Annotated in this window: 46 protein-coding genes and 3 pseudogenes; 32 read left to right on the plus strand and 17 right to left on the minus strand. The window is 61.7% G+C overall.

What is annotated here, in order from left to right; translation table 11 throughout:
* The 8 genes from H290_RS0117100 to H290_RS28915 all read left to right on the plus strand — a co-directional run.
* The coding region (locus H290_RS0117100; RefSeq protein WP_020108045.1) for an acyl-CoA dehydrogenase family protein at positions 1-1,020 on the plus strand (1,020 nt) is incomplete at its 5' end.
* Positions 1,021-1,250: 230 nt separating this feature from the next.
* The gene (locus H290_RS28910) at positions 1,251-1,955 is read left to right on the plus strand and encodes a helix-turn-helix domain-containing protein (RefSeq protein ID WP_020108046.1); all 705 of its coding nucleotides are present in this window, start codon (positions 1,251-1,253) and stop codon (positions 1,953-1,955) included.
* Positions 1,956-2,037: 82 nt separating this feature from the next.
* Positions 2,038-3,489, plus strand: coding sequence for an aldehyde dehydrogenase (locus tag H290_RS0117110; protein ID WP_020108047.1), 1,452 nt, complete (start codon positions 2,038-2,040; stop codon positions 3,487-3,489).
* A 104-nt stretch (positions 3,490-3,593) separates the two neighbouring features.
* Positions 3,594-4,745: an acyl-CoA dehydrogenase family protein gene (locus H290_RS0117115; RefSeq protein WP_020108048.1), complete on the plus strand. Its 1,152-nt coding sequence runs from the start codon at positions 3,594-3,596 to the stop codon at positions 4,743-4,745.
* Positions 4,746-4,808: 63 nt separating this feature from the next.
* Entirely contained in the window at positions 4,809-5,648 is an 840-nt protein-coding gene (locus H290_RS0117120; RefSeq protein ID WP_020108049.1) for an enoyl-CoA hydratase-related protein, read from the plus strand.
* Between the two features lie 67 nt (positions 5,649-5,715).
* The gene (locus H290_RS0117125) at positions 5,716-6,486 is read left to right on the plus strand and encodes an SDR family NAD(P)-dependent oxidoreductase (protein ID WP_028463316.1); all 771 of its coding nucleotides are present in this window, start codon (positions 5,716-5,718) and stop codon (positions 6,484-6,486) included.
* A gap of 174 nt (positions 6,487-6,660) precedes the next feature.
* Positions 6,661-8,211: an MDR family MFS transporter gene (locus H290_RS0117130; RefSeq protein WP_155976896.1), complete on the plus strand. Its 1,551-nt coding sequence runs from the start codon at positions 6,661-6,663 to the stop codon at positions 8,209-8,211.
* 78 nt (positions 8,212-8,289) lie between these two features.
* Complete coding sequence (locus tag H290_RS28915; protein WP_020108052.1) at positions 8,290-8,862, plus strand: TetR/AcrR family transcriptional regulator; 573 nt, start codon at positions 8,290-8,292, stop codon at positions 8,860-8,862.
* Positions 8,863-8,902: 40 nt separating this feature from the next.
* On the opposite strand, the gene H290_RS0117140 is transcribed toward H290_RS28915, so the two are convergent.
* The 3 genes from H290_RS0117140 to H290_RS0117150 are packed head-to-tail and all read right to left on the minus strand — an operon-like array spanning position 8,903 to position 12,667.
* Positions 8,903-10,981, minus strand: coding sequence for a molybdopterin-dependent oxidoreductase (locus H290_RS0117140; RefSeq protein WP_020108053.1), 2,079 nt, complete (start codon positions 10,979-10,981; stop codon positions 8,903-8,905).
* Between the two features lie 47 nt (positions 10,982-11,028).
* Positions 11,029-12,405, minus strand: coding sequence for an FAD-dependent oxidoreductase (locus H290_RS0117145; RefSeq protein ID WP_369758831.1), 1,377 nt, complete (start codon positions 12,403-12,405; stop codon positions 11,029-11,031).
* Between the two features lies 1 nt (position 12,406).
* Positions 12,407-12,667 carry a 4Fe-4S binding protein gene (locus H290_RS0117150; RefSeq protein WP_020108055.1) on the minus strand — a complete coding sequence of 87 codons (261 nt, stop codon included), beginning with the start codon at positions 12,665-12,667 and terminating at the stop codon, positions 12,407-12,409.
* Positions 12,668-12,990: 323 nt separating this feature from the next.
* Here H290_RS0117150 and H290_RS0117155 point away from each other — a divergent pair, with 323 nt between their 5' ends.
* The 3 genes from H290_RS0117155 to H290_RS0117165 all read left to right on the plus strand — a co-directional run bounded on the left by H290_RS0117155 (position 12,991) and on the right by H290_RS0117165 (position 15,770).
* On the plus strand, positions 12,991-13,692 hold the full coding sequence (locus H290_RS0117155) for a nitroreductase family protein (RefSeq protein ID WP_020108056.1): 702 nt from the start codon (positions 12,991-12,993) through the stop codon (positions 13,690-13,692).
* Between the two features lie 82 nt (positions 13,693-13,774).
* Positions 13,775-14,920, plus strand: a complete 1,146-nt coding sequence (locus H290_RS28920; protein WP_020108057.1) for a molybdopterin-binding protein — start codon at positions 13,775-13,777, stop codon at positions 14,918-14,920.
* Between the two features lie 67 nt (positions 14,921-14,987).
* A complete protein-coding gene (locus H290_RS0117165) occupies positions 14,988-15,770 on the plus strand; it encodes an NADPH-dependent F420 reductase (protein WP_020108058.1) in 783 nt (260 codons plus the stop codon).
* 34 nt (positions 15,771-15,804) lie between these two features.
* Here H290_RS0117165 and H290_RS0117170 read toward each other — a convergent pair whose 3' ends face one another.
* Together H290_RS0117170 and H290_RS0117175 are read right to left on the minus strand one after the other, a co-directional pair.
* On the minus strand, positions 15,805-16,839 hold the full coding sequence (locus tag H290_RS0117170; RefSeq protein WP_020108059.1) for a helix-turn-helix domain-containing protein: 1,035 nt from the start codon (positions 16,837-16,839) through the stop codon (positions 15,805-15,807).
* 35 nt (positions 16,840-16,874) lie between these two features.
* Positions 16,875-17,897: an alpha/beta hydrolase gene (locus H290_RS0117175; protein ID WP_155976897.1), complete on the minus strand. Its 1,023-nt coding sequence runs from the start codon at positions 17,895-17,897 to the stop codon at positions 16,875-16,877.
* A gap of 253 nt (positions 17,898-18,150) precedes the next feature.
* On the opposite strand from H290_RS0117175, the gene H290_RS0117180 reads away from it, so the two are divergent.
* Positions 18,151-19,089 (plus strand): alpha/beta hydrolase, encoded by a 939-nt coding sequence (locus tag H290_RS0117180; RefSeq protein ID WP_020108061.1) that lies wholly within the window; start codon positions 18,151-18,153, stop codon positions 19,087-19,089.
* 14 nt (positions 19,090-19,103) lie between these two features.
* Here H290_RS0117180 and H290_RS0117185 read toward each other — a convergent pair whose 3' ends face one another.
* Positions 19,104-20,213 (minus strand): helix-turn-helix domain-containing protein, encoded by a 1,110-nt coding sequence (locus tag H290_RS0117185; protein ID WP_028463320.1) that lies wholly within the window; start codon positions 20,211-20,213, stop codon positions 19,104-19,106.
* A 191-nt stretch (positions 20,214-20,404) separates the two neighbouring features.
* Between H290_RS0117185 and H290_RS30745 the strand changes: the two are divergent.
* A pseudogene (locus H290_RS30745) lies at positions 20,405-20,686 on the plus strand (SDR family oxidoreductase); the annotation flags it as partial.
* Between the two features lie 71 nt (positions 20,687-20,757).
* Here the strand turns inward: H290_RS30745 and H290_RS0117200 are convergent.
* Entirely contained in the window at positions 20,758-21,294 is a 537-nt protein-coding gene (locus H290_RS0117200; protein ID WP_196809563.1) for a pyridoxamine 5'-phosphate oxidase family protein, read from the minus strand.
* A gap of 454 nt (positions 21,295-21,748) precedes the next feature.
* On the opposite strand from H290_RS0117200, the gene H290_RS31200 reads away from it, so the two are divergent.
* The 7 genes from H290_RS31200 to H290_RS28930 all read left to right on the plus strand — a co-directional run bounded on the left by H290_RS31200 (position 21,749) and on the right by H290_RS28930 (position 28,441).
* Positions 21,749-22,102 (plus strand): hypothetical protein, encoded by a 354-nt coding sequence (locus H290_RS31200; protein WP_155976898.1) that lies wholly within the window; start codon positions 21,749-21,751, stop codon positions 22,100-22,102.
* A complete protein-coding gene (locus tag H290_RS0117210; protein WP_020108067.1) occupies positions 22,056-23,126 on the plus strand; it encodes an alpha/beta fold hydrolase in 1,071 nt (356 codons plus the stop codon). Before H290_RS31200 ends, H290_RS0117210 begins: the two co-directional genes overlap by 47 nt.
* A gap of 15 nt (positions 23,127-23,141) precedes the next feature.
* Entirely contained in the window at positions 23,142-23,699 is a 558-nt protein-coding gene (locus tag H290_RS0117215) for a GNAT family N-acetyltransferase (protein WP_196809564.1), read from the plus strand.
* Positions 23,696-25,273 (plus strand): AMP-binding protein, encoded by a 1,578-nt coding sequence (locus H290_RS0117220; RefSeq protein WP_020108069.1) that lies wholly within the window; start codon positions 23,696-23,698, stop codon positions 25,271-25,273. Before H290_RS0117215 ends, H290_RS0117220 begins: the two co-directional genes overlap by 4 nt.
* Positions 25,270-26,409, plus strand: a complete 1,140-nt coding sequence (locus tag H290_RS30250; protein WP_020108070.1) for an alpha/beta fold hydrolase — start codon at positions 25,270-25,272, stop codon at positions 26,407-26,409. Before H290_RS0117220 ends, H290_RS30250 begins: the two co-directional genes overlap by 4 nt.
* Positions 26,410-26,584: 175 nt before the next feature.
* Positions 26,585-26,779 (plus strand): ferredoxin, encoded by a 195-nt coding sequence (locus H290_RS30750; RefSeq protein ID WP_081631619.1) that lies wholly within the window; start codon positions 26,585-26,587, stop codon positions 26,777-26,779.
* A gap of 474 nt (positions 26,780-27,253) precedes the next feature.
* Positions 27,254-28,441, plus strand: a complete 1,188-nt coding sequence (locus H290_RS28930; RefSeq protein ID WP_020108071.1) for a cytochrome P450 — start codon at positions 27,254-27,256, stop codon at positions 28,439-28,441.
* A gap of 1,242 nt (positions 28,442-29,683) precedes the next feature.
* Here the strand turns inward: H290_RS28930 and H290_RS0117240 are convergent.
* The 3 genes from H290_RS0117240 to H290_RS0117250 form a co-directional block, all read right to left on the minus strand.
* On the minus strand, positions 29,684-30,586 hold the full coding sequence (locus tag H290_RS0117240) for a substrate-binding domain-containing protein (RefSeq protein WP_231373729.1): 903 nt from the start codon (positions 30,584-30,586) through the stop codon (positions 29,684-29,686).
* A gap of 890 nt (positions 30,587-31,476) precedes the next feature.
* A complete protein-coding gene (locus tag H290_RS30755; protein WP_028463322.1) occupies positions 31,477-31,875 on the minus strand; it encodes a Zn-ribbon domain-containing OB-fold protein in 399 nt (132 codons plus the stop codon).
* Complete coding sequence (locus H290_RS0117250; RefSeq protein ID WP_155976900.1) at positions 31,872-33,068, minus strand: hypothetical protein; 1,197 nt, start codon at positions 33,066-33,068, stop codon at positions 31,872-31,874. The genes H290_RS30755 and H290_RS0117250 overlap by 4 nt, the downstream gene beginning before the upstream one ends.
* A 934-nt stretch (positions 33,069-34,002) precedes the next feature.
* On the opposite strand from H290_RS0117250, the gene H290_RS0117260 reads away from it, so the two are divergent.
* Positions 34,003-35,337 (plus strand): NtaA/DmoA family FMN-dependent monooxygenase, encoded by a 1,335-nt coding sequence (locus tag H290_RS0117260; protein WP_028463323.1) that lies wholly within the window; start codon positions 34,003-34,005, stop codon positions 35,335-35,337.
* Between the two features lie 14 nt (positions 35,338-35,351).
* On the opposite strand, the gene H290_RS0117265 is transcribed toward H290_RS0117260, so the two are convergent.
* Positions 35,352-37,481 carry a molybdopterin-dependent oxidoreductase gene (locus H290_RS0117265; RefSeq protein ID WP_020108078.1) on the minus strand — a complete coding sequence of 710 codons (2,130 nt, stop codon included), beginning with the start codon at positions 37,479-37,481 and terminating at the stop codon, positions 35,352-35,354.
* A gap of 751 nt (positions 37,482-38,232) precedes the next feature.
* Here H290_RS0117265 and H290_RS0117275 point away from each other — a divergent pair.
* From H290_RS0117275 to H290_RS31705, 3 genes are all read left to right on the plus strand, one after another.
* A complete protein-coding gene (locus tag H290_RS0117275; protein ID WP_020108080.1) occupies positions 38,233-39,108 on the plus strand; it encodes a TauD/TfdA family dioxygenase in 876 nt (291 codons plus the stop codon).
* Positions 39,109-39,256: 148 nt separating this feature from the next.
* Positions 39,257-40,270 (plus strand): NAD(P)-dependent alcohol dehydrogenase, encoded by a 1,014-nt coding sequence (locus tag H290_RS0117280; protein ID WP_028463324.1) that lies wholly within the window; start codon positions 39,257-39,259, stop codon positions 40,268-40,270.
* 1,638 nt (positions 40,271-41,908) lie between these two features.
* A complete protein-coding gene (locus tag H290_RS31705) occupies positions 41,909-42,046 on the plus strand; it encodes a hypothetical protein (protein ID WP_020108082.1) in 138 nt (45 codons plus the stop codon).
* Between the two features lie 671 nt (positions 42,047-42,717).
* On the opposite strand, the gene H290_RS0117295 is transcribed toward H290_RS31705, so the two are convergent.
* Together H290_RS0117295 and H290_RS31205 are read right to left on the minus strand one after the other, a co-directional pair.
* A complete protein-coding gene (locus H290_RS0117295; RefSeq protein ID WP_020108084.1) occupies positions 42,718-44,016 on the minus strand; it encodes a lipase family protein in 1,299 nt (432 codons plus the stop codon).
* 363 nt (positions 44,017-44,379) lie between these two features.
* Entirely contained in the window at positions 44,380-44,643 is a 264-nt protein-coding gene (locus tag H290_RS31205) for an Lsr2 family protein (protein WP_231373730.1), read from the minus strand.
* Between H290_RS31205 and H290_RS30765 the strand changes: the two are divergent.
* A pseudogene (locus H290_RS30765) lies at positions 44,633-45,860 on the plus strand (IS110 family transposase). The gene H290_RS31205 and the pseudogene H290_RS30765 overlap by 11 nt on opposite strands.
* Positions 45,861-46,338: 478 nt before the next feature.
* Here the strand turns inward: H290_RS30765 and H290_RS0117320 are convergent.
* On the minus strand, positions 46,339-47,232 hold the full coding sequence (locus H290_RS0117320; protein ID WP_020108088.1) for a CoA ester lyase: 894 nt from the start codon (positions 47,230-47,232) through the stop codon (positions 46,339-46,341).
* 379 nt (positions 47,233-47,611) lie between these two features.
* On the opposite strand from H290_RS0117320, the gene H290_RS0117325 reads away from it, so the two are divergent.
* From H290_RS0117325 to H290_RS28935, 5 genes are all read left to right on the plus strand, one after another.
* Positions 47,612-48,835, plus strand: a complete 1,224-nt coding sequence (locus H290_RS0117325; protein WP_020108089.1) for an ABC transporter substrate-binding protein — start codon at positions 47,612-47,614, stop codon at positions 48,833-48,835.
* Between the two features lie 14 nt (positions 48,836-48,849).
* Positions 48,850-49,716 (plus strand): branched-chain amino acid ABC transporter permease, encoded by an 867-nt coding sequence (locus H290_RS0117330; protein WP_020108090.1) that lies wholly within the window; start codon positions 48,850-48,852, stop codon positions 49,714-49,716.
* A gap of 68 nt (positions 49,717-49,784) precedes the next feature.
* Entirely contained in the window at positions 49,785-51,545 is a 1,761-nt protein-coding gene (locus tag H290_RS0117335) for an ATP-binding cassette domain-containing protein (protein WP_196809565.1), read from the plus strand.
* Positions 51,538-52,272, plus strand: a complete 735-nt coding sequence (locus H290_RS0117340; RefSeq protein ID WP_020108092.1) for an ABC transporter ATP-binding protein — start codon at positions 51,538-51,540, stop codon at positions 52,270-52,272. Before H290_RS0117335 ends, H290_RS0117340 begins: the two co-directional genes overlap by 8 nt.
* A 3-nt stretch (positions 52,273-52,275) precedes the next feature.
* On the plus strand, positions 52,276-52,791 hold the full coding sequence (locus H290_RS28935; protein WP_020108093.1) for a nuclear transport factor 2 family protein: 516 nt from the start codon (positions 52,276-52,278) through the stop codon (positions 52,789-52,791).
* 73 nt (positions 52,792-52,864) lie between these two features.
* Here the strand turns inward: H290_RS28935 and H290_RS30260 are convergent.
* The 3 genes and pseudogenes from H290_RS30260 to H290_RS28950 all read right to left on the minus strand — a co-directional run bounded on the left by H290_RS30260 (position 52,865) and on the right by H290_RS28950 (position 55,372).
* Positions 52,865-53,608: pseudogene (locus tag H290_RS30260) on the minus strand (SDR family NAD(P)-dependent oxidoreductase).
* A gap of 52 nt (positions 53,609-53,660) precedes the next feature.
* On the minus strand, positions 53,661-53,822 hold the full coding sequence (locus tag H290_RS30770) for a hypothetical protein (RefSeq protein ID WP_231373731.1): 162 nt from the start codon (positions 53,820-53,822) through the stop codon (positions 53,661-53,663).
* 158 nt (positions 53,823-53,980) lie between these two features.
* Positions 53,981-55,372 carry an MFS transporter gene (locus tag H290_RS28950; RefSeq protein WP_196809566.1) on the minus strand — a complete coding sequence of 464 codons (1,392 nt, stop codon included), beginning with the start codon at positions 55,370-55,372 and terminating at the stop codon, positions 53,981-53,983.
* A gap of 246 nt (positions 55,373-55,618) precedes the next feature.
* Between H290_RS28950 and H290_RS0117370 the strand changes: the two genes are divergently transcribed.
* Positions 55,619-56,830, plus strand: coding sequence for an acyl-CoA dehydrogenase family protein (locus tag H290_RS0117370; protein ID WP_020108098.1), 1,212 nt, complete (start codon positions 55,619-55,621; stop codon positions 56,828-56,830).
* Between the two features lie 96 nt (positions 56,831-56,926).
* The gene (locus H290_RS0117375) at positions 56,927-57,595 is read left to right on the plus strand and encodes a TetR/AcrR family transcriptional regulator (RefSeq protein ID WP_020108099.1); all 669 of its coding nucleotides are present in this window, start codon (positions 56,927-56,929) and stop codon (positions 57,593-57,595) included.
* Positions 57,596-57,671: the final 76 nt, after the last annotated feature.

The raw sequence follows: 57,671 nt of genomic DNA on the forward strand, positions 1-57,671 counted from the left end.
TCAGTCTTCGGCTGCCAAGCCCCCGACTCCGGCAACGCCGAAATCCTCGCCCGCTACGGCACCCCCGAACAAAAAGACCGCTACCTGCGCGCCCTCCTCGATGGCGACATCTCCTCCTGCTACTCCATGACCGAACCCCACGCCGGCTCCGACCCCGGCCTGTTCACCACCGCCGCCGTCCGCGACGGCGACACCTGGGTCATCAACGGCGAAAAATGGTTCTCCTCCAACGCCCGCTACGCCCGCTTCTTCATCGTCATGGCCCTCACCGACCCCGACAAAGGCACCCGCGGCGGCATGTCCATGTTCATCGTCCCCGCCGAAACCCCCGGCGTCGACATCATCCGCAACGTCGGCGTCGGCACCGAATCCGACGACACCGCCTCCCACGCCTACATGCGCTACAACAACGTCCGCGTCCCCGCCGACCACCTCCTCGGCGAAGAAGGCGCCGCCTTCGCCATCGCCCAAGCCCGCCTCGGCGGCGGCCGCATCCACCACGCCATGCGCACCATCGCCCAAGTCCGCCGCGCCTTCGACATGATGCTCGAACGCGCCGCCAGCCGAGAACTCCGCGGCGGCACCCTCGGCTCCAAACAACTCACCCAAGAAAAAATCGCCGACAGCTGGATCGAAATAGAACAATTCCGACTCCTGGTCCTACGCACCGCCTGGCTCATCGACAAACACCAAAACTACGACCTCGTCAAAAAAGACATCTCCGCCGTCAAAGCCGCCATGCCCAAGGTCTACTACAACGTCGTCCTACGCTCCATGCACCTCCACGGCAGCCTCGGCATCTCCAACGAAATGCCCTTCAGCGACCTACTCACCAACGCCGAAGTCATGGCCCTCGCCGACGGCCCCACCGAAATCCACCAAATGATCGTCGCCAAAGAACTCCTCAAAAACACCACCCCCAACCCCGGACTCTGGCCCACCGAACACCTCCCCACCCGCCGCGCCGCAGCCCAACACAAACTCGCCACCCACCTCGAACACACAGCAGCCACCTACTGATCACGGCCCCGGGCCACATCTGTGAGTACCCGCCACCTGTTTGTGGCGCGCATTAGCACTGGTGGCACCCTGCCAAATCGACGGAATTCACTCTTTGATAGTGCGCTTGACAGAAAATCTGATATGGATGCACTATCGACGAACGGCTGCGCATTCCGGCAACACATCCGGGGAACGCGGTCAGCTCGATGATCACCGTCGACGACGGCAGGTCTGGACGATGGGATGATATGACGGTCACCAGCGAAGGGGCTCGGTCGCGATTGCTGACGACTGCGAGGAAGCTCTTCGCCGAGCGCGGGCTCGATGCCGTCAGCCTCCGCGAGATCATTCGCGAAGCCGGCGTCAAGCACGCCACCGCCATCCAGTACCACTTCGGAGATCGGGAAGGCCTGATCGCCGCAATCCTGGCGACCCACGAGGCCCGCGTCGACACGCGCCGGGAGGCGATGCTCGACCAGTACGAGGCCACGGGCATTCCCGATCGCCGAACGATCGCGGCGATCATGGTCCGCCCACTCGCCCGCGAACTCGAGGACCAGGACGGTCGACATTTCTTACGGATCAACGCCCAGGTGGTCCAGCGCCCACCGCCGGGCGGGATCTTCGTCGACACCGGCACGAGTATGTGGCGGTGGCGCCGCCAGGCCGCGGAGTTCCTCCCGCCCGGTGCCGCCGAACTCCATACCCGCTACACCGCACTGACGTTCACGACCGTGGAGCTCGCACGCCGAGCCGGCCAGCCACAGCATTTCGACGATCAACTGTTCGTCAGCCGCATCACTGATGTCGTCTCTGCCATTGTCGAAGCACCCCTCTCCCCCGAAACCGAGCGCCTGTACACCGAACGACACGAACGACACCAGCAACGCGACGCGCGCAGACGCGAGGCGCTGACGTTGCCTCAGACCCCGAGCAACGACAGACCGGCGTGATCGCTGCACGGGCAGGATTGATGACGCCCGTAGACCACAGCGACGATGCTTTGGCTCCAGACACCAACCCGAGGAAATTAACATGGACACTGCCATCACGGACCGCACTCACCTGTTCATCGATGGACGCTGGGTCACTCCACGCAGTGGCGACTTCGTCGAAGTCATCGAGGCCGCCACGGAGCAGCCTCTGGGGCGCGCCGCACTCGCGTCCCGCCAGGACATCGACAGTGCGGTGGCGGCTGCGCAAACGGCCCTGACCGGTACCTGGGGAGCATTGACGGTCGCTGAGCGCGCAGACCTACTGGACCGCTTCTCGGCCGAGTTGACTGACCGGGCAGCTATCACCGCCGAACTGGTGACCCGCGAGAACGGGATGCCGATCAGCCTGTCGGCGAGGGTTTCCGGGCACGGCCCCGCCCGCATGGTGGCCTACTACGCCGACCTGATCCGCAAGACGTCCGGCGACGACGTACGTCCGAGTGCCCGCGGTGGACGCACAGTGGTCCGGCGCGAACCGGTCGGCGTCGTCGCCGCCATCACGCCGTGGAATTACCCGCACCCCTTGGCCGGGATGAAAATTGCGCCGGCCTTGGCCGCGGGCTGCACGGTGGTGCTCAAGCCGGCACCAGAAACCGCACTGGACGCCTTCATCTTCGCCGACGCCGCCGAGGCGGCCGGCCTGCCCGCCGGAGTCCTGAACATCGTCCCCGCCAACCGTGAGGAATCCGCCTATCTGGTGGAACATCCCGGTGTCAACAAGGTCGCGTTCACCGGTTCCACCCCGGCCGGCCGGGCGATTGGCGAAGCCTGTGGGCGACTCCTGCGGCCGGTGACACTCGAACTCGGCGGCAAGTCCGCTGCCATCGTGACCGAAGACGCCGACCTCGACGTGTTCTCCTCCCAGTTGCTCCCGGTGTCCCTGATCAACAACGGACAGACCTGCCACGCATGCACGCGGATCCTCGCGCCGCGTTCGCGCTACAGCGACGTCGTCGAGGCCGTCACGGAAACCGTCCGCGGACTCACTGTCGGCAACCCGCTCGACCACGGCACCGATATCGGACCTCTGGTCAGCTCGGTCCATCGGAGCCGGGTGCTCGGCCACATCGACGCCGGAATCGCTGCCGGCTACAAAACCACGATCGGAGGCTCGACCCCCGAGGCCCAACCGGTCGGATGGTTCGTCGAACCCACGGTCTTCACCGACGTCGACAATTCGGCGAGCATCGCGCAGGACGAGATCTTCGGGCCGGTCCTCACCATCACGCCCTACGACGGCATAGACAACGCCATCGCCATCGCCAACGACTCGCAGTACGGACTGGCCGGAACGGTCTGGACCACCGACGAGGACAATGGATTGGAGATCGCCGGTCGTATCGAGAGCGGCACCGTCGGGGTCAATTACTACGCCCTCGACCTGGCCGCACCGTTCGGCGGTGTGAAGTCCTCCGGCATCGGAGCGGAGCTGGGACCCGAGGGAATCAACCCGTACTACAACAACAAGTCGGTCTACTTCAGCACCCGCTGAACACTTTTCTCGCGTCCCTGGAGGGAACCAGTCCTCCGGGGACGACGCATGCACACACGCTGATATCTACTGCGGGATAACGCTACCCGCGCAAGGAGTCGAACATGGAAAGCGATCTTTTCGAGAAAGATCACGAAGTCTTCCGCGAATCCGTACGCGGTTTCGTCGGTAAGCACGTGGTCCCGGAGATGGAGCGCTGGGACGAACAGCGCCTGGTCGATCGAGACACCTGGATCGCCGCCGGCAAGCAGGGCATCCTGGGCCTCGCCGTTCCCGAACAATACGGCGGCCCCGGCGAAACCGACTACCGCTACCGTGTCGTCATCCAATCCGAGATCGCGCGCGTCGGCGCATCCGCACTCCAATCCGGCTTCTCGACCAATGACGACATCGTGCTGAACTATCTTCTGCGCCATGCCGATGCCGAGCAGCGAGAGCGATGGCTCCCCGGGTTCGCCACCGGTGAGACGATCGGTGCGATCGCCATGACGGAGCCGGCGGCGGGCAGCGATCTACGGGCGATCCAGACGAGCGCACGCAAGGACGGAGACTTCTGGGTTCTCAACGGGTCCAAGACCTTCATCACCAGCGGCATCTTGTCCGACTTGGTCATCGTGTTCGCCAAGACCGACCGCGACGCGGGTTCCAAGGGATTCAGCTTGTTCGTCGTTGAAAACGGGACTCCCGGCTTCACCCGGGGGCGCAAACTCAACAAGGTCGGACTTCACGCACAGGACACCGCGGAACTGTTCTTCGAGGATGTCCGGGTACCGGCGTCGAATGTGCTCGGCGAGATCGGTGCCGGCTTCGCTTACCTCATGCAGAGCCTGCCGCTCGAACGACTCGGGATCGGTGTCGCCGGACAGACGTCGGCGGAGGCGGTCTTCGACTGGACCCTTGCCTATGTGAAGGAGCGCACCGCATTCGGCAAGCCGATCGTCTCGTTCCAGGGTCTCGGGTTCACCCTCGCCGACCTCCGGACCGCGATCGAGGTTTCCCGGGCCTACATCGATCGGTGCGTGCGTGCCCACAACGCGGGCACGTTGACGGCCGTCGACGCGGCGAAGGCGAAGATGTGGGCCACTGACCTTCAGGGCCAGGTCATTGATGCGGGTGTGCAATTGCACGGCGGATACGGCTACATGATGGAATACCCGGTCGCAAAGGCCTTCATCGACGCTCGGATCGCTCGGATCTACGGCGGAACCAACGAGATCATGAAAGAGATCATCCATCGCGATCTGATGAAGAACTGATCCACAGATGGTCGCCGGGTGATAACACTCGGCGGATGCGCCGCGAAACAAGGAGTAACGACCATGACCGATGGCACCACCGACACCGTCGTCGAGGTGGAGAAGCGCGGTGCAGTCGCCATTGTCCGGTTGCACCGGCCGGCGAGGCTCAATGCCTTCACCAGCGAGATGCACGATCGAATCCTCGATGCCTTCAACGACTGTGACGCCGATGATTCTGTGCGGGCGGTGGTGCTGACGGGGTCCGGCCGGGCATTCTGCGCAGGGGCCGATCTCGCGGCCGGTGGTGAAACGTTCGTGCTCGACGACCAGGGCCGCGGTGAGGCTCCGCCCGATCAGGGCGGCGTGGTGAGTCTGCGGATCTACCGCTCGACCAAACCGGTGATCGCGGCCATCAACGGCCCGGCCGCCGGGGTCGGTGTGACCATGACACTGCCCGCGGACATTCGCATCGCTTCGGACACAGCAAAATTCGGTTTTGTGTTCACCCGCCGTGGGCTGGTTCCTGAGGCGTGCTCCAATTGGTTTCTCCCTCGGATTGTCGGGATCTCGACCGCGCTGGAATGGGCGATCGGCGGCAAGATGGTCTCCGCTGCGGAAGCACTCGAGCGAGGTCTCGTGCGGGAAGTCGTGCCCGCCTATGAAGTGCTCGACCGGGCAATCGCGATCGCAAACGAACTGATCGCCGGAACGTCGCCGGTCTCCGTCGCGCTCACGCGTCAACTGATGTGGCAGATGCTCGGCGCTTCGGGACCCGAGGTCGCCCACGCGGCCGAATCCAAGGCTATCTACATCCGCGGGGTGTCCGATGACGTCCGAGAGGGTGTCGAGGCATTCCTGGAGAAACGGGTACCCGTCTTTCCGCAGGCCGTCTCCGATGGCCTTCCGCCAGTGTTCGGCTGAGCAAGAATACCTTCCGATCCAGCCATCCCGCCCGGCAACCACGAGACGACAAGGTGAGGCACGAGCATTGACAGATACCACGATCATCGACCGTTTCCGCCTGGATGGACGGGTGGCCGTCGTCACCGGCGCCGGCAGCGGGCTCGGGGCTGGATTTGCCCGCGCCCTGGCGGATGCCGGCGCCGACGTCGCCATCGCCGCTCGCAGGCGTGATCGCCTCGAGGAGGTCGCGCAGACAGTCAGGGAGATGGGGCGCGCCTGTCTTGTTGTTCCCACCGATGTCACCGACCCTGCCGAATGTGACAACCTCGCTGCCGCGGTCGTGGCCGAGTTCGGTGGGATCGACGTCCTGGTCAACAACGCCGGTATCACCACGTCCATACCCGCCAGCCGAGAGCTGCCCGAACAGTTCCGCGCCGTTCTTGATGTCAACCTTTTCGGGGCCTATTGGACGGCCCAGGCGTGTGCCCGCGTGATGCCACAAGGGTCAAGCATCGTCAACATCTCGAGCATGCTGGGTTTGGTCAAATCGTCACTCCCCCAGGCCGCGTACTCGTCGAGCAAAGCCGGCATGTTCGGACTCACACGTGATCTGTCCAACCAGTGGTCGGGCCGAAAAGGCATACGTGTCAACGCTCTTGCTCCCGGTTTCGTAGACACCGAGATGACCGAGGAGATGAGCGAGGAGACCCTCTCCGAGTTCCTCCGGGGTTGCTCACTCGGCCGTACGGCCACCCAAGGCGAGATCGACGCCGCAGTCGTCTTCTTGGCCAGCGATGCATCGAGCTACATCACCGGTTCGACGTTGGCTGTGGACGGAGGCACCTCCGGGCACTGATCGAGCGCCCTACAGTTCACTCGTTCCAGACTGACACAGCGTGCTCGACGGCCGACATGAGTTGACTTAACGGAGCCACTCTCCGTATATTTTTCTTATACGGACTCGGTCTCCGTTTTTACTCTGTCTTGGCGGGCTTGCCGATCTCGCATGTCAACGTGTTTCGAGGACCAGATGCACAGCACAGAAGCCCACCCCGGCTCGCTCAAAGTCAGCGATAAAGTTTCCCACCGGTCAGGCGATCGGCTGGGAAGGAGCAGCGCGGTCGCCATCGGCGTCCTCGTCGTCTCCACCCTGGTGGTCCTGATGAACGAGATGGCGCTCGGTGTCGCGTTGCCGCATCTGATGGACGACCTCGGCGTCACGGCCAGCACTGGCCAGTGGCTGACCACCGGGTACATGCTCACCATGGCGGTCGTCATCCCGACAACCGCATTCCTGATGCAGCGATTCCGGCTCCGCGCGTTCTTCATCGCGGCGATGGCCACGTTTTCGGTCGGCACCCTCATTGCGGCATCCGCTCCCGGTTTCGAAATGTTGTTCGCCGGGCGCATCATCCAGGCCGCCGGCACGGCGGTCATGATGCCCCTGCTTCTCAGTACCACGATGATCTTGGTTCCGCCGGCCCGCCAGGGCCAGATCATGGGAGTGGTGACTGTCGTGATCGGCGGCGCTCCGGCGTTTGCCCCGGCCCTGTCCGGACTGGTCGTGGACCAACTCGGCTGGCGCTGGCTATTCATCATCATCTTGCCGATTGCGCTGGTGTGCCTGGCAATGGGCGCACGCATGATCCGTGTCGTCACCGATACGCGCACCGTCAAGCTCGACGCCCTCTCGGTCGCGCTGTCGGCGCTCGGTTTCGCCGCGCTGGTCTACGGCCTGTCCACATTCGGCGAATCCGCGGAAGGCGCAACACCTGTCGCGCCGTGGATCCCGCTGACGCTCGGTGTCGTGGTCATCGGCTTGTTCGTTCTGCGTCAGACGGCGCTCCAACGCACCGACAACGCCCTCTTGGACATGAGGGCGTTCGCGAGCAAGGCGTTCACCGCCTCGGCGGCGATCATGGCGTTCATCACGATGACCGCATTTGGCGTCATCCTCGTCATGCCGCTGATCCTCCAGGAATCTCTCGGACTCAGTACCCTTCAGGCCGGCCTGTTCATGGCTCCCGGTGGCGCCGCCATCGCGATCGTCTCATTGATCGTCGGCCGCTGCTACGACCGGGTGGGGCCGCGCCCGTTCGTCATCTCCGGCGCCGTCGTTGTCTCGGCGTCGCTGTGGTTCATGTCCACGCTAGGACCCGGCACCTCGGTATGGGTGTACCTCGCAGCTCACCTCGTGATGTGCACCGGCCAGTCGTTTGTCTGGACGCCGGCGATGGCTACGGCTTTGGGGTCATTGCGCGCAGCGCTCATCCCGCACGGAAGCGCGATCATGAACACGATCCAGCAACTGGCCGGCGCCGCCGGCACGGCGATCCTCATCTCGGTGCTGGTCGCCTCGGCGGCGACCCGGGAGCAAGATGGAGCCGACACTTCAACCGCCACGGCCGAGGGCGGACAGGTCGCGTTCATGGTTGGCGGCGTGATCACGCTCTTCGCGGTGGTCGCATCGCTGTTCATCACGAGGCCTGTGTCATCGGCGACCGAATTGACTCGTCTGCCGGAAGATGCGGCTCCGGTGGCCGAAGCGCCGGTCGGCGCGGACAAGCCCACCGTAGAGTGAACTCTGATCCAACGACCACACCACTACACTGGTCTCTCTGATGCAGCAACGACAGCCGACGACGAGACCGAGTGAACAGTGACACGCAAAACCCGGATCGATAAGCAGGAGAACCGTGAGAAGATTCTCCGAATCGCATTGCGGCACTTCAAGAAAAGCGGTATCAACGCGTCCCTCGATGCGATAGCGAAGGACGCCGAGATCGGATCTGGCACGCTCTATCGGCATTTCCCGACGCGTGAGGATCTGATCGCAGCGTTGCTCGAACTACGCGACAGCGACACGATCGCGCGGATCGAAGAGATCGGCAAAATGCCCGACGCCGGGGCGCAGCTCGATGACTGGCTCAACGTCCTCGAAAACTATTTGGACACTTTCAACGGGCTCGCCGATCCGCTCGGAAAGGCATTGGCCGGCGACGATTCGCCGCTCGCGGTGTCGTGCGACTGGTTGATATCCACTACGGGGACATTCTTGCAACGTGCCCAGAACAGCGGCTACGCGCAACCCGACCTAACCGGTCGCGATCTCTTCCTGGTGGCGCTCGCCACGACCTGGATCAAGAGATCCGCCGCCGCGGATGACGTTGCCGTGTCGACCGTCAAACGCATAATCGGAAGAGGGATTGCGGCCGGCACGCCACTGCAGTGAAGCCCTCAGATGGTGTCCACCGGGCCGGGCCACAGCACTCCTACAGTTTCGCGACCTCTACCGGCACGCCGGACAGCCAGGACATGAAGCTGAGTGGCTCGTACGAGCCAACCCCGTTCGGCATCAGGATGTTGCAGTTGGCGCCCGGTTTCTGGGCGGCGTTCGTCATGGTCGTCGCGCGGCCCGTACCGAAGCCGTGGCTCATCGCGACCACGCCCCGACGCAGGCTGCCGTCAATGTACACGTGGGACTCGATCTCGCCGTGCTCATTCCAGATGCGGATGGAATCTCCGTCGAAGAGGTCGTGGGCCACCGCGTCTTCTTCGGACATATGGAGGGGGTTGTCACGGTTACGCCCTCGCCGGAACTTCGGTGCGTTCACGAGTGCGCTGTTCTGCATGTACTTCGTCCGAAGGCTGATCAGTTTCAGCGTGCCTTCCGGCTCGCGCGACATCTCGTCGAAGATCTCTGTACATCGCTCGATCAGGCCATCCTCGGTGAAGGCCGGGGGGCAACAATCGACCAGATGGTCCGGGTGCTGCAAGCACTGCTCGAATAGCGAATCCTTACCCCTGTCCCGGAGCATCGCGGTGTTCATGGGGCTGGCCTTGAGCTGATCGACGCTCAGACCGGTGTTGGCGAGCACCGCATCGAACATGAATGTGGCGTCCGCGTCGTCGGGCTGGGTGTCGAAGTGCGACGTGAGACCCATCTCTTGCGCGATCCGCGAAAGGATCCACCAGCCGTGGCGGCGTTCGTACATCGGCTCGACCACGGCCTCGGAATAGATCACGTGGGGGGTGGGCTGCATGCCGCTGGCCGCGGTCAGATTGATGTCGGGTCGCTCCAGCCAGTCCGTACCGGGCAGAACATAATCGGCCATCTCCCCGCTGACGTTGCGGTAGATATCGATGCTCACCATCAGATCGAGCTTCTCGAATGCAGTGCGCATCCGGTCCTCGCCGCCGATCGTCAGCAACGGATTCCCGTACCAACAGACGACAGCCTTGATGTCGCCGCTTTCGATGAGGTCGGCGATGAGGGTGGCGGGAAGCTTCGAGTATCCCTTGGGGTTCGGCAGTTCCAGATCGCCGATCGACGTCTGGATGATCGTCTTTCCGATCACGGGAGGGCAGTAGTCGCTCAGTCCAGCCGGTTTGAACATTCCGCCGTCACGACCGAGATTCCCGGTGGTGAAGTTGATCATCTCGGCCAGCCAGAACGCGAGAAGCCCCTGCCGTCCCTGATTGACTCCGGTCGCGACGTAGACAATAGCTGAACGGGCAGCGACGATTTCGGCCGCGATCTGCTTCGTTTCTGCCACCGAGACGCCGGTGACGTACTCGACAGTTTCGGGGGAATAGGCGTTGACGAAATCGAGCAACTCCTCGAAATGCTTGCCGTAGGCCCCGATGGCCTCGTAGTCGAAACCCTTCAACGAGTGGATCTCATGGAGAACGGCGGCCAAGAGGTACACATCGGCTGCCGGCTTGATCAGGGTCGTCGGACCCGTTTCGGCCATCGACGATTCGATCTGGCGCGGATTGACGAACCGGACCTTGCCTCCCCGGTCGACCAGCTTCTTCAGCACATCGAGGTTGTCCTGCGGCGCGGACATCAGCGTCCACCGCGACACCCGCGGGTTGGCTCCCACGCAGAGCAGGTAGTCGGTGCCCTCGAGGTCGGGGATCAGGAACGAGCCCGTCGAACCGTAGATGTGTGCGGCGCCCGTGGTCTTGTTCGCCATGTCCTGCGTGGAACTGCCGAACCGGATGCTGGTGCCGACCTCGTCGAAGAATGGTGCCATCGTCAGCAGGCCGGCAGAGTCGAACGCCGACGGATTGCCCTGGAACAATGCGATGGAGTTGGGCCCGTACTCGTCCCGGATCGCCTTGAGCCGGACGGCGATGTCCTTCAAGGACGAGTCCCAATCCGCCCTGACGTACTCACCCGGCTCGGTCTTCGCGTTCACGCGTCGCTGGGGCCAGTTCGCCCGGTCCGGATCGTTGTGGATGTCGGCGAATCCGAGACCTTTGTGGCAGGCGATCCCACCGGACGGGTGGCCGTAGGCGGGTGAGAGCTCGAGGAGTTCGCCGTGGTCGTCGAGAGTCGCTGTCAAAGGGCAGTTCGGTTCACAGATCCGACAGAAGGTCGACTTTGTTTGTGTCATTTGACAACCCCCTCGGAGGTGGCGGACCGGAGCATCGTTTCGCGGTCGGTGAACTTCACGCGCGGCCTTCCCTGTGGGCGGCCGTTGGTGCGTTCGGAATGATCAATCTTCATCCAGCCCCTTTTCTGCACCACGTCGGCTCGCTCTTCGATGTGGCTCAGCACGGTGTCGGCGGGCACTGCGCCCGGCGACACCGCTTCTTCCGTCAGATCGGCGAGTAGATGTCCGACGGTCTCGCTGGAGCACTTCTTGTTGCTGCCGATGATCCCCTGTGCACCCCGTTTGGCCCACCCCGTGACGTAGACGCGCGGCAAAGAATTCCCACTTGTGTCGGTCACCCGCCCATGATCGTTGGGGACCACGCCTCGGACTTCGTCGAATGGCAGCCCGGGGAGCGCGACGCCGCGATAGCCGACGGCCCGGAATACGAGGCCGGCGCGGAGGACATGCTTCTCGTCCGTCGGAAACGATCGGAGCCGTCCGTGGTGGTCGGACTGGAGTTCATTGCGGACCACTTCGACCTCCTCGACACGTCCTTCGCCGGTGATCCGAATCGGCGACTCGGAAAAGCGCAGCACGATCCGCTTGTCGGTGGTGCTCGGTACTCGTAGGGACATCCGGAGCAGGGTCCGAAGTTTGCGTCGTGCGGTCGAATCCGACTCGCGGGCAATCTCGTCCTCCGTCGGAAGCCCTCGGGCGTCGACGACAACATCGACACCAGGCAGCCTCTCGAGCTCCTCCAGCTCCGGGTTCTTGAATGCGGCCTGCAGGTGGCCACGCCGCCCCATCACGACCACTTCCCTGACCGACGACGTACGCAGTGCGTCGAGCGCGACGTCAGAGATATCGGTGCGCGCCAGTTCATCGAGCGGCAACGTCAGGATCCGGGCGACGTCGATCGCAACATTGCCATTCCCGATGACAACGGCGCGTTCGGTGGACAGATCGAGCGGCAGATCGCGAAGATCGGGATGCCCGTTGTAGTAGCCAACGAACTCGCGCGCTGAAAAGCACCCCGGAAGATCTTCGCCCGGGAGCCCCAGCCGGACGTCACCTGACGCCCCAGAGGCATAGACGACGGCGTCGTACCACGACACCAACTCCGCATGCCCGACATCGCGCCCGATTTCCACGTTGCCGAAGAACCGCACTCTCGAGTCCTTCAACAGATGCGCGAAATGCCGGTCGATCACCAGCTTCTTCTCGGGATGATCGGGGGCGACCCCGGACCGGGCCAACCCCCACGGATTCGGCAACCGCTCGATGACGTCGATCTCGACCGCAATTCGCCGCTGTTCAAGAAGGTGTTCGATGGTGTAGATCCCCGATGGACCAGAACCGACGAGCGCTATCCGAAACGGTTTCTCGCCCACGTCAGACATCCGTTTCGAAATATTCGCGGTTCACTTCCGCATAGTTGGCCCAATGCGGCGGTAGGTCCTTCTCCTGGCTGATGGCGAGCACCGGGCATACGTCACGACACGCTCCGCAGTCGATACAGACCGCCGGGTTGATGTAGAGCTGCTCGGCCTCGTCGAAGGCGTCGTCGAGCGGGCCCGGACTGATCGCATTGACCGGACAGATCTCCAGGCACGAATAGTCTGCGATACAAGGAGCCGCGATCACGTGGGTCATATCTTGTCCAATCCATCATGCTATGTCGCCCGTTCTCAGTTCCGGCGCCTGCGCTCCATGCTCCTCTCACGCCGGGTCCACGCCAACGTCTTGTCTGGCTCAGGGCGCCCTCAGGGGCATTGACGCCCGAGGCGACACACCAGCACGGTGCGCGAGACCCACGCCTTACCTGTTAGATAGTGCACTTGCCCCAATCCCTGTGTCAAACGCCCTAATGTGAGCTACGCTACTCGCCGATGCCACGTTCTGATCGCACCCGCAGCGCCCGCGTGATGTCGCCACCGATGTGCGGTGACCGCCCACACCGGATATGACTTCGACGGATGGATCCCATGACAACACTAGAAAATGCGGACTCCGCAGTGCTCGACAAACTTCTCGAAGACCGGTGGAGTTGTCGCGGATTCGTCCCGGACCCCGTGCCACGAGCGACGATCGAACAGGTCCTCGACATCGCCAGGAAGTCGCCGTCCTGGTGCAACACCCAACCGTGGCACACAGTGGTGACCGAGGGGGCAAGCACTGAGCGATTCCGGCAGGCACTGACGAAACATGCCGCCACCGCGACCGTGGCGGCTCCTGACTTCGAGTTCCCCCGGCAGTACGCCGGCGTCTATCAGGATCGCCGTCGCGAGTGTGGCTTTCAGTTGTACGAGAGCGTCGGCGTCACTCGTGGCGACCGCGTTGCGTCCCGCCGTGAGGCGCGCCGCAACTTCGAGTTCTTCGACGCCCCCCACACCGCGATCGTCACCTCACCTGCCGATCTCGGCATCTATGGTGCGGTGGACTGCGGCCTGTACGTGGGGGCATTTTTGCTGGCTGCCCAGAGTCTCGGGCTCGGCGCGATCCCGCAGGCCGCTCTGGCCGCGCACTCCGATTTCATCCGCGACCACTTCGGTATCTCCGAAGATCGAAAAGTGTTGTGCGGCATCTCCTTCGGATTCCCCGATCACGATCACGCCGCCAATCGTTTCCGAACGACCCGCGCGGCGTTGTCGGACACATTCGAATGGGCTGATTCGTGACCTCCGCGACGATATCGAGCATCGGGTGGTGACTCCACTGCCAACTCAGCACAGATCACTCGGCCCACTCAGTATCGACGAGATGAAACATGCGGTCCACGAACGGATTGCCGTTCTGCCCGCATCTCCCATCCGCACCACGGATGCGATGGGCGCCGTTCTCGCCGCACCTCTGCGACCTACTGTCGACTTGCCGGCGGCGGACACCTCGGCGATGGATGGATTCGCGGTCCGAGGGACAGCTCCGTGGCGGTTACTGCCGGACGTACTCACTGCCGGTACGACGCCCGGCATGTCACTACCCTCGGGCAGCGCCGTGCGAATCGCGACGGGCGCCATCGTTCCGACCTCGACAACATGCGTCATCCGACTGGAGAACTCCCGTGTGATAGACGGGCACCTCGTCGAGATCGTCGGGCCGATGCCTGCGGATGGCGCCGATATCCGACGGCGTGGTGAGAACTGGACCACCGCGGACACTCTTGCACCGGCCGGAACCGTCGTCACACCCGCGGTGATGTCAACGGCGCTCAGCGCCGAACGCGCCGTTCTGACCGTTCGCGGTCCATTGGACGCTCGGGTCGTCCTCACCGGTGACGAGATCGCGGTCGAGGGCGGTCTGCGGCCGGGCCAGACCCGCGACAGCCTGGGGCCGATCCTGCCTGGCGTGCTTCGGATGGCCGGATTTTCCTCAACCCGCACGGCGTACTGTTCCGATCGAGAGTTCTCTCTTCACCACGGACTCGACATCAACACCGCCAGTGCCACATTCGTCATCGGCGGAACGGGTAAGGGGGCGGCAGATCAACTCCGACGCGTCCTCGAGGAACTCGGGGCCGAGATCGTTTTCGACCAGCTTCGTTGCCGACCCGGCGGATCGCAACTGCTCGCCGTGTTGCCGGGCGGTCACATCGTGATGGGAGTACCAGGGAATCCCTTGGCCGCGGTGACGGCGATCCTGCTCACCGGTCGCGCCATTGCCGACGCCTTGTGTGCCGCCGCGACACCGCCAGTCCGGATTGGCAGACTCGCCTCTGCTCGTCGAGGCGATCCCTCTCGGGCGCGCGTCTATCCCGCGTGGCAGTCGACCGATCAATGCTGGCACCTAGACAACCAGGCTCGGACCTCTCATCTCGGTGGACTCATCAATCGCCCCGCTCTCGCCGTCCTCGGCGCATCTGACGCCCCGGCCGAGTGGGCTGAGATCGTCGGCCTGCCGACTTTCTGAGTCTCCCCGTCGCCGACCATCAGAACCGTTTCATTTCATCGCACTCACATAAATCAGGAGCAATAGAATGAAGATAGGCATCATCGGATCCGGGCTCATCGGAGTCAACCTCGCGAATCGCTGGATCGACGCCGGGCATTCCGTCGTCATCTCCAACGGCCGCGTCCCGGAGTTCGTTCCAGATCTGTCGGAGAAGACGAGCGCTCCGGCCGTCAGTATCCGAGACGCTGTCACCGACGTCGACGTGATTGTCACGACCATTCCGATGAATGCGCTCCAGCTTCTCCCCGATGACCTCTTCTTGAACGTGCCCGATGACGTTGTCGTCATCGATACGTCGAACTACTTCCCTTACCGCGACAACGTGATCCCGGCGATAGACGACGGGATGGTCGAAAGTGTTTGGGTCTCCGAGCTGTTCGGACGTCCGATCGTCAAGACCTTCAGCGCGATGTTGGCGTACACCCAGGTCCACGACGGGTCGCCGGCCGGAGACGAGAACCGACTGGCCATCCCGGTCGCCGGTGACGACGAGCGCGCCAAGAAAATCGCCGCCGCCCTGGTGGACGAGGTGGGATTCGACCCCGTTGACGCCGGCACCCTGGCGGAATCTTGGAAGATGCATCCCGGAACACCGGCATACTGTACAAATCTCAGAGCCGATGAGCTCACCGCCGCCCTGTCGAGAGCACGCCGGGATCGGTCACCGGAGCTCCGCAGCCTCTCCCTGGAACGCTTGTACGCCTTCGGTGACGGGTTCCTCGACGCTCTCGCCAACGGCGAGTACACACTGGGCTACACCAGTCAGGACGTCGTCAAGGTCTACCGCGAGCTCGAGCTCGAAAAATAGCAGCACGGCGAATGGTCCTGTCCGACAGCCCGACTCAGAGTTGTCGAACAGGGCCGTTCCGACTGAGTCGCCGGAGGATCAGCGCCACGTTCAGTCGGTTTCGACCCTCGTCATCTCTCAATGACCATCCCAGGCGGCGCTCGGCCTGGACGAGGCGGCCCTGCATGGTGGAGTGGTGGACTCGCACACTCGTTGCGGCCGCACGCAGACTGGAGGTCGTCGACACCGCGTGGAGGGTTGCCAGCATCCACGGTGCCGCCTCGGCCGCGCGCTGAACCGCTGTGACATCAGGAATGGTCCCCTTATAGGTATCCGCGGCATGTGCAAGTAGGAGAAGACCACCGAGTCGGTCGACGTAGACCACTCGGGGCCCCGGATCTGACTCGTCACCCTCGGCGGTGAATCTCACGGCCGTCAGCGCGAGGGTCTCGGTGCCCGGCAGGTCTTTTGGCGCAACTGCGGGTCCGACGCCCACGCGCTCGCGCCCCAGCGAGCCGACCGGAACCGCGACGCCGGAGTCGGCGTCGCCGACAGAGAGCTGGATGTCGATTCGTCCGCTCGACGATGCAACCACGTGGGCGAGGCCGGTCCGTGTCAGTCCGAGGTGCTGCGCCGCGCGGGCCCTATCGTGTTCGGAGGCAGACGGATCCAGAATCACATCGATCAGGTCCGGGTCGCGATCGCGGCCCGGACCCAGTCGACTCCTGGGCCGGTCGAGGATCGCTCGAATCGCGCTTGCTGCGCGTTCGAGGACCACCGCGGCCACCGAGCCTGCCGGTTCCGGCAGTTCGAGCCACAATGCGCATCCAGGCTCGATGTCAATACGACACCAGTGCGGGAGCGGCGCGCCCGCCGTGTCGCGCCGGACGCCATCAGGCGTGATCCTCATCCGCAGGCCGGCATCTCCGTCGACGAGGAGCGCGGTGTGATCTGACAGTATCGCCGCACCGCGCACGACACTTTCCAGACCTGCCCGCTGATGAGTGAGTTCATCGAAGTACGCCACGACGCGCAGGGCGGAACCAGCGTCCGCGTCCAGCGCATCCAGGCGGCCTGCGAGTTCCCTCATAGAGCGATTATCACCCTTGGTGCGCGGCGCCCCAACTACGTCGCCAGCAAACGGCGCAGCCAGTCGTGTTTCGCGTTGATGGCCGCCTGCGATAGCGCTGCTTGGGGGATCACCGTGTCATGTCCATGGAATCCACCCGGCCACACGTGGAGTTCCGCCACGCCACCATCCCGCCAGATTGCGCTCGCGTACGACACGATTTCGTCGCGAAACGTCTCGGCGGACCCGGCGTCGAGGAATGCCGGCGGTAGCCCCGCCAGATTTACGGCCCGGGCAGGAGCAGCGTACGGCGACACATCCTGACCGCCGACTCGGTCTCCCAGCAGGGCATTCCAACCCGTCTGGTTGCCATCGTGGTCCCAAACACCACGTCCCCGCATCTGGAAACTCGAGACGGTGTTGTTCCTGTCGTCCAGCATGGGGTACGCGAGGAGTTGCCCGAACAGGGCCGGTCCACCGCGGTCGCGGGCAAGTAACACGATTCCGGCGGCCAGTCCCCCGCCGGCGCTCGCCCCGGCCACTATGATCCGGTCCGCGTCGATCCCGAGTTCTGCGGCGTGCTCATGTGTCCATACGAGTCCGGCGTAGCAGTCTTCGATGGGCGCCGGATCAGGGTGCTCAGGCGCCAACCGGTACTCGACCGATACGACGCCCACACCGAGGGGTTCCGCGAGGTCGAGAAAACTGTCGAGCAGCGACCTGCGGTTGCCGGAAAGCATTCCGCCACCGTGGATGTGGTACATCGTCGGGACCGGACCGGTGGCGTCGACTGGCATGCAGACCAGGATCGTGATGTCCGGAGCGCCTGCGGGTCCGGGGATCACCCGGTCCTCCACTGAATACGCGCCGTTGCGGCTCAGGACCTCGTCCGTGGGCGTGAGGTCATCCATGAAACCCCGCACCACCGGAATGTCTTCAGGCGTGATGCCGGACGGCAACACCTCGTTGACGGCGACCAGAGCTGCCGCACACTCGGGGTCGTACGGCGGCGGTGGGCCCACTACGGCCGCGGTGCCGCCGTCGATTGCAACGCTCACTGGTTCGCGAAATTGAGTCACGTGATCCTCCACTGTTCAGGACCACCAACGTGGCCCACTTCACAATCTTCCCCGGTGCGGCCGCTGTCACGGAAGACGCCAAGCGGCGGGATCTGGCCGCCATCTGGCGGGTCGGCTGTAGTGGGACTCCGAAACGCATCAACACCCGACGAATGGTGGGCTTATGCCCCGTAACCGACGACGACTGTCGGATGACTTACATCACATCGGTATCTAGATTCGGTATAACGCACACATCGAGCACGGGAGAGTCATGTCATACGGTTTGGATCCTGAACTTGCAGGTCCGGTTGCAATGTTGCCGGAGTTCGACTTCAACGACCTACCGGCGGCGCGAGCTCAGGCAACCGAACTCCTGCGTTCTTTCGGCGCACCCGACGAATCAGGCGTCCGAGTCGAGAACCGGACAATCCCTGCCGCCGAAGGAGATCCAGACGTCGCGGTACGGATCTACCAGCCGGACAGGCTCTCCTCACCCGCTGCGATCTACCACGTCCACAGCGGAGGGTTCATTGTCGGTGACCTGGAGACCGAACACGCCTGGTGTATCGACACAGCCCGCGAGTTGGGCGTCATGGTGATCGCGATCGACTACCGACTGGCGCCAGAAACCCCATATCCCGGACCGCTCGAGGACGTCTACGCCGGTTTGGTGTGGATGTCCAAGAACTCCGCAGAGTTCGGTATCGACCCACAACGGATCGCCATTCACGGCGTCAGCGCGGGCGGTGGCCTATGCGCGGCGCTCGCCATGCTCGCCAGAGACCGCAACGGGCCCGCCATAGCATTCCAGTTCCTGGCAGTTCCTGAGGTCGACGACCGCCTCACGACACCTAGTGCCCAGGCATTCGTCGACACGCCCATGTGGGATCGCCACTCCGCGATCATCAGCTGGAACGCCTACCTCGGCAACGGCGTGCCCGGCTCCGACTCGGTATCTCCGTACGCCGCACCGGCACGGGCGACAGATCTCACCAACCTGCCACCTGCGTACGTCTCGGCAATGGAATTCGACCCGCTCCGCGACGAGTCGATCGCCTACGCACTGGCCCTGGTGAAGGCCGGCGTCCAGGTCGAACTCCACCTCTTACCGGGTACCTATCACGGCTCCCGCCTTGTACCCCAGGCCACGATCAGTCAGCGCGAGTTGGCCGAGGAGGTTGCCGTCCTCCGACGCGCGCTCCTGTTGTGAATGCGGTTGCAGCGTCAGCAGTTTGCTGCCAGTCGCCGCCCGGTCAACGCGATGCGGGCACGAAGGAGTCCATCGGGATCGTCCAGTGTCCATCCGAGGGCGCGCGCAATGTTGGCAATCCTGGTCGCCACCGAGCTGTGATGCATGTGCAGCACCAACGCCGCCTGTCGCAGGGACCCGGTCCGGCAATACGTCTCAAGGATCTGGACATCTGTTCTCCCGCCATAAGTGTCGGCGAGGGCGACCAACTGGGCGATGTCGGGCTCCGCAAGAAGTCGTTCCCGCGGTAACTCCGCGAGCAACGCCAACGACCCGAGTGTCATATGGTCGACGACGGCGTGATGCCCTCCACCTGCGACGGCGAACCTAAAGGCGATCTGTGCCTGGTTCAGAGAGTTGCAGGCCTCGAGACCCGAACAGGGCCGGCCGATCCCGACCCGGATGCCGTCCCACGTGGCGTCGTCGCGTTGCGCTGCACGCAGCGCTCCCGCGATGTCGCGCACACCGTCGTGTTGAACGAACAGGATCTCGGACAGCGAGCCTATCTCCCGTGCGCCGGCGACCCGACCTGATGTGGTCCTGGCAACCAATCCGGCCGCATCGGCGATGGCTTCATCCGATCCGGAATCGAGCACGATGACGCGAACAGACACATCGGGACCCACCCCGAGCAGTCGAAGAGCGTGAGTTCGGTCGTCCGCCGACTCATCCCCCGCCATAACCAGATCGACAAGGGCGGTATCTCCGGCCCGCGGGAACAATGAGTGTTGGTGCGTGGCGCTCAGGAGGCGGGCGCTGATCGACGCTCGCTCGAGAACGAGATCATCGACCGTCGCCGGCCCACCGGACCGCTCCAGCCACAGTCGGCCAACCCTGTCGACGTCGACACCGCTGGACTCGATCCCTTGGTGCGAAGTGATGTTGCGCCCATCCGGCGCGATTCGCAGCGTCTCTGCACCCGGCCGCGACAGCCCGGCCGGACATTCCGCCAAAGCGGCAGTCGCCCGAACCAATTGCACGAGCGTCGCTCCCCGATCGACGAGTGCATCGAAGTATGCGATGACCCGGACCGCTGCCTCCGAATCGGCGTCAACTGCGGACAGTCGAAGAAGCAGACCCTTCATGCGATCGAGCATACCGACTCCGGTGTTACCGACCATGGGCTTTCGCACTACCCGAGACAACCTCGGGTGGCCGCCGATTGGAGTACTCGGCTAGGATCGGCATATCCAAAACGTCTGACCGCCAACTAATTCAGATGTCGCTTCCGCCCATCGACGTTGAGGTTCGACTTCTTCCCGGACCAGGTCCTGGCAAAAAACTGGGAGCGAACAACATCAGGGTCAACACCGTTCACCCACCCAACGTTGCCACCCCGATGCTTCTGAACGAGCCCATGTACTAACTCTTCCGCCCCGACCTCGAATCGCCCACTCGCGCCGACTTCGAAGTAGCTGCCGCAGCGATGAGCCTCCTACCCAACGCCGCGCTCGATCCGGTCGAGATATCGAACGCGATTCTCTATCTGGTGTCTGACGACGGGAAGTATGTAACCGGAACGACGTTTGCCGTCGACGCCGGCGGCCAGCTCGTATGAGCGTGTACTGCCCGAGGTTCACACACCGGTCCACGGTGCGGTCGCGGACCGGTGTGTGAAGAACTCGGGTACTACTTCCACTCGGCGAACGAGGCCTTCGCAGTCGTCTTGGGTTGAATGATCTCTCCGTAGCGCTTTGCCATCGAGCCGCTCAGGTCGCTGCCTTCTGCGCCGGGTCGCCAGGTCTTCACCGACTTGGACGGGTTCTCGAACGGGACGGAGTACAGCGCGTAGGGAATTTTGCTCGTCGCCTCGATCCAGTAGTCCACCTTCTCCTCACCCAATTCCTTGACGATCACCTTCCGGTTGATGTCGGCCCACTCCTGCTCCTGACCGGGCGCGAACAGGCGCTCGGCTTTGACGTTCGACACGGTTACCCTGCGATGGGGTGCGCTCGGTTCGTCGATCGAGAGACTGATACTCGGGTTCACATCGAGGTGTTTGCACCACACAGACTTCGCGCGGGGAGTGATCAGGATGGCGGAGCCTGTGAAGAGGAAGCTTGCCGGCACGACGTACGGCGACCCGTCGGCCGCCAAGGTCGCGATGTGGGCGACCTTGTACTCCGTCAGGAATTCGTTGACTTCTTCAGTGGTAAGACGGGGCACTCTGATCTCCTGGGATGGACGGAAGAATCCTCCGGCCGGAGGATCTGCATCTCCGCGTCGATCGACCACTCAGTATTAGTCGACATCGACGTGAGGCACGTCGGCCTGGGGCGTCGTGACGACGCCCCTCGGACAGCCGTTGTTAGTTCTGTGCATCACATATCTACGACTCGGTGATTGATGACACAAAAAAATAGTACGATCGCACTATGCAATATGTCAACCACACTAAGTCTCGCCCGATGTGGTGCACTGTGAGTGCTCGCGGAACCTGGCGATCTGAGATGCCACTGCCCACCCCGGCATCCGAGGACGACTCCGCGTATCAGCAAAACGACTGGATTCGAACAACTTCCGCAGCGAGCGCGGCCAGGGCGAGATCGGATGAGGTGACATCGGTGCACACAGGGGTTTCACCAGGCGCGAGCACCGCGCAGACGGATTCGGCAATCAGATGAGCACCCCCAGGCCATGGTGGCTACGCGGCATCCAGGCCGTCGACAGCAAAGCAGGTCCATTTCTCGAGGGGGTCGTGGCGCACGACACCTTCGCGGTGGGGATGACCGTCATCGGTCGCGGTCGCCGCGGTGTCGAGCGCCGGATAGAGCGTCTGTCGCGCCATATCCTGCACGGACTCAACTTGCCCACCGCCACCGATCAGAATCGGCTGCTGATCCAGGTCGCCGCGGTCGAGCACAGGGTACGAGAGCTGAGCAAAGAGCTCGACGATGCGCGCACCGACGACACAGAGGAGGTGCGCAATGGTCTCTCTCGTCCCGACGAGCGTGCTCGACAAGGTAACAACTGAGGTCGCCCGTGCACAGGTCCGTGCGCGGAACGGACTCAAACACATCGGCGGATTCGGTGGGAGTGAGATCGCCGTCAGTTCCAGACGCCTGGTGTGGCAGCGGGATTCGGTGAAACTGTATCGCTACGACTCCGAGAAGCGGACGCGCGGCACCCCCCTGGTGTTGGTGCACAGCCTGGTGACGAAGCCGTATGTGCTCGATCTCCGCGCGGGCAGCAGTCTGATCGCGGACTTCTTGGAACAGGGATTCGATGTCTACCTTCTCGACTGGGGAGTGCCTCAGCCGGTGGACGCACACAACGGTGTGGTCGTCTACTGCGACGAATACATTCCGTTGGCCCTGGAAGCCGCCCGCGCGGAGTCCGGCGCGGACGAGGTGAGCGTGCTGGGCTATTGCCTGGGCGCCTTGCTGACACTGGTGTCAGCGGCAGGCAACTCCGACTTGCCGGTCCGCAGCCTCGTGCTGCTGGCGACGCCGATCGACCTCGGAAAGATGGGACCAATGTCATCCCTGTTGGAGCAGGGCCGACTCGAACCCGAAGACCTGGTGGATGAGACCGGCAACGTCCCGGCCGGGACGGTTCGGGCGATCTTCCGGCTGATACAACCAACTGCGCCGTTGACGACCTATTCGAGCCTGTGGCAGAGCTTGGCCAATGACGAGGCATTAGCCGCACACAATGCACTGATCGGTTGGTCCAACGACCACATTCCGTTGCCGGGCAAAGCATTCGAAGAAGTCGTGGATGTCTTTATCCGCCAGGGCCTGTTGCTCACCGGTAGATTCCCACTCGGATTGCGCACCGTCGAGCTGGCGGCGATCAGCTGCCCCGTGCTCAGCGTCGTCGGCGAGAGGGACAACTTGGTGCCGCCTGAGGCCACTGCGCCCCTGGCCGAGCTGTTGGTCAATGCGGACCTGGAACAGCTCATCCTTCCGGCTGGTCATGCCGGGTTGTTCGTCGGACGCCAGGCGCGGACCCGATGTGTGCCGTCAATAGTCGCCTGGCTGACTGAACATAGTTGAACGAGAGGGCTTCGCATGACTGACGTAATTGTCTCACCACCCGTGGTCACAGAAATGACCTCGGCCGACATCCCCGCGGTGAACGTTTTCATATCTCGGGTACCCCGCGGTGAGTACCTGTTCTTGAAAGAGGACCTCGGCAATCCAGATGTCATCGACAGCTGGCGCACCCGCCACGGTAGCCGGGTGTTGATCGCCACCGCCGGCGATGAGGTCGCGGGCCTACTTGCGGTGATTCCGGGACTCGGCTGGTCCGCACATGTCGGGGAGCTCCGGCTCGTCGTCGCGCCGGAATGGCGCGGCAAGGGTATCGGCGCCGCCCTGGCACGTCGCGGCCTGCAGTCGGCCGTCGACTCGGGCTTGATGAAGCTCACCACGGAAGTCCTCTCCGATCAATCCGGCGTCATAAGCCTGTTCAACGAACTCGGGTTCGTCGGCGAGGCACTGCTGACCGATCAGGCACGCGACGAGACCGGTCAACTCCACGACATCCTCGTCCTCGCCCATCCGGTGATCGAGGCATGGTCATCTGCGACCATGCTCGGTGTCGGCGATGAAGGAAGCACACGATGATCGACGCACGGACGTCGCTGATCCTGATGAAAGCCAACACCTCGGTGTTCGAGCGACCGGATCGGATCGGACGGGCCATGCGCGCAGCGATCGCGCACGGCAACGGCATGCTCGGTGCCGTGGCGGCTTCAGCAGCCCGGTACCCAGAAGTCACCGCCGTCTCCGCTCCCGGCCACCGGGTCACGTATCGCGACCTCTGGCAGGGCTCGAATGCGTTGGCGCGCGGTCTGGCCCGCGCCGGGGTCGGGCCCTCGAGCCGGGTGGGAGTGTTGTGTCGCAATACGCCGACGTTTGTCTACGCCCTTCTCGGCGCCGCCAAGCTGGGCGCCGACATCGTTCTCCTCAACACAGCGATGGGGCCCGGACAACTGGCCGATGTCATCGAGCACGAACAACTGACCACAGTGCTCCACGATGACGACTTCGGACGAGTTCTCAAGGGCATCGATGGCGTCAGGACCATCGACGCCACCGAGATCGCACTCCTGAGCAGTATCCATCGCAGTGCCAATCTCTCGAGGCCTCGTCAGGAAAGCCGACTGATCATCCTGACGTCAGGGACGACGGGACGACCGAAGGGCGCAGCCCGGTCGTCGGGTGGTTCCGGCATCGACGGTGTCGCCGCGCTTCTCGGCGCGATCCCTTTGCGGCTCCGCGACACGGTCGTGGTTTCCGCACCGTTCTTCCATGCCTGGGGACTGGCGAACCTGCTCATCGGCCTGGGTCTGTCCGCGACCATTGTCACCGCGCCGGAATTCGATGCCGCACAAACGTTGTCGCTGGTGTCGCGTCGCAGAGCCCGGGCACTGGTGGTGGTCCCGGTGATGCTGCAGCGCATGTGCTCGCTCCCTCCAGAGCAGCTCGCCGCGATCGACACCAGCTCGCTGGCGATCATAGCGTCGAGCGGTTCGGCACTACCCGGCCGGCTCGCCACCGAGGTACTCGATCGTTTCGGGCCGACGCTCTACAACGTATACGGATCAACCGAGGTCGCGACCGCCACGGTGGCCGGCCCTACGGATCTGAGGACGTCTCCGACCACGGCGGGGCGTCCTGCCCCCGGGGTCCGGGTGTCCATCACGGACGATGACGGTAAACCGGTCGACGCCGGCGCCATCGGCCGCATCTTCGTCGCCAATGCGGCTCGTTTCGACGGATACACCGGTGGCGGCGGAAAAGAGATCGTCAATGGTCAACTATCCACCGGGGACAAAGGGTATTTCGACGAACACGGCAGGTTGTTCGTCGTGGGCCGCGATGACGACATGATCGTCTCTGGCGGCGAGAACGTGTATCCCTCAGAGGTCGAGGACTTCCTCAACCAGGATGAACGGATCACCGAGGCTGCGGTGGTCGGGATCGACGACGACCAGTTCGGCCAGGCCCTCAAAGCCGTCATCGTCGCGAAACCGGGTTCCGACATCGACGTTCGTGAGCTAAAAGAGGACATCGCCCAGAACTTGGCGAAGTACAAGGTGCCACGGGTTTTCGAGTTCGTGGACGAGCTGCCGCGTAACGCCACCGGCAAGATCCTGCGGCGTCAGCTGCGCCCCGAACCAGGAGTCTTCGAATGAACCCGCTGAAACCGCAACTGTCCGAGTCTGCAATGGAACGGCTGGGGCATATCATGATCCCGTTCACCACCAACACGCCACTGGCCAAAGCGACCGGACTCGGAATCCGCAATGAGGCGATAGTCCGTCGTACCGTTTCAGCTCCGGTGCAGTTCGGCACCAAGCTCGTCGGCTACAAGACACCGGCCACCCGCCGGCGTCTACGAGAAGTCTCCGCTGCCGCGCAACTGCGTGAGGCGGCCGCCGAGTCTTCCGGAGATTCATCAGCCGCGGGGCGTTCCAACCCCGTACGACCGTTGGTCAACTGGCACGAGGGTGGTAGTGGTCCGGCGCTCCTGCTCCTCAACGGGTTCACCGCCAGTGGTCTGGTGTGGCCCGAAGCGTGGGTGCGGAGCCTAGAAGAGCACTACCGGGTCATCCGGATCGATAATCGTGGCACAGGCTGGTCACGCTCTGCTCCGGCACCGTTCACCCTCGGCGATCTGGCCGACGATGCGCGGGACGTGTTGCGCGCGTGCGGGATCATCCAAGCCACGGTGTTGGGGATCTCGATGGGTGGAATGATCGCGCAGGAACTGGCGATCCGCCACGGCGACTTCGTCGACGAGCTGATCTTGGTCGCGACCAGACCACCCACCCCAGCCCAGATCGCACCCGGTCTCGACGGCTTCCTTGTGCTGATGAGGCAACCGCCTGCCGGAAGCGATCTGCACGAGTTCCTGATCGACGCCTGGGGGCAGACCGTTGGCGAGGGTTTCGCTGATGCGCACCCTGAGGTGATGACAGAAATCGCCGACCAGGCCATCGAGCGCGTCACCCCTCGTAGTGGGATCGTCAGTCAGGCAAGGGCAATAGCGGCATGGAACGGGCCGTCTCGCCTGCGCCGTATCACGGCACACACCACGGTCGTTCACGGCAACCGAGACAAACTCATGCCGGTCGGGAACGGGATGCGGCTGACCCGTCTCATACCCGATGCCAACTACATTGAACTGCCCGGAGTCGGGCACCTGGTGCCTCAAGAAGCTGGAGACGCGTTGCTAGAGTTTCTACAACGCGGCACACAGGTCTCGGCGGAGTCATCGCAATCGACGAAAGGCGATAGCCCAGCGAGCGCCGCTTCGGACGTCACCTGAAGTCCTCGCTCGCCGGGAGCTCAAAGTTACTTCGATCGTTCATCCGATTCTGAGTGCTCACAGCCGCTCTCACTGCCTGAGCTTCTCCTATTTCAACGACGTACGACAAGTGCGGAGAAAAGAACCAATGGTTTCCCCGTCTAATAGCAATTACCTTCACACAGCGGAGCATCATATGAGAATCTCAGTCGACGACAAGTGTGTCGGCCATGGCCAATGCTACGCAGCCGCGCCGGATTTTCTGGAATGCGACAACGACGGCTTTGTTTCGATTCGAGGAATATCCGCCGACGTACCGGCGGACCAAACTGCCGCGGCACGCGACGCAAGAGACTCCTGCCCAGAGAGCGCCATTGTACTCAGCGAGTGACCTTGAGCTCGCACCATCCATCCATGGATTAGAACTCGACCTCGTCCGAACCGCGGATTTTGAAAGGTGCTGCGCACCAATTCAGACGCTAGTTGCAGTAACGGCGAACCGTACATTCGCTGTTCACCTGGAACGATAGGTTCTGGTCGACGCCGGAGGATTGCACTCAGCAGGGAGACACCAAGAATCTTCCCAGTGATGTTGACACGCAGGCGAGTGCGAGTGCACTATTACGTTAGTGCTCGACATCACAATGGATCATCCGCGTGTAACAGGTCGCACGCAGCGGGCGCAGCTAGAAATTCTACGGATCAATAGGTTTTACGCCCGAGGCGCCGAACGAAGTCCGGCGTTTCCTTTGAACGTCTTTCATGCTGCGACGTCTGAGACCTTACGGCCGACTCACCCAAAACGGCACGAAAGTGGCGATGGAAATCAGCTCCGTGTCAAGACTGTTTTCATGAGGAGAAGCATATGGACAAGCTCAGCCCGACATGGTTCGCCGAGACAATGGGATTCCTGACCGGCTATTTAGATCCGAACAATCCGCAGCCCGACGTCCAGAAAAAATTCGCCGAAAGCGGGATCATCCAGCCTCAAGACGGCCTCTTCATGGTCGGAAGCCGCGAGGGCATCACGCAGGTTTGTGGACGCGATGCGGCCTTCTCGTCAGAAGAAGCCATCCGAATCGGAAACATTCGACCGCAAATCCCCATGCACCTCGATCCGCCGGAGCACGCGAAGTACCGGAAGTTGCTGGACCACTTGTTCTCTCCGAAGCAGATGACGGGCGTCGAAGACGAGATCGTCAATCGGGCAAACAGCCTCATCGACGCTTTCCAAGACCGCGGTGAGTGCAACTTCACGAACGAGTTCGCCGAGCCCTACCCGGGAATGATCTTCCTCGACCTCATGGGGCTGCCCCAATCAGACCGCCTCACACTGCAATCCATGGTCGATGCAATCTTCCATCCCGGCGAGGGCGTCACGACCGACATCGACGAGATTGCCCGTATTCAGAACGAAGGCGGACAACGGGTCTATGACTACTTCGAACAGGTGATCGCGGACCGTCGGAAGAAGCCGAGCGACGACGTCGTCAGCGGCTTCCTCGAAGTGGAGGTCGACGATCGACCTCTCACCACCGAAGAGATGCTGGACATGTGCTTCACCCTGCTGGTAGGAGGCCTCGATACTGTGAAGGCCACGCTGACGGCATTCATGGCGTTCTTGGGTCGAAATCCGTCGTACCGCGACCAGTTGGTTGCCGACCCGACCACGATTCCGCAGGCGACCGAAGAAATGCTTCGCTGGGAGACCCCGACCACGCTGTTCATCCGACGTTCGACAGCAAACCAGGAAGTTCTCGGTTGTCCTGTGAAGGAGGGCCAGATGGTGATCCTCAACAACGCCGCCGCGAATCTTGACCCTGACGTCTTTCCAGATCCCATGACCGTCGATTTCAGCCGCAAACCGAACCGTCACATCGCCTTCGGCGCCGGCGTCCACCGCTGTCTCGGCTCGCACCTCGCGCGTAGAGAGCTGAATGTCGCCATGCAGGAATGGCATCGGCGTATCCCGAACTGGTCGTTGAAGCCCGGCACGAATCTGTCGTCGATGCTTCCCATCCGCAATATCGACAATCTCGAACTCATCTGGTAGCCGACTGCAGGAGGCTCAACCGACAAATTGCGACAGACACCAACCATCCGGTCGTGACGTCGAACCGAGACAATGAAGGCCAACGACACATGGGACCAAACGAGCAACAGCTTCAGGAGCTGTGCGACAACTAAGCTCTGCACAACAACCTGATGAACCACGAGAATTCAACTTGGCGCAGTTTATCGGACCCCTCCGTGCTGAGCGCCGCCGTCTGTCGGGCTGCCTCACGGTGCAAGTCCGAAATTGCTCGGCATCGATCGGGCGGTCTCGTCGGTCGTCGCGAACGGCGCACACCAATATCAACCTTGACTGATGGATCTGATGACGACAGTGGAAGACACAGACTTCGCAAGTGTTCGACTAACTTCTCGATGCCTGGCAGGTTGCGGCGGATTCGTCCCGCCCAGTTCCGCGAACGACAATCGAATGATTTCGTCAACATTGCCAGAGGCCACCGCTCTGGTCCAAACCCCCAGCCATTACGCACGGGGGTGGCCGAGGAAGTGGGCGCCGAGTGGTTACGTCAGGGCAGTTGCCCGAGCACACTGCCACCGTGACGACCGCCGTACCTGACTTCGAGTCGCCGCGCGATTCTCCGGGTTTAACGATTGCCCCGCGAGTGCGGTTCTCAGTTACGAGAGCGCCGGTATCGCCCGCGGCGGCAGTGTCGCGTCCGGTCGCGAAGCGCGCCGCAATTCAGGAAAGTCTGATCCGCCCTCTACCGCGATCGTGACTACGCCCGCGATCTCGACATCTATGGCAACATTGCCCTATGTCGGGTCATTTCTACTGGCCGCCCAGAGTCTGGGACTCGGCGCCGATTCCACAGGGATCTCGGATTTCTCGGCGTAATCTTCGAAGATCGTAAGGCTCTGTGCAGCAGTACCTTCGGATCCCCAGCCACGACCCATGCCGCCGATGCATTGCGGGCGAAGCGGGAGCAGATCTGTCAGCCACCGTCGACTGCGCCGACTCGTAATACACGATCGCCGAGCAATACCAATAGCGTGTACGCGCCCCTAACGGCAACGCGGGGAGTGCCTGCCCTTGCCGCTGGTCCCCCATTCGGTCTGAGATCGCGTCGTGCACGCCAGTCTGAGTCTGGCGGTGGATATCCTCGACCAGGAGTTGCGGTCGACATCGTTGGCCAGCTTGTGCGACATGAATGGGGTGAGTGCGGAATCAATCCGCACCCACCGCATTCATTCGTTCACCGGCGGTAGCCTGACCTGACAACAGTCAGCTTGCCACTAGCCAGACCTTCTTGAACTGTGCCCCGATGTCGGTCGGCTCATTCAGATTGTCAGAGACCTCGAAAGGCTGATCGTTGGTCAACAGCCGCTGCGGCGAGTAGACTTCGTTGTCGATGATCAGCCCTTGATCGTGGCGAAGTGCACCGTCAACAGAGTGCCAGCCAATGAACTCCAGGTTCGTTTGGGTCCAAGCGTTTTCGGTCCCCGCCTTCATTGCAGTCAGGTTCTGTACTCCGCCGCCGTCGCCGGCAATCTTCACCTTGCCCGTCAGTCCGGCAGCAGCTAGTGCCGCTGGCATACCAGCGGAGAAGCTGCCGATCGGGAAGATGACGTACTGAATCGAAGGATCTTGCTGCAGCGCACCGATGATGGTTGCGGGTGCGTTTCCGCTTGCCATGTCCTCGTAGCTGAACTTGAGCTTGGACACGGTGCACTCGTTGCAATTCTCATCGACGAACGTCGTGAATGCTTCATCTTTAACCTTCAGGGCCTCGACGGAATCGACGGAGACAACGAGGGCTTTGCCGGTGCCATTGGAGTCGGCGATCATCCAGTTGGCCATTCGCCTTCCGCTGATCGCAGAGAACTCCGGACCGTCGTAGTTCGAGATGATCGGGCCCGTGGGAGGCGCTGAACTGTAGGCGTTGAGAATCACTGCGCCGGCCTTCTCGTAGGCCGGAATCACCGCCCCGAATTGGGACTCCTGCAGGCTCGTCGTACCCACGGCGGCCGGGCTGAATTGCAATGCCTGGAGCAGAGCCGATACCTGAGTGGCGGGATCAGCAAGCGAATATCCCAGGACCTTGAATGTCCAACCAACTGCTGCTGCAGCCTGTTCCGCGCCTTCGCGCTGGAACTTACAGACCGGTAGGTCACATTCGAGCCACACGAACGTCTTGCCGGCCGCGGGCTTGGATTTCAGCGGCTCGAAGTTGCCGATCGTGGTTATCGGTGCAACGTTCTTTGCAGTGGCACCCTTTGCCGCCGTGACCTGCGCCGGGTCACCGATCTTGGACGAGTCCGAGTTGCTCGATGCGTCTGAGCACCCGGCAATCAGGGCGACCGTCGTCAGCAATGCCGCAGCACCAAGTCCAGCCCGTTTCCATCTGTGACCGCGGCGACTTGCTATGTAGTCCGCACCACCTGTTGGGTTCATCTACTTGCTCCTATTCGATGTGATGATGGAAACTTCCTGGCGTCGAACGTTGTGAGTGGCCAAATCGCCCGCGATCACCGTTGGCGTCTCAGCTGCTCAGTGAATCGGTCACTGAGGCCGGATCTTCCCGCTGTGTCCAACGTCACGTCGTGCCGCTCTGAGTGTTATCTATCACCACTTGATAAGTCAATAGCCTGTTTAGACACGTTCTTTCAAGCATTTCGGACAGGATAAGGCGGGGCCAGTTGGATTTTCGACTGCGCACTATTGGACCTAGGGCCTGGCAGACGTCAATACCTAATGGCCTGCGATAGAATTCGAGGAATCGATCCAGATACGCTGTCTCACAGCTGATTACGTAAGGGGCCGGTTCATACCATCAACACCTGGGACGTGAGTACTCACCCAGGCTAACCGGACGAATTGATTTATCAGCGATTAGTAGAGTGGGTGCTTCGCCCCCTTAACTTGATCATGCGCTGACCATCGAGAACTGGATTACCTCTCCACAACAAAGGACTTCACTTCTCAAGGGAGGAGCCACCAGATCCAGGGCAAGACATTGGTACGTCAGGGACGTTTGCCTCCTCGAGGCGCGTATGAAGACGCAAATTGCTGATGCTCTACGAGGATTCGTCGTCGGGCTCGAAGTTTGGCAGGGTGATTCCGTTGCTGGCGCGGCGAAAGGTGATGTGTCCCGGCAGGTCTATCCGCAACCGATCAAAGTGACCGTACGAGATCTGCACCGGCATCCGCGGTCCTTCTGCGAGCTGCACCTCGGCGACTATGTAAGGGGGCACGAAGGCCGCGAAGAGCTGCCGGTGCTCGACGACCCAGGTGGATAAGACGGCGCGGCCGGACACCTTGCGCCAATCGAGTTCTGCCGAAAGGCAGTACGGGCACACGGGCCCGGCGGGCAGATGCGGACGGCCGCACTCTCCACAGAAAGGCAACAACAACTCACCGCGTTCGAAACCATCCCATAGAGGCGCGCTGTCACTTACTTGTAGAATCTCACTCATGCTTCACTCCCAAAGATGATTGAGTCGCCGGCGGGAAAAGCCCATTGCAATAGCCGGGGATCAGGGATTTGCCCCGCACCGGCCTCGCCGCGTATCTGTCGCGTCATCTCCGCGATCATGTTCCATCCACACATGTGAACCTCGGCCATCAGGCCACCCCCGGTGTTCACCGGCAACCGTCCACCCGGAGCGATGCCACCGTCGGCAACGAACTTCGCCGCGCCACCCGGGTCGCAGTGGCCGAAACGCTCGAGCGCGAAAAGTACCAGGGGCGAATAGATGTCATAGGTGTAAAAGCCGCGGATGTCGTCTGGCGTCACGCCCGCCATGTCGAACACCTGCCGTGGGTGTTTTTCGGGGATCGACGGACCCACACCCTGTTGGAGAACGCCCAGACCACGTTGCGAGAAGAGGAACTCTTCTCGGCCAGACCGCATCCCCTGCATGCCACGGATATACACCGGCTGTCGGTTCAATGACCGTGCCCGTTCCGCCGTGGTCACCAAAACTACGACCGATCCGTCGCCGTAGATGGCACCGTCCGATGGCCGAATCGGATCCATGACGAACGATTCCGCGAGGTATTCCTCCGCAGTGAGCGGTTCGTTTCCGAGAAGGGCCCTCGGGTTGAGAGCCGCATGTTCACGCGCCGCCATCGCGACGGGCAGCAATGCGTCGTTGCCCAGACCGTAGGTTTCCAGATAGCGCCGCGTTGCGAGTGCAACGCCCGCCGTCATCGACGTGAGGCCGAAGGCCGGTTGTTGACCATGTGGACCGCCACCCTCACGAGCACCTTCGGCGTCGGTTTCACCTGGTTTCGCTACCCATTTGGCGTCGCTCATGCTGTCCGTTTTGAACGTGTGGATGCAGGCGACCACGTCGGCCAACCCGGTCGCCACCGTGATCGCTGCGTTCTGTAACGCCAGCGTGATGAATCGACCGTGAGTGAAGTACTGCGCGGCATGCCGGATGTCGAGACCGAGTCCGTAGGCCATCCGGTCATAGTCGTCACCGTACGGAGTGCCCATGTGAGTGGCGATCCCGTCGACGTCACCGTGTGACAGACCAGCATCGGCCAACGCCGCTTTGAGCGCTTCGGCAGTGAGGGCCAGTCCGCTCTTCGACGTCGAGCGAGTATACGGCGTCGACCCAACACCGATGATCACACTTTGGGACCGCAGACCAATACTCACGGCCGACTCCTTCGACGCATCTCCACTACAACCATCCCTTTTGATTTCTTTCGTAGTCCCACGCACGCTGCGTGATTCTGAAAGAAGCTTCACCGAGCCTGACGCTCATCCGACGGTACGAGGCGATGATGTCGGGGTCGGTGAGGCGATGGATCGCCATCGAGGCTCCTCCACTGAGCGCTGGGTTCGGCGTTCGTCTTGACGTGCTCGATTGCTCCACAGGATCCGATGAGAATGCGGAACGCTGGTTGACATTTGGCCCTTCGGAACCGAACGTCACACGCAGAAATGCCCGCCTCGACAGAGGCCTCAGAGGCGTATCCACCAACTCGTAGGAGTGCTACCTGGCGAAATTGTGCCCGCATCATCAGATCGCCATGCTGCCACCGATGAGTGGAAACGTTCTCGTGGTCAAGCAGCTCGTCGGCAACCGTCGAAGGGAGATCCTTACTCAGATAGGAATCAAACTCGGTGCCAAATCTGCTGGCCAGCGGAGTCCACGCAACCGTCATTCCACTCTCACTTCCTCGCAACATGGACCACTCGCGTACCCGAATGGCCGACTTAGTTGACAACGCTCCGCTGCCGAAGTCCCGCGCAGTCGGTACCGCGCGCTGTGATTCGCGATACATTTTGGACACTGTAGATATAGTGCACTTGTACGAATCGGAATGTCAACCGCACTAGCGATCGCAGTTCCGACGATGCAAAGTCGGCGCGTCGCACCGTCCGTCTCTGGTGCGCTATCCTAATAACGGAGAGTGTCCCCGTATAGTGGAGCCGAAAGGCGGCGAAAGTCTCCTCAAACCGATCAGGCGATTCGGTGGCAGCTGTCCAACGGATGACCGGTCGACAGAATTTTGACCCGCCGCTCGGGTGGATCCTGATCCACATCACTACGTGGACAAGCATATTCAACAGATGAAGGTGGACGATGCCTGGCGCTAAGATGATGATCCTCGGCATGCAGATGGGTAACGGTTACGGCACCCACCCGGGTGCCTGGCGTGCACCCGGCGTTGACCCTTCGAGCTACACGGACTTCGACCAAATGGTTCGATACGCCCAAGCGGCAGAACGCGGTAAGCTGCAGTTCCTGTTCGTACCCGATCAGCCGGTGCTGGCGGTCGACGTTGAAGAGGAAGCCCCCCAGTTCACCCTTGATCCCCTTCTGACTCTCGCCGCGATCGCCCGCGGTACCGAACGTATCGGAATGGTCGCAACCGGATCGACGACGTTCAGCGAGCCCTACAACCTCGCTCGGCAGTTCAAGGCTCTTGATGTCATGAGCCACGGTCGGGCCGGGTGGAATGCAGTGCCCACGTCCAACCCGGCCGCCGCGGCAAACTTTGGCGCCCCGATCCCGCCTCGACCCCAGAAGTACGAACGAGTCCATGAGACGATCCAGATCGTCCAGGCACTGTGGGGAAGTTGGGAGCGGGACGCGTGGACGCGAGACCCGGCCAACGGACGATTCGCAGATCCGGCGAAGATCAGGCCGATCAACTTGAGTGGAAATCAGGTCGCGTCCCGCGGACCTCTTCCCATTCCTCCGTCTGAACAAGGCCAACCGGTGATCTTCCAGGCCGGCGGTGGCGGCTACGGACTCGAGGTCGCCGGAAGGTACGGCAGTGGCATCATCGGTGCTCCGCACACGATAGAAGCAGCTCGCGCCGAACGCGCCGCTGCCCGCGATGCAGCAGAACGGGCGGGCCGCAACCCTGACGAGATCAAATTCTTTGCCGGTGTCATGCCATCCATTGCTCCGACAAAGCGGGCTGCACTCGACCGCCGGATCGCGCTCGGCACACAAAGCCTCCCCAGACTTGTTCCCTATTTGGGGTCGATGCTGAACCTCGACCTCCGTCAAAGCCAACTCGACCGGCCCCTGACTTCGCAGCAGGTGACACAAGCGCGGGCGACGCCCCACGATCCACGGTCCGCTAACGCCCTGAGAGTTGCCCGCGAAGGCTGGACGGTTCGGGAAATTTTGGCGCACGGCGTCATCGACTACCACCCCGTCGTTCCCGGGCCCGCATCTGACACCGCAGACCACATGCAGGAATGGTTCGAAGCGGGGGTAGTGGATGGATTCTGGCTCATCGTCGACGTCTACGCCGATGGCGTCGACACGCTGGTGGACGAACTGATCCCGATATTGCAGGAGCGGAGACTCTTTCACCTCGACTACGAGGGAACCACCCTCCGCGATCATCTGGGCATCCCCGAACAGTACGGTATCGACCGAAGACTGACGGCTACCGAGTAGTGGGACCGCGCTGGCTATGCGCGCTCCACCTGGACCGGCACGCCGGAGATCCAGGACATGAAGCTCAACGGTTCGTAGGACCCGATCCCCGTGGGCATCAAGACGTTACAGTTCGCTCCGGGCTTGTGCGCCGCAATCCGCATGGTGCCGGCCCGGCTTGTTCCATAGCCGTGACTCATCGCCACTACGCCCGGTCGCATGTCCTCATCGATATACACGTGGGATTCGATCTCGCCGTGCTCGTTCCACACCCGGATCGGATCTCCGTCGAACAAGCCAATGCTCGCCGCATCGTGCTCGCACATGTGCAAGGGGTTGTCACGGTTTCGTCCGCGTCGAAACTTCGGCACGTTGACCAGCGAACTGTTCTGCATGTATTTAGTCCGGAGGCTGATCATCTTCAGCGTTCCCTCCGGTTCGGCCGACATCGAGTCGAAGATCGCGACGCACCGGTCAATTAGACCGTCGTCCGTCAACGCCGCCGGGAGGCAGTCGATGAGGTGGTCGGGATGCTGCAAGCACTGTTCGTAGAGGGAATCCCTCTCCGCTTCGGCGAGCATCGCGGTGTTGAACGGTTGTTCTCGTAGTTCGTCGACACTCAGTCCTTTGGGCGCGAGTGCCGCATCGAACAAGAACGTCGGGTCGGTCGCGTCAGGGTGCGTATCCAACGATGACGAGACGCCCATCTCCTGAGCGATGCGCGCCAGTATCCACCATCCGTCGCGCCGTTCGTGCATGGGTTCGACGACCGCCTCTGTATACGACACATAAGGTTTCGGTTGCATCCCACTCGACGGGGTCAAATTAATGTCCGATCGCTCGAGCCAGTCCGTACCCGGGAGTACGTAGTCGGCCATCTCACCGGTCACGTTGCGATAGAGGTCGACAGCGACCATAAGGTCGAGTTTCTCCATCGCGGCGCGCACGCGTACTTCGCCGCCGACCGTCAAAAGTGGATTGCCATACCAGGAAATAATGGCCTTGATGTCGCCGCTCTCGATCAGATCCGCGATCAGTGTCGCCGGGAGTTTCGAATGGCCCGGAGGGTTCGGCAACTCGAGTGGACCGATCGTCGTCTCGATCACCTTCTTGCCGATGATCGGAGGGCAATAGTCGTTAAGACCCGCAGGTTTGAAGGTTCCGCCGACACGGCCCAGGTTTCCGGTCGTGAAGTTGATCATCTCAGCGAGCCAAAATGCCAGCAGCCCTTGCCGACTCTGATTCACCCCGGTCGATATGTAGACGATGGCAGAAGGCGCCGCGACGATTTCCCCGGCGATCACCTTAATTTCAGCCGCAGCGACACCGGTGACGGCCTCAACCGTTTCCGCCGGATAGCAGCTGACAAAATCAATCAAACCGTCGAAGTTTTTGCCGTGCTTCTGGATCAGTTCGTCGTCGAATCCCTTCAGAACGTCGATCTCGTGGAGTATGGCGGCGAGGAAATACACGTCGGAGCCCGGTTTGATCAGCACAGTCGGGCCGGTTTCGGCCATCGAGGACTCGATCCGGCGTGGATTGACGAACCGAACCTTGCCGCCTCGTTCGACCATCCTCTTGACGACATCAAGATTGTCCTGGGGTGCCGACATCAGTGTCCATCGCGAGACTCGAGGGTTGGCACCGACGCACAGCAAATAGTCTGTGTTCTCGAGGTCGGGAATCATGAATGAGCTCGTGGAGCCGTAGATGAGCCCGGCGCCGGTCGTCTTGTTGGCCATGTCTTGCGTGGCTCCACCGAATTTGATGCTTGTCCCCACTGCCTCCATGAACGGGCCCAGTGTCAGCAGTCCCGACGAATCGAACGCGGACGGGTTCCCCTGGAACAGCGCGATGGAGTTCGGGCCATGCTCTTCGAGGATTGCGCGCAGTCGCGCACCGATGTCCTTCAGCGCTGAATCCCATTCAGTCCCTTCGAACTTCCCGGGTTCGGTTTTGGCATTGGTCCGGCGCTGGGGTGAGTTGACGCGGTCAGGGTCATTATGAACATCGGCAAACCCCAACCCCTTGTGGCAGGCGATACCTCCGGATTGATGGCCGTGAGCCGGTGAAAGTTCGAGGAGCTGGCCATGATCGTCGAGAGTTGCGGTCAACGGGCAATTCGGTTCACAGATACGACAGAACGTCGCCTTGGTTTCCGTCATTTATCTTCTCCATCTGAGTTGGCGTACCGGAGCATCGATTCGCGGTCGGTGTACTTCACCCGAGGTCTCCCCTATGGGTCGCCTCGAATACGTTCGGTGTGGTCGATCTTTGACCAATCACGCTTCTGCACCACGTCCGCTCTCTCTCTTGAATGCGGGCCAGCACCGTGGCGGCAGATACCGCACCCAGCGCGGCTCCGTCGTCGGTCAAGTCCGCGAGCAAGTTCCCAACGCTCTCGTCAGCACAATTCTGGTGGCTGCCGATGATCCCTTGGGCACAGCGTTTCGCCACCCTGTGACATACATGCGGGGGGATTGCCCCTCGAGTCGATGACCCTGCCCTGCTCGTCGGGCACGAAGCAGCGGACCTCGTCGAACGGTAGGTCGAGACTTCACACCTCGATAGCCGACCGCACGGAAGAGTATTCGTGACCCTGGCATCTGGGCGTGAGCTGCCGGCGGACGGCGATCGCCACATCATCCGCGACATCACACGCTTCTGTTCATGTTGCACAACAGGTGAATAGTGCGCTCGAACTAGGTTGCGCGTCAATTGCCTAAGAACGCCGAGCGCATGGCCGCCGGAGAAAATTAGTGCACTTGACAGTCGCCGGGTGTCAGATGCACTATATTCGAAGCTGGACGTGGTCTCCATCACATGTTGGTCCCGCGATGCCAGCGTCAGGCGACGGATTCGATCGATACCCGTAGCTGGAAATCATCGAACGCAGAAATATGAGAGGCAAGACGGATGACGACAACAAAGATCGCTTGGACTCCGATCCGAGAAGAGTTCGGCGCCCGGATCGAGATCGATCTGAACACCGAGCTCACGGACTCCGTCCTCGAGGAGCTGTCGAGGATCTTCGATGAACGCCACATGCTGATCTTCCCAAACCAGGACATCGACCTTGAGACGCAGCGACGCGTGGTCGCGGCCGTCGGCAAGCCCTTCGACACCGAGGTCCAGTTCGTCTCCTCTCACCATGACCCGCACGGTAAACCCCAGCCAACGCCCACTGACCCGGACCCCCGAACTGTCCAGTTCCACTCGGATCTGGTCTTTCACGAGACCCTGCCTGTTCACGGAATCAGCTTGTACGCACTGGACGTCTCGGGTAACACCGAACCAGGCTTCCAGGGAACCAAATTCATTAGTGCGCGCAGCGGGTACGTACATCTCACGGACAGCGAAAAGGCCGAACTGGAGGGGCGCACCCTCCTATCTCTGCACTCGCTGACATTGAGCACCGAAGACCAGATCGCCCTCCGTAATCATCCGTTCAAGGACATCGAGGATCAGACCACCTGGTGGGCCGAGCATCCGCTGCTCTACCCCCTGCCCCGCACCGGCGAGAAGACGCTCATGTTCATCCCCTGGTTCGCCCACAGCATCAGCGGGATGTCACCTGAGGAAAGCCAGAAATGGTTCGCCCGGTTCGAAGAACTCCTCTACGCCGACGAGAACCAGACGTACAGCCATCGCTGGGAGCAGGGCGACTTCGTTTTCTGGAACAACCTCGCACTACAGCACGCAAAGGAAACCACCGAGCCGTTCGACGGTCCGCTACCGACCCGCGTCCTGCGACGGCAGGCCTACGGTCCGGTAGAGCCAAACCTTTACTGACCACGGGTAGGACCCCGACAAAAACCGTCGACTCTGCAGTTGAGGCCGGGCGCAAGCCCGGCCTCAACTGTGTGCGAGCCACGTAGCGTGCCGGGTCACACCGTCAACTGGCTGACCGATATGAAGAGATCGGCGAACAGGAGAAGATATGGAAGCAGTCCGACTCACTTCTCATTCTGGCTATGACAGCTTGGCACTTAAAGAAGAAGCGATACCGGAACCGGGGCGCTATGACGTGGTCATCCGCGTCCAGGCAGCGAGCCTGAACTACCGCGACACGATTATCACCAAGGGGCTCTACGGCGGTCCGGTGAAGGCTTTGGGTGTACCGCTCTCGGACGGCGCTGGCGAAGTGGCCGCCGTCGGATCAGACGTCACTCGGGTGGCAGTGGGCGATCGGGTGGTGGCAAACTGCCACGCCACATGGATTTCAGGGCCGGTGCTGCCGGAATACCACGCCACGAGTGTCGGTATGACGATCGACGGAATGCTTGCCCAGTACACCGTCCTGCCCGAGACCGGACTGATTCCGATTCCCGACTACATGTCCTACGTGGAAGCGGCGTCGCTCCCTTGTGCGGCAGTGTCGGCCTGGAGTGCCCTGAACATCTCCGAGCCCTTGACTCCTGGCCAGACAGTATTGGTGCAGGGCACAGGCGGAGTAGCACTGTTCGGCCTGCAGATCGCCCGTGCCTTCGGAGCCCGCGTGCTGGCGATCACATCGTCGGACGCCAAGGCACGCACATTGACCGACCTAGGCGCAGAATCAGTGGTGAACTACCGGACCCACCCGGAATGGTCCACCAAAATCTTGAAGCTGACCGCCGGCGTGGGTGTCGACAAGGTGGTCGAAATCGGCGGCGCCGGCACGATTCGGCAATCTGTCGCGTGCGCGCGAATCGGTGGTGAAATCGGAATCGTCGGGTTCGTTGCGCAGGGCAGCGGAGGACTCACGAGCGATGCAGTCCTGGCGCGCTCGCTGCACCTGCAAGGCATGACCATCGGATCACGGCGTAATTTTGAGGCGCTGCTCAACGCGATGTCGGCCGGACAGATTCACCCCGTCATCGACTCGGTGTATCCGTTTGCTGAGTACAAGGAGGCTTATCGGCATCTGGAAAGCGGCCAACACATCGGGAAGATCGTCATCAGCATCGAGTGACTGTTTCGAATCGCCGAATGCTCTGGCCAAGAAGAATCGGACCCTGCCGACGAGAACCAGACGTACGGCCGTCATTGGGAGCAGGGAGACTTCGTTTTCTGGAGCAACCTCGCACTACAGCACGCAAAGAAATACCACCGAGCCGTTCGACGGTCCAACACCCACCCACTTGCTGCGACGACGGGCGCACGGCCCCAAAGAGCCAATCCTCCACTCACGGAGGCACCACACAGGTGAGACGGATGCCTCCTGCGCTAATTGGATTTAGCGCAGGAACTGCCTGACCCGTCCAGGTTGAACTCCGTACACCATCCGGCCTGTGGAGTGATCGCGCGTGTGAAAATGCGGTAGGCAGCCCGTCAGCTCACCAACACCCTCGATCCATCGAACGCGGTCTCTCCGACAGCACGAACCAGCAGATCAAAGTAGGAGTGACGAAGCCACCCGAGCCCCTCGACAGCTTCCGCTGAACTTGACGCAGATCTGGCCAACAACCTGGACAACAACGGACACCCAGGTGGCCATCAATGACTGGGATTCGTTCCCAGATCGCGTTCACCTAGCTTAAAGCCGGTACGCAGAGGGTACGCAGCTGCACCGAAACCGCCCAAAACTGTACAACTGCGCAAACGCGAATAACACTCCCCCACAGCGAGATCCACAAACGCTCAACACGTCCAATAATCAGCAAACATCCACGACGGCAAGTTCAAAACCCGTCCAGTGTCAGTTCGAGTCTGACCGGGGGCACAAAATTTCAGGTCAGAGCGTTATATGCAAGTGCATTAACGAACGTTATGCGTTGGGTACGCAGAGGGTACGCAGGAACTTTCGGAAGTGGCCGTTCTGGCGGGGTAGGAAGCCCAGCAGTGCGGCCACGACCGAACAGCGCAGCGGGCCACATGGCGAACCGACTGGATTGCAATTCCCCACCTGCACAACAGATCTGAAGAATCTGAGCCGGGCCTCCCAGCTATACCCTCCGCATACCCAAATTTGGGATCCGCAATCGGGACGGCGACTGGACGGATTTTCCCGATACGTACCCGTTGGGCCGAACGCCAAAATTCACCAGACCCCGCGCACCGCACCGATCTGCAAACATCCACAACGGCAGGTTCAAATCCGTCCAGCGTCCATTCAAGTCTGACCGGGGGCACCACATTTACGCCGGTAAGAGGCTATTTTTGTGGACATTGAAGTCGCTCAAATCTTGACGCTACCAACTCGGTACGCAGGAGGTACGCAGCAATCCCCGCGCCAGCGTGACCTGCCTTGACAAAATATTTGTCCAGATCGTCCGACATCAGTCGCCCGCAGCACTCGAATGTCATCGTCGCTGTCCGCCCCGACCAACACGGAATCTTTGGTCCCCGTCAGGATGCCGTCGGATTCGGCCTCGACGGGCGACATTGGCGTGGCAGATCTCGCCGGCGCGACAGGGCCCGCAACTGTCCTCGGGAGGCACCGACAGTCGGGCACCGCCGTCCAGCCTGAGCTGTCGCGTCGAACGGCCGCCCTCTCGCACTTCCGCCACCGAACAAACTCGAACCGAAACTTGTCACCTTCGGCGGACCGCGTATCGGACTGAGCGACTTCGTCACCTCGTTCAACACCGTCATAGAAAGCTGCTACCGGGTGGTCAACTTCCTCGACATCGTGCCGCACGTGCCGCACGCTCCGTACACCCATGTCGGCGCCGAGATCGCCGTCGACAGTGACGGGCACATCGAGCTGATCTGGCGCCACGCACTCCCAACTATCGCGCTGGCCTGACCGCATGGATTGCGACTCACCTGTGACACCAAACGCCCACCGACCCTGCCAACTCGACCGGCACCACCCTCGCTCCGACAAGCATTGGCGACTCCTCACCCAACGATGAGATAACAAGTAACAAATGATCTTTCGGGCCACTCACCCAGCCGACGCCAGTCGACCATCCACGCAGCAAAGTGCTCAGATAGCAAAGTGCTCAGATACGGACGACTCCACTACCACTCGCCGCCGCATTCGACCGCACAAGCCTTGTCGTGCGGGTAGCCAGCGATGTCCACGACATGACCCTGGAGGTGGCGGACCTCGCTGAGCACGACGAGCTCCCTGCCTCACTGTTCCAGGGGACGGGCCTGTCGTCGAACCTGAGGAACGGATTTCCTTCTCGATGACTTGGTAGTGACTCGCCTACGGATGGCACTGTCGCAGGCGTCGAGTGCTTGAAGGATATTGTTGGGCACGGAGGGAAAATCATGATGCCGCTGTCCTATCCGGCCTTTCGGGTATTGGCGTGGTTGTCTCTAGATGAGGGCAACAACCTCCGACGGAGGTAAGGGCCGGTAATGACTTGCTCCTTGTTTTCGATCAGCTGCGCCGCGTCGGATTGATCCAAGATACTGCTGCCTACACACGCGAGGTGCGATCGACCCGGCGGCTGCGAACTGAGCAGGTCAGGCGATGACACACCGCGACTGGGGAACCTGCGTGAACCGGTCGATCATCCAACCGAGCGCGGTCGGGATACCGAAGAACTCCGGGATGCCGTGTGATGCTGCTGTTCCCGGGAGTATTTGTGGCAGCGGAAATGTGGTGAACTGCACCGTCGCACCCCGGCCGCACCATTCGCGAGCGACCTCGCGTGAGCTGCTCCACGGCACCACGTCGTCACTGTTGGAGGCCACGATGAGAATCGGCGCTTCGGGGGTCAGGGTGCCGATGCGCTGCTGGTCGAAGATGCGCTTGAGGACCGGGCTGGCGGTGGCCACCTCACCCAAGGGGCGACCACTGCTCGTCCACACACTCGTCCGCTGAAAGGCGTACCGCGCAAGCGTTTCCGGTACGCATTGGTTCGCGGTCTCACGCAACAGCGACTTTCCCGCATTGTTGAGCACCCGGTCCAGTTCAGGACGGGCCTCCGGATAGTCGGCATAGACGCCGTTGAGCGCGTATCCGACAGCCCCGGTGAGGATTCCCCCTTCGGCGAGCGCCAGGGTCTTGAGCGGGTCCACGGGCGGTGCGCCGGCGTAGGTTCCGCGGACATTGAGCTCGGGTGCGTACTGCGCTTGCAATTCGGCGGCGCCGGCGACCGCTCCCCCGCCCTGCGAGTAACCCCACATCCCGACCGGCGTGTTGTCCGGGAGGGACTTCAGGTCGATCGCCGCGCGGGCCGCGTCGAGCACCGCATTGGCCTGGCCCACCCGGTTGAGGTACCCGTGCACGGAAGGGGTACCCAGGCCTTGATAGTCCGTGACCACCACCGGGATTCCCTGCGCGACCGCCGCATAGATCGCAGCAATCTCGTACTGCACCATCACGTCAAGTCCGCCGCCGTATTGGATGACGGAGTTGAACAGCCGCGAAGGTGCACACTGATCGCCCTGACCGTGGGTACCGACGGCCATGCTTATGATCGGACGCGGACCGGGCTTGGCCCAGGCAATAGCCGGCTCGAAGTAGGTGCCGGTGACTGCGATCGGTGCACCAGTGACGTCGGTGCTGGCGTACATGATGCGGGTGCCAGTGGCGGGAAAGGCACCACCGCCAGCCGGAATACTGAACGCCAATGGTGAAGGTTCGGACCGAAGAATGCTTCCCGGGGTAGCCGGGACATCGGCGGGCGGCTGGTAGAACGCCGGCACCGGGGCCGCACTGGCACCTCCCGCACCGGCGAACACGGCCGCCGCGGCGAGGGTCACCACCGCCAGGACGCTCAGGAACAGATGAGGCAGGCGTGCGACGGTGGGGGCCATTCTGCGGAAATTACCAGGTGCGAATTGCATAGGACACCTTTTCGCGGACGCGGTGTCCACATAATTACGTGGGCACACGAATCGTCGCTCGCGCCGGTGGCACACGCCTAGAGTTGTCTAGCTTCGTGCGGCCCGATCGCCAGCCCGGATCTCCGGCAGCGATAGCCACAGACTTGAACCCGAACAACGTCGCCTTTCAAGTCGACGACCTACACGTGGTCCTCGAGAGCCTGGCCGCCCGACGGATTCGGCCTGTTGGGTGCCGTCGGCCAGTACGAGAACCAGTGCCCTGCGCATAACGCCGGAACGCTGACCACGCTTGGTGGCTACAGCAACCAGCCCCAGCACAGGAAATTGGTCGCATCATTCCGTCATCGGCGAGCTGTTCCTGTGGGCGCCGTCAGTGCGCTGCGTCGAACTCGTCGACGATCGCGCGCGGGATGCGGCCGCGGAGACCTCGTAGCCGTTCGCACGGGCCCACTCGCGGATGGCCGAGAGCTGCGCCTTGTCATTGCCCACCGCGGCCGCAGCAGGGGCGGGGGCGGGGGCCTGCTTGGTTGTAGACCGCTTCTGCCGGCCACCGATCTCTCGAATACGACTCGAGGAGGGAATACGAATGATCTTCATCGGCGATGACTGGGCTGAGGATCACCACGACGTGCACGTAATGGACACCGACGGACAGCGGTTGGCGGTCCGCCGCCTTCCCGAAGGACTTGCCGGAATCCGCGCACTGCACGAGTTGGTGGCCACCACCGCCCCCGACATCGACCCCCACCAGGTGATGGTCGGCATCGAAACCGACCGCGGATTATGGGTCACCGCACTGGCCGCAGCCGGCTACCAGATATACGCGATCAACCCGCTGGCCGCAGCACGCTACCGCGACCGCCACCATGTCTCGGGCGCCAAATCTGATGCCGCCGATGCCAAACTGCTGGCCGATCTCGTTCGTACCGACCGTCACAACCACCGCCTCATCGCCGGAGACACTGAACAAGCCGAGGCGATCAAAGTCCTTGCCCGCGCCCACCAAAACCTGATCTGGACCCGTAACCGGCACACCAACACCTTGCGGTCAGCACTGCGCGAGTACTACCCGGCAGCACTCGAGGCATTCCCCGACCTCCACAGCAGCGACGCCTTGGCTGTCTTGACCCGCGCACCAGCACCCCAGCAAGGTGCACACTTGAGTCTATCGGCACTGCGATCGACTCTGAAACGCGCTGGGCGACAACGCAATCTCGATGACCGTGCTCAACAAATCCAGACCGCACTACGCGCGCAGCACCTCACAGCACCAGCGGCGGTAGCAGCAGCTTTCGCTGCAACCACCAGCGCAACAGCGGCGATCATCGCGACCCTCAACACTCAAATTGCCGAGCTGGAAACAACTCTGGCCACGCATTTTAAGCAACACCCGGACGCCGACATCTACCTGTCCCTGCCCGGAATCGGTGTCATCCTCGGCGCCCGGGTGCTCGGCGAGTTCGCCAGACATCCCCGAACGCTATGCCACCGCCAAGTGTCGCAAAAACTACGCCGGAACATCACCCCTAACCATCGCCTCCGGAAAGAAACGTGCCGTACTGGCCCGACACGTCCGCAACCGACGCCTCTACGACGCGCTCGACCAGATGGCATTTTGTGCCCTCACCACCAGCCCCGGCGCCCACGCTTTCTACGACCAGCACCGCGCCGCCGGCGACCTGCATCACCAAGCTTTGCGCGCGCTGGGCAACCGCCTCGTCGGCATCCTGCATGGCTGCGGGCGCCACCACACCCGGTACAACGAACACACCGCCTGGGCCCACCGCACCGCATCCCAAACCCAAGCTGCTTGACGTCCTACAGCCCTGGGATGTCTAACTGGTTTTAGCAACGATCATTCGCTGAGACCGGTTCGCAACGCTCGCCTCTAGCTGACGTAAGCACCGTCGGCGCCCTAGAGATCGACTCGATGAAATCCAAGACCCTGACCTTCTCGATGCGAACGCGATGTACTGGGCGTTTGCAGGCATTGGTCGATGTTGAAAATCCGAATCATCACAGTTGGGGTCGTTTCGGTGTTTGCGCGAGATGGCGGGTGATGGGGATTCTGCGGACAAACTGCGGACAAAACCACTTGGTCAAACCTTGACCTGACGCCCCAACAACTATCAGCCACGACCAACAATCACAGCTTCGCTGCGAGCGGGCCCTGCGGGAACATAGGAGCAGGCCATGACAGATCCTTGACGGATCTTGTTGGCCCGCGTCCATACATCAATCAAGATCTTGATGCCGCAAGGGCCGGATCCCCTGCGGCTCATCCCATTCAGGTCAGGCGATGCTGAGGCTGGACCCTGCCAGCTCATCGATCTGTGCGGCGAGATTCAAGATTCGTTGCGCGTCCCTGACATGCAGACTCTCGATCATCTTCCCGCCGACCGTGATGACACTCTTACCAGCCGCTTGCGCTTCCTCGTATGCAGCAACGACCGTGCGCGCGTGGTCGATCTCTTCTGATGACGGTCCGAAAACCGAATTGGCGGTGCCGATCTGAGATGGATGGACCAACGTCTTGCCGTCGAAGCCCATTTCGCGTCCCTGCCGTGCTTCGGACTCGAAACCCTGATGGTCGGTGATGTCGTTGAATACGCCATCCAAGATCATCCTGCCGGCTGCCCGAGCACCCAGAACCGCCATCGACAGCGCCGTGACAACGGGCGCACGTCCGGGAACTTGCAGCGCGTGAATGTCGTTGATCAAATCGTTTGTACCGATGACGAGCACAGCGACGCGATCACTGGCGCCGGCAATCTCTTCGACGCGCAAGAAGGCGCCAGGAGTCTCAATCATCAGCCAGAGCTTCGTTTGGCTGTCCGCATCGGCAGCCTCCAGGGCGCCTACGAGAGCACGAACATCGACGGCCGAACCCACTTTGGGAACCAGAACACCATCCGCACCGGACTGTGCGGCCACCGCCATATCGTCGTTGTGCCACTCGGTCCCCAGCCCGTTCACACGGATGATCACCTCGCGCGGCTTCAGCGCAGCCGAACGGGCCACATCACACACCCTGTCCCGGGACTCAGCCTTGGCATCGTCACCCACAGCGTCTTCGAGGTCGAGAATCACCACGTCGGCGGCCAATTTCGCCACCTTCTCCAGCGCCCGCGCGTTGTTTCCCGGGACGTAAAGGACAGAACGGCGAGGACGCGCTGCGTCGGTCATGGAGTGGCCTTCTTTCGCTTGGAGCTGGCAACTGGACTGTTCAAATTGTTAGTCAACTAACAATTATTGTCAACTGCAGCTCTATCTGTGAGCGCCCAAAGAGCCGCTGACCTGCAGGAAGAAACTTGTTCGTTGACAATCTATTAATTCGGTGGTGTTCTTTCGCCTACGAGTTCCACGTCACACCAACCGCAACTTGTGCCCGCCATATCAAGTCCGGAACTTGCAGGAGCCCGTTGAGACAAACCGTCGCGTCCACTTCGGCCGGCGGACAACTACGACTCCGTCATCACGACCGCCGACCGCAGCACGACGAACGCCTTCCACACCAGCGCTTCGAAAGCTCGGATGACAAGTTCAGCGAAACCTGGAGGAATAAATGATCAGAATCAAGTCCAAGACCGCTCTGCGCGGAAAGCTCAAGGCCGCAACCTGTATGGCGGCGGCAGTCGCCGTCCTCACCGCTGGTTGCGCGAGCTCAACCGACGACAGCTCTTCCGGCGCATCGGATTCCGGACCCATCAGCCTCTATGCGAGTATGGGCGTCTCCGGGACCGGAGCGGCAATCCAGCCCGCACTTGAGGCCGGCATCCGCGCTGCCGTCACAGCGATCAACGACAACGGGGGGTTGCTGGGCCGGCCGATCGAGATAGAGGTCCAGAACAACGAAAGCGACCCGACCAAAGCCGTGTCGCTGCTGCAGGCAAGGATGAACAAGTCCACTCCCCCAGATCTCGTCTGGGCGGGTACCTCCAGTTCGGAAGCCCTTGCGCTGACCGGAGTTACGACCCGCGCGAAGGTGATGTCGTTCTCGCCCGGTAACAACCAGGAACTCGGTGACGCATCGAAGTTCCCGTACCTTTTCGGCTCGTCTCCTGTCGGCACTGCCATCGCCGACACACTGACGGACTATCTGGTGGAGCAGGGACACAAGACTGTCGGGATCTTGACACCCAACGATGCGCTCGGCAACTCCGCGGCCGACAGGTACAAGGCCGCCTTTGAAAAAGAGGGTCTGACTGTCGCCACGGACCGCTACGAGACCGACGCCGTCGCGATGGACGGACCGTTGGCACGCCTGGCCGATAAAAAGCCCGATGTCGTGGTCTTCAATGCCGTGGCCAATCCGGCGTACGTCCTGAAGAGTCGTGTCAAGGTCGGAATGGAGAACATTCCGTTTGTCGGTGACCTTTCGACCACCAACGTCGACTACGCGGAAACGCTGAATGCGAATGAAAAAGAGGGCGTCACGCTCGCCGCGTACACGCTCGCGACAACAGCAACCGATCGTCCGGGCGCCAAGAACCTGTTGGACTCGCTACACGCTGCCGGCGTCACCCTGAAGTCGTCGCTGAGCCTCTACGGAATTGCCTACGACGTCGTCTTGGCCTACGCCAATGCTGTTGAGTCCGTCGGCACGATGGACGTCGAAAAGGTTCGAGCCGCGATGGAAGCGAGCGCTGGAGACACCTACCCGCTGTCATTGACGGACGATCAGGGATGGACCGAGGACATCCATCTCGGTAGTGGTGACGCGCCCAACTACTTCACCTTCATTCCGGTCTCTCCACTTGTCGACGGACAGTTTCAGCTCGGTTCTTGAGAAAGGCCTTCGACATGTCGACAGCAATACTCACCGGGCTGGTTCTCGGTTCGATCTATATTCTCGTCGCTCTCGGATACAACATCGTCTTCCTGGCTTCGGGAGCGTTCAACTTTGCGCAAGCGGCCGTGGTCATGCTCGGCGCGTTTGTCGCATCCACTTATGGGGTCGAACGTGGCCTCCCCACACTCGTTGTCATCCTCTTGGCAGCTCTGATCGGTGCAGTGGTGGGTATTGCCACTGAAATCACCGCAATCCGACCGGTCGTGGGCAAGGGGTTGCACGGTGAGCTGGTCACGACGGTCGGTGTCTCGACCATCCTGACCGGACTCATTGTCGTCATCTGGGGCGTTGATATTCGGCCGGTCAATCCGATTGTGTCGTCCGCCGTTGTCACGATCTTCAGTGGTCGAGTCACTGTGGACGGTCTGATACTCATCGCAGTCGCCATCGTGAGCTGCCTCGGCCTCTGGGCCTGGTCTCGCTTCACGTTGGGCGGCTTGGCATCCCTGGCAGTGTCCGAGGATCGGCCGGCGGCGACACTACGCGGCATCAACGTCAACTACCTGTCGATACTTGCCACAGCGTCCGCCGGAGCCATCGGTGGTGCTGCCGGCGTCTTTGTCGGCACGCAAACCCTGGCGGTGCCGACCATAGCCGCGGTCCTGACATTGAACTCATTCTTGGTGCTCATCATCGGCGGAATGGGCTCTTTCCCAGGCCTTCTGATTGGCGGTCTGGTGGTCGGCATCCTCGAAGCACTGACCGGAAGGTACCTGGGGAGCGAATACGTCACGCTCATGCTGTTCGCACTCCTCCTCGCCGTCCTCTTGGTCAAGCCAGAAGGATTCTTCGGACAGAAAGTGAACCGAGTCGTATGAACATCGCATCTCGCCTCAAGATAGATGGCAGTCGTCTGTGGACTCTGCCCCTGGCCCTGGGAGTACTGGTGCTTCTTGCACCAATGCTCGGCCTGAGCCAGGTGGATCAACGGCAATTCATCCTGGTCGCGATCCTTGCCCTGACCGTCAGCGGACTCAATTTGGCATGGGGCTACGGCGGTGAGTTGGCGATCGGCCAATTGGCCATGTACGCCCTGGGCGCCTACGTCACCGGCTGGATGGTAATGGAAGGCTACGACCTGGCGTTCGCGATGCTCGCCTCGTGTATCGCCGCAGCCGCACTGGGCTTGTTAACCGGACTCCCCGCACTCCGCGTGAGTGGCTGGGGCGTTGCCATGGCGTCGTTCTTCTTGATCATCCTGATCCCGGACATCATCAAGTTGTTCGAAGATCAAACAGGTGGACAGATCGGGATGATCGGTATTCCGGGTCCGGTTCTCTTCGGTCAGGAGCTGTCTGACGATCAGTTCTATGGATTGGTGATCCTCTGCCTCATTGCCTGGCTCGTCCTGATGCGTAACCTCGTCACGTCCCGGCACGGGTCGGCCCTTCGTGTCATGCGTGAAAGCCCGGTTCTCGCAGCAAGTCTCGGTCTCAACGTGCGACGCCTGAAACTGACCATCTACGTCATGGCTGCGATCCCCGCAGGCCTTGCCGGCAGCCTCTTCGTCTTCGTCGACCGCTTCATCGCTCCCGACTACTTCGATTTCGCAGCGGCAATTCTCATCGTCGCCGCCGCTGTACTCGGCGGAGCCGAAACCGTTTACGGAGCGATCATCGGTGCGGCGATCCTCACGATCTTGCCGCAGCGCTTCGGCTCATTCGACCACTACGCCGAGATCGTGTTCGGCGCGTTCCTACTCGTCGGAGGCATCCTCCTCACCAATACTCGCCTCCGAAACGGACTCGATTCACTCAAATTGCGAATCCGCAACTGGGGGTCCACATCTGAAGCACAGACAGCTACCGAAGCCGCTCGAGTACCTGAATTGCCGCAGCGTGCGGTCAAGGTCGAATCGGTGACCAAAAGCTTCGGCGGCAACACTGCGCTGAACGCCGTCTCCGTTCAGGCCAAGCCCGGAGAGATCACGGCCCTCATCGGCGCCAACGGATCGGGAAAGACCACCCTGCTGAACGTCATTTCCGGCTTCTACCCCGCGGACTCGGGCACAGTTCTCCTCGATGGTCAGCCGCTTCCCCTAGGCAAGGCGTCACACACTGCCCGACGCGGTGTCGCCCGCACCTTCCAGACCCCCATCGTGCCGTCGTCGATGACGACCGAAGAAGCAGTGGAGGTCGGGCGCTACGTCCACGACTACTGTGGAATCCCGAGTTCGATGCTCCGGCTCCCCAAGCACTGGACTGTCGCCCACAAGGACCAAGCCGAGGCTGATACCTGGTTGCGCGCAACCGGTCTCATCCATGAGGCGAAAGCACTTGCCAGGGGTCTGTCGCTGGGTGATCGCCGAATGCTGGAGGTCGCTCGCGCACTCGCGACCGGAGCGTCGGTGCTACTTCTCGACGAAGTCGCCTCCGGGCTGGACCCGGTCGATCTCGAGCGACTCAGCGTGCTGTTACGCGCAGTGCGTGATGCCGGTGGCACCGTCATACTCGTCGAGCACAACTTCCGTCTGGTGTGCGACCTCGCCGATTCGATCTACGTCCTCGAACGCGGCGAACTGATCGCTCACGGGGATCCCGAAGCGATCCAACAAGATCCGGCCGTCGCTCGTAGTTACCTGGGTGACGAACTCTCAATGGACGGACAAATCAGCGCCGTCGATACCGCCAGGAGTACCCATGCTTGAGCGCAATCCCGTCTTGAAGGTCACTGACCTGTCCGCCGGCTATGGCGATATCGGCGTCCTGTTCGACGTCAGTCTGACCGCGTGGGAAGGCTCGGTCACCGCGCTCTTTGGATCCAATGGTGCCGGCAAGACCACCCTCATGTCCGCCATCACCGGACTGATTCGTACGAGCACTGGACGCATCGAACTCAACGACGCCGACATCTCAGACAAGTCGGCACACGCGCGCTCCACCGCCGGCGTGGCTCTGGTTCAGGAAAACAAGCGGGTATTTCGCAAGCGCACCGTCCACGAGAACCTCATCTTGGGCGGGTACAGGCTCAAGCGTTCCGAGCGCCCAACCTCCCTCGAGGCGGCGTACGAGCGCTTCCCCATCTTGCGGGACAAGAGCAACGCCAAAGCTGGTTCACTCTCTGGCGGGCAACAACAGATGCTCGCCATTGCGCAAGCGCTGATGCCCGGGCCAAAGGTACTCCTTCTCGATGAGCCGTCCGCGGGGTTGGCACCCATCATCGTCAACGAATTGCTCCAGAGCATCGTACGGATGAAGGCTGAGGGAATGGCTGTCGTTCTTGTCGAACAGCTTGTTGGAAAGGCACTTTCGGTCGCCGACCACGTAGTGGCACTGCAACACGGTCGAGTAGTGATCGACGCCGACGCCGCGGAGGTCGACGACGAGAAGCTCCGTGCGGCATACCTGGGCGCGCGAGATGACAGCGCGGTATAGGGCATGTCCGACTCGCAGATGGCGGATCTGATTGACAAGCAATCGTTGTACGAGAACATGGCGCTCTACTGTCGCGGAATGGACCGCAAGGACCTCATGACGATGAAGTCGACATTCTGGCCCGAGGCGACCGATAACCATGGATCGTTCGTCGGGTCCGCGCACGAGTTCTGCGAGTGGGCCTGCGAGAACCAGAAGAAGGGACACCACCGCTCGCACCACTACATATCGAACGTTCTGATCGAACTGGACGGCGCCACCGCTCGCCGCGAGACCGCGGTCGTCTACGCCATGGTCCGTCCCGACGAAGACCGCATCGAGGTCATGGGCGGGCGATACCGGGATCTGTGCGAAAAGAGGCAAGGCGAATGGAAGGTGCTCCGGCGGGTCGTGATATTTGATTTCGCCCAGCAGCATTCACCGATCGCCGACTTCGGAGCCGTGTTCGGTGGTATACCCCCGACCTCACGCTTCGGCGAGCTGTTCCCTACCGACCCGTTCTACGACGCAGAGTGGTGAAACCCGAATCCCCACCCAGAAGTCTGGGCGGGGATTCGGCCATTCACGACCCCGCTGGTTGTGAGATCAGCTGTCAGTTCCCCGGAAGTCGCGAAGCAGCATCGAGACGGATGGTCTCGCCGTTCAGCATCGGGTTCTCAATGATCTGCGTCACCAGCAACCCAAACTCGTCGGGACGCCCCATGCGGTTCGGGTGCGGAATCGAATCCGCGAATCGGTCAAATGTCGAGGCCGGTAGCCAGGTGTAGAAGAGACCGGGGCGATGGTGCAGACGCGGATCAGATGGCGGGCAAGGTCGCGCGCTGACGCCAGGGTCAGCCCGATGATGCCGGATTTCGACGCGGCGTAAGAGACCTGCCCCACTTGACCTTCGAAACCTGCGATCGACGACGTGAGGACACATACGCCACGCTCACCAAGGAAGGGTTCGGAAGCAGCCATCGCTTCCGCGGCAAGCCGTAGGACGTTATATGTGCCGATCAGATTCAGGGACACGACTCCGCGAAGTCCTGGAGCCGGGCTGCCTTCCCGCGTTCGTCGAGGACGCCGGTCCGGCCTGGCCCGCCCGCACAGTGCACCACCGCCCGGATGGGGCCGTGGGCATTCGCAGTCTTCATCGCCTCGCCAACCTCGAACTCGCTGGTCACGTCCGCAGGGGCAAACGTCCCGGAGAGTTCAGCGGCGACCTCATGGCCCCTGGAGGTGACGAGATCCACGATCGTGACCTGCGCCCCGATGCCGTGAGCTTTGTTGCCGTGGCCAGCCCGAGACCGGATGCGCCACCGGTGACCACTATGGATGAGCCCTTGATCAGCATTGACGGTCCTGACTCCTTTTACATTCCTTGCCTGAGGGCTCTCGGTCGATATCTACATGCCGGAAGCCGAGATCTCCCCTGCGCGGTCGGCTGTCGTGTGCCGGTCCGGATAAGCGCGCATCAATTCACTCAAATCCTTACCGCCGCAGTTGATCTCGCTGATCACCTGCCACAGCCGCTCCGCGAACCGGTCAGCCGTCATGCCGGAGTTCACGAGAATGTCCTCGTCGCGCCCCTAAAAGGAGCCCATAGGGCAGCGAAATCGATTAGTCGCTGAGCCTCGGCGTCGGCCAGCTCAGCCACCGAGGGTTCATGAAAGTTCATTCGTCTCCCCAGAGTTGTATACGTCACGGAAAAGCCGGCACAGATGTTTCAGGCGTCCAACCGGCGGTCGAGGCCGGCCGACGCACTCGCGCCCGGCGCCTCAACGGCTGCGATGCCACGGCGACTCGAAAGAACACCTACCACTGCGATCCCGACCGCGGCGACGATCGCTGGGATCACAGCCAACAGGAAGATCGTTTTCGCCGGCAGTTCAGCGGCCAGGAGTGCGCCACCGATCGACGGTCCGACAACCGAACCCACCCTGCCGACCGCGGACAGAAAGCCCATCCCCGTTGCTCGCAGCCAGTCCGGATAGACCTCGGTGGCCACCGCGTTGACACACATCTGAGTACCGATCGCGCATGCTCCTACAAAGAACAGCGAGATCATCAAGACCACGAAGGATCCAAGTGACAGGGCCGTGACCACAGTTGCGATTGCAGCGACGATGAAGGCCAGGCTCAGGACTCGGTATGGCGACTTGCTGCGGTCAACTCGAGCGCCCAGGGTGACCCCACCCACCATTGCACCGAGGTTGCATATCGATGAGGCTAAGACGGCCTGCCCCGTCGAGAAGCCGGCATCCTTGAGGACGGACGGTATCCATGACATGAGGAACAAGATCAAGAGAACAGCACTGAAGAACACGGCGCACAGGACCAACGTCACCGGCGCCAGTCGCTGTGTGAAGAGAAGCTTTATCGAAGGCTTGTCACCGTTTCCCGACACCTGCACCACCGGGACCGCAGTGGACGTGCCGACCGCTCGCGAATCGATCGCCCGCAACAGTGACCGCGCCTCATCGTGTTTACCGCTGACCGTCAGGAACTGGGCCGTCTCGGGAAGCCATCGAAGTAGCGCCGGGATCAGCAGGAGAGGGAACAAACCACCGACGACAAAAACAAATCGCCATCCCAATGACGGCATGATGGCACTGGCCAAGAGCCCGCCAAGGAACCCTCCCGCGGCACTACTCGCGCCGACGATCGTCACGATGGTGGCGCGTTTCCGCTTCGGCGCGAACTCTGCACCGTATGCGTAACTGTTCGGAATAACCGCTCCGAGCCCGATACCCGCGAGGAAACGAAGCGCGATGATCTGCTCGATGTTCTGGGTGACCAGCACACACAGGGTCATCGCTCCGAAGATCGCGACTCCGGCCAGCAACACCGGCCGGCGACCATAGCGATCGGCGCGCGGCGCCAGAAGTATTGCGCCAACGATCATTCCGATGAGCGAGGCGACTATCGCCGGGGTGAGACTAGCCGTCGTGACATCCCACTCTTCGGCAATGGCCGGAGAAGTGATCGCCATGATCAGGGCATCGAATCCGTCGAAGAAGGATACAGCCATGATCGCGGCGATCGCCTTGCGCTGCACAGACGACAGCGATGCCTTGTCAATGATCCGCTGGACGTCCAGCGTGTGATGCGTAGGCACGTAGTGGTCCTCGGGTGTCATTTCGTTTTCGTCGTGGGCGGGAAGGCAGATCGCCGGTCGTCTCGCCCCTGCGAAGAGTGGTTAAAGTGTTGCGCGTCACAAGCAATATTGAGCCAAAGAACTTTGCTTGTCAACTCACAAATCTTTTCGCAAGGACTCACCTGGCCGATCACCCTTGCCGCGCCAGACTCGACGCGATAGTCTGCTATTAATTGCTTGTCAACAAACTATGAATGGGGTCTACTCGTGAACCGTCCACTGGCCGATCCGCGACCCAGAATTCCGCACGCTTACCGGACCGAAGAGCGTGAAGCCATTCAGGAGATGGCTCGCGAGTTCGCCATGCGCGAAGTACTCCCGGTGGCCAACGAACTCGATCCACAGCACGGACTGATCCCCGACGCTCTTCGTGCCAAGATGGCCGAACTCGGCTTCTTCGGGATTCTGATCCCCGAGGAGCACGGTGGGCTCGGGCTCGGCGTCTTCGAGTACGCAATCATCACCGAAGAACTCGCACGCGCGTGGATGAGCGTCGCCAGCATCATCACCCGTTCCGGAGTGGCCTCGGCGCTCGATCCCACCCAGCGGGCAGAAATTCTTCCAAAGGCCGCCCGTGGCGAATGGCTCGGCGCGTTTGCGATGAGCGAGCCCGGCGCGGGTTCCGACATCGCCTCCATCCGCACCAGGGCGGACAAGGTCGACGGCGGGTGGTCGATCAACGGACAGAAGATGTGGTGCACATTCGCCGACCAGTCCGACGGGATCATCATCGTCGCACGGACCGAGGCATACGACCCGACCAACCGCCACAAGGGAATTCGCCGCTTCATTGCGTACAAGGACCGTGGCGAGTTCCCCAAGGGTTGCACAGGAACAGCTGTGCGCAAGATCGGTTACCACGGTTGGCAGACGTTCGAATTGTCCTTCGATGATTGCTTCGTGCCGGACGATTGTCTCCTCGGTTACGAACAAGATCCAAACAGCCCCGACCAGGGCTTCAAGCGCGTCGCCGCGGGTATGTTGACGCCACGCGTTCACACCGCTGCGCGCTCGATCGGCCTGGCGCGAGGCGCGCTCGAGGACTCGATCCGCTACGTCCAGGAACGCGAACAGTTCGGGCACGCAATCGGAGACTTCCAGGCGACGCGGTTCAAGATTGCCACCATGGCGACCGAGATCGAGACGTGCCGAGCGCTGATGTACGAGATCGCGGCCGATATCGATGCTGGTGAGGCGTCCGACGTGCGCGCCGCGATGGCCAAGTACGCGGCGGCAGAGATGTCCGAGCGGGTGACGTCGGAAGCACTACAGATCCATGGGGGCGCCGGCTACACGACTGACTTCCCGATCGAACGCTATTGGCGCGACGCTCGTTTGACGAAAATCTTCGAAGGAACCTCGGAGATCATGCAGCGCCTGATCTCCGATCGCCTCCTTCCGCCGACTCCGTTCCGGTAAATCTGCTCCCAGCACAACGCCGCCGGTACCGCCACCGGAGTAGCAACCTATCTGAAAAGGTAGAATTCTTTTTGGTTATCGAACTAGGATTGAGAGATGGAAGCTCAGCAGACGCTCAACGGACATCAGGTCAGGTCCGAACGCTCCACCCGTCTACTCCTCCGCGCTGCAGGTGAACTCGTCGCCGAGGGCGGCTATCAGTCGATGACGCTTGCAACAGTCGGTGAGCGCGCAGGATATAGCCGCAGCCTCGCCACAGCCCGTTTCGGCTCCAAGGCAAAGCTTCTCGAAGCTCTGGTCGAGGAAATCGTGGTGCGGTGGGACGTAGAAAAGGTCGAGCCGGAGCTGCACGACTTGACCGGGCTCGATGCACTGCGAGTGATGTTGACCGAGATCAAGAACTCGTACGAGAAGAGCCCTCGGTCACTGAGCACCCTGTATGCGTTGGTTTTCGAGGCCGTCGGCCCGGTCCCGGATTTGAGGGACCGCTTTGTTGCCTTCCACAAGAACCAGCGAGCTCGCGTCGCCACGTACATCAGAAACGGCTTGGAAGACGGTTCCATTCGAGCCGGAATCGATCCCGAGCAACAGGCCGCAATGATCGTCGCTCAGCTCCGCGGAGTCGGATATCTGTGGAAGCTGGACCCCGACAGCATCGATTCCGGCGCAGTCCTTGCCACGTTCATCGACCAAGTGGTCCGCAACCTTGCCGCCGTATCGGAGCCGGCCGACAGCGACGCGACCGCCGATCGCTTTGAGGCCTGAGGCCTGAGGGCCGGTCCCCCAGCTCTGAGCCACCCCCTACTGAACCTGTGAGGTCAACGCCCGCAGGTGGATTGAG

This window comes from Nocardia sp. 348MFTsu5.1, from assembly GCF_000383535.1.
In the GTDB taxonomy this organism is placed as follows: domain Bacteria; phylum Actinomycetota; class Actinomycetes; order Mycobacteriales; family Mycobacteriaceae; genus Williamsia; species Williamsia faeni.

Bases quoted from the DNA above. Each gene is read 5' to 3' on its own strand.
- H290_RS0117260 (WP_028463323.1), top strand. From the start codon at position 34,003: ATGCCTGGCGCTAAGATGATGATCCTCGGCATGCAGATGGGTAACGGT.
- H290_RS31200 (WP_155976898.1), top strand. From the start codon at position 21,749: ATGAGCACCCCCAGGCCATGGTGGCTACGCGGCATCCAGGCCGTCGAC.
- H290_RS0117330 (WP_020108090.1), top strand. From the start codon at position 48,850: ATGTCGACAGCAATACTCACCGGGCTGGTTCTCGGTTCGATCTATATT.
- H290_RS0117110 (WP_020108047.1), top strand. From the start codon at position 2,038: ATGGACACTGCCATCACGGACCGCACTCACCTGTTCATCGATGGACGC.
- H290_RS0117275 (WP_020108080.1), top strand. From the start codon at position 38,233: ATGACGACAACAAAGATCGCTTGGACTCCGATCCGAGAAGAGTTCGGC.
- H290_RS0117375 (WP_020108099.1), top strand. From the start codon at position 56,927: ATGGAAGCTCAGCAGACGCTCAACGGACATCAGGTCAGGTCCGAACGC.
- H290_RS0117120 (WP_020108049.1), top strand. From the start codon at position 4,809: ATGACCGATGGCACCACCGACACCGTCGTCGAGGTGGAGAAGCGCGGT.
- H290_RS28920 (WP_020108057.1), top strand. From the start codon at position 13,775: ATGAAACATGCGGTCCACGAACGGATTGCCGTTCTGCCCGCATCTCCC.
- H290_RS0117265 (WP_020108078.1), bottom strand. From the start codon at position 37,481: ATGACGGAAACCAAGGCGACGTTCTGTCGTATCTGTGAACCGAATTGC.
- H290_RS30750 (WP_081631619.1), top strand. From the start codon at position 26,585: ATGAGAATCTCAGTCGACGACAAGTGTGTCGGCCATGGCCAATGCTAC.
- H290_RS0117340 (WP_020108092.1), top strand. From the start codon at position 51,538: ATGCTTGAGCGCAATCCCGTCTTGAAGGTCACTGACCTGTCCGCCGGC.
- H290_RS0117325 (WP_020108089.1), top strand. From the start codon at position 47,612: ATGATCAGAATCAAGTCCAAGACCGCTCTGCGCGGAAAGCTCAAGGCC.
- H290_RS30250 (WP_020108070.1), top strand. From the start codon at position 25,270: ATGAACCCGCTGAAACCGCAACTGTCCGAGTCTGCAATGGAACGGCTG.
- H290_RS0117185 (WP_028463320.1), bottom strand. From the start codon at position 20,213: ATGAAGGGTCTGCTTCTTCGACTGTCCGCAGTTGACGCCGATTCGGAG.
- H290_RS0117180 (WP_020108061.1), top strand. From the start codon at position 18,151: ATGTCATACGGTTTGGATCCTGAACTTGCAGGTCCGGTTGCAATGTTG.
- H290_RS28910 (WP_020108046.1), top strand. From the start codon at position 1,251: ATGACGGTCACCAGCGAAGGGGCTCGGTCGCGATTGCTGACGACTGCG.
- H290_RS0117280 (WP_028463324.1), top strand. From the start codon at position 39,257: ATGGAAGCAGTCCGACTCACTTCTCATTCTGGCTATGACAGCTTGGCA.
- H290_RS0117155 (WP_020108056.1), top strand. From the start codon at position 12,991: ATGGATCCCATGACAACACTAGAAAATGCGGACTCCGCAGTGCTCGAC.
- H290_RS0117320 (WP_020108088.1), bottom strand. From the start codon at position 47,232: ATGACCGACGCAGCGCGTCCTCGCCGTTCTGTCCTTTACGTCCCGGGA.
- H290_RS0117130 (WP_155976896.1), top strand. From the start codon at position 6,661: ATGCACAGCACAGAAGCCCACCCCGGCTCGCTCAAAGTCAGCGATAAA.
- H290_RS0117165 (WP_020108058.1), top strand. From the start codon at position 14,988: ATGAAGATAGGCATCATCGGATCCGGGCTCATCGGAGTCAACCTCGCG.
- H290_RS0117115 (WP_020108048.1), top strand. From the start codon at position 3,594: ATGGAAAGCGATCTTTTCGAGAAAGATCACGAAGTCTTCCGCGAATCC.
- H290_RS30755 (WP_028463322.1), bottom strand. From the start codon at position 31,875: ATGAGTGAGATTCTACAAGTAAGTGACAGCGCGCCTCTATGGGATGGT.
- H290_RS0117295 (WP_020108084.1), bottom strand. From the start codon at position 44,016: ATGGCCCCCACCGTCGCACGCCTGCCTCATCTGTTCCTGAGCGTCCTG.
- H290_RS28935 (WP_020108093.1), top strand. From the start codon at position 52,276: ATGTCCGACTCGCAGATGGCGGATCTGATTGACAAGCAATCGTTGTAC.
- H290_RS0117220 (WP_020108069.1), top strand. From the start codon at position 23,696: ATGATCGACGCACGGACGTCGCTGATCCTGATGAAAGCCAACACCTCG.
- H290_RS0117215 (WP_196809564.1), top strand. From the start codon at position 23,142: ATGACTGACGTAATTGTCTCACCACCCGTGGTCACAGAAATGACCTCG.
- H290_RS0117150 (WP_020108055.1), bottom strand. From the start codon at position 12,667: ATGACCCACGTGATCGCGGCTCCTTGTATCGCAGACTATTCGTGCCTG.
- H290_RS31205 (WP_231373730.1), bottom strand. From the start codon at position 44,643: ATGAAGATCATTCGTATTCCCTCCTCGAGTCGTATTCGAGAGATCGGT.
- H290_RS0117170 (WP_020108059.1), bottom strand. From the start codon at position 16,839: ATGAGGGAACTCGCAGGCCGCCTGGATGCGCTGGACGCGGACGCTGGT.
- H290_RS28930 (WP_020108071.1), top strand. From the start codon at position 27,254: ATGGACAAGCTCAGCCCGACATGGTTCGCCGAGACAATGGGATTCCTG.
- H290_RS0117210 (WP_020108067.1), top strand. From the start codon at position 22,056: ATGGTCTCTCTCGTCCCGACGAGCGTGCTCGACAAGGTAACAACTGAG.